Below are 56,748 nucleotides of genomic sequence, written 5' to 3' on the forward strand. Positions count from 1 at the left end.
TCCACCCAGCAAGCTGGGCATCATCGTTCGACTTGCATGTGTTAAGCACGCCGCCAGCGTTCGTCCTGAGCCAGGATCAAACTCTCCGTAAAAAAATTACAACCAACACCGAAGTGCCAGCGAGTTGATTCTGACTGTTGACTGTCTACTGACAATCTTCAATCCAAAAGGAATTGCTCCATGACACCGAAGCTGCCACCAAGCGGTAGCAAACACGGTGCACTGGGTCAATAAATTGGCATTGACAATGTGCACGCTGTTGAGTTCTCAAGGACCAGACGCACTCCCCGCTCGACCTCGACAGAGGTTTCGCCAGAGAGGCATTCGTCTTCACCCCGAACGCACCACCACGAGGGTGGGACATCATCGGGATCGGTTGCCGAGCGGGACCCCGTCCGGACTGCATCGCCGGGGCTCTCGCTCCGGTGACCGTCTCGGCCGTTCCGTTCTCCGCCTCAGCGGCAACGAGTGATTACTCTACACACGCCCCGAGGGCCCCGCCAACCGTCCCGCCTCCCGGGCGTGTCGCACCCCGCGATCCCCGCCAGGACGCGGAACGGCCCGCCCCCGGTGCGGGAGCGGGCCGTTCGGTCGATCGTGGTGCGGACGGGATCGTGGTGTCGACAGGTCAGTGTCGAGCGATGACCGGGTTCTTCAGGGTGCCGAGTCCGGAGATCGTCACCTCGACGACCTCGCCGTCGCGGATCTCCCCCACGCCGGCGGGGGTGCCGGTCAGGATGACGTCACCGGGCAGGAGCGTCCAGATCGACGAGATGAACTCGATCAGGGACGGGATGTCGTGCACCATCTCGCTCGTGGAGCCGACCTGACGCAGGTCACCGTCCACGCGGGTCTCGATGCGGATGTCCGACGGGTCGATCTCGGTCTCGATCGCCGGGCCGAGCGGGCAGAAGGTGTCGAATCCCTTGGACCGGGTCCACTGGCCGTCGCGGGCCTGCAGGTCGCGGGCCGTCACGTCGTTCGCGATCGTGTAGCCGAGGATGACGCTCGCGAAGTCCTCGCGCGACACGTTCTTCGCGAGCGACCCGATCACGATGGCGAGTTCGCCCTCGTGGTCGACGCGGCCGATGCCCGCCGGCAGACGGATCGGTTCCTCCGGGCCGATCACCGAGGTGTTCGGCTTGAGGAACACCACCGGGTCGTCCCCGGAGCGCTCGTCCATCTCGGACGCGTGCTCCGCGTAGTTGAGCCCGACGCCGATCACCTTCGACCGCGGGATCACCGGCGCCAGGAGCTTCGCGTCGGCGAGTGGCACCCGCTCCCCCGTGGTCTCGAACCCCTGGTACATGGGGTCCCCCGCCAGCACGACCAGGTCGCGCTCGTCGAGGATGCCGTACCGGGGGTCTTCACCCTTGCTGCTGAACCGTGCGATCTTCACCGTTGGAGCCTACCGACGCCGGATGGGTGTCAGGCCGGATCGGTCAGGCGCGTCATCCACCCGTGCGGGTCGGGACGACGGCCGTACTGGATGTCGGTGAGTTCGTCGCGCAGGGACATCGTGAGTTCCCCGGCACCGACGGTCGGCGACCCGATGGTGAAGCCCTCGCCGCGGAGTTCCGCGATCGGGGTCACGACGGCTGCCGTCCCGCACGCGAACGCCTCGGTGATGGACCCGTCGGCCACCCCGTCGCGCCACTCGTCGAGGGTGACGCGCCGACGCTCGACCCGGAGCCCGCGGTCCTCTGCCAGCTGCAGGATCGAGTCACGCGTGATGCCCTCGAGGATGGAGTCCGAGTCCGGCGTCACGAGCGTGCCGTCGGCCTTGACGAGCACGACGTTCATGCCGCCGAGCTCCTCGAGGTACTTGCCCTCCACCGAGTCGAGGAACATCACCTGCTGGCAGCCGTGCTCGTAGGCCTCTTGCTGGGGCAGGAGCGAGGACGCGTAGTTCCCGCCGGTCTTCGCGGCGCCCGTCCCGCCCTTGCCCGCACGGGCGTACTCGGTCGAGAGCCAGATCGACACCGGCTTCGGCCCGGACGTGAAGTACGCCCCGGCCGGGCTCGCGATGCAGTGGTAGGCGACCGCCTGTGCCGCTCGGACGCCGAGGAAGGACTCGGTGGCGATCATGAACGGCCGCAGGTAGAGGCTGGTCTCCGGTGCCGACGGCACCCAGTCGACATCGGTCCGCACGAGCTGCCGGATCGACTCCACGAAGGTCTCGACGGGCAGCTCGGGGAGCGCCAGACGGCGTGCGGACCGCTGGAACCGTCGCGCGTTCGCGTCGGGACGGAAGGACCAGACCGAGCCGTCCGCGTGCCGGTAGGCCTTCAGCCCCTCGAAGATCTCCTGCGCGTAGTGCAGGACGCTCGCGCTCGGGTCGAGGCTGAGCGGCCCGTACGGGTGGATCGAGGCGTCGTGCCATCCGCCGTCGAGCGTCCACTGCACGGTGGCCATGTGGTCCGTGAAGTGCTTGCCGAAGCCCGGGTCCGCGAGGATCTCCTCGCGCTCGGCCGCGGCGCGGCGTTCCGGCGACGGGGTGGTGGCGAACTCGAGTCCGAACGCGGCGTCGCTGCTCGCGGTGTCGCTGCTCGCGGTGTCGCTGCTCGCGGTGTCGCTGCTCATGGGGGGTGGCTCCTGTCAGGCGGTGGTGGTGCGGGCCGAGGCCGCGGCGGCGATGGCGTCGCCGATCTCGGCCGTGCGACGCGGCGTGGTGCCCCGGTCGGCGATGTCGGCCTCGACCGCCCGCGTCACCGCCGTCGCGAGGTCGCTCCGACCGATGTGGTCGAGGAGCAGCGCGACGGAGAGGACGGCGGCCGTGGGATCGGCCTTCTGCTGACCCGCGATGTCCGGCGCGGAGCCGTGGACCGGCTCGAACATGCTGGGGAAGGTGCCGTCCGGGTTGATGTTGCCCGAGGCCGCCAGACCGATTCCGCCGCTGATCGCGCCGGCCAGGTCGGTGATGATGTCGCCGAAGAGGTTGTCGGTGACGATGACGTCGAACCTAGCAGGTTGCTGCACCATGTGGATCGTGACCGCGTCGACGTGCTGGTAGTCGACCGTGACGTCCGGGTACTCCTGCCCGACGGCCGCGACGGTGCGCTGCCAGAGCGCACCCGCGTGCACGAGCACGTTGCTCTTGTGCACGAGCGTGAGGTGCTTGCGCGCGCGCCGGTTCGCCAGGTCGAAGGCGTACCGGACGACCCGCTCCACGCCGTACGCCGTGTTCAGCGAGACCTCGGTCGCGATCTCGTGCGGGGTGCCGGTCCGGATCGCGCCGCCGTTGCCGACGTACGGGCCCTCGGTCCCCTCGCGCACGACGACGAAGTCGACCGCGCCCGGGTCGGCGAGCGGGGTGGACACCGCGTCGTACACCGTCGTCGGACGCAGGTTGACGTAGTGGTCGAACGCGAACCGGAGCTTCAGCAGCAGCCCGCGTTCGATGATCCCGCCGGCGAGCCGGGGGTCGCGGGGGTCACCGCCGACGGCGCCGAGCAGGATCGCGTCGTGCCCGGCGATCGCCGCCATGTCCTCGTCGGTCAGGATGTCGCCGGTCTCGAGGAACCGGGTGGCCCCGAGCGAGAACGGCGTCTCCTCGATGACGAGGTCGTCCGGGGTGACGGCGTGCAGCACCTTGAGGGCTTCGTCCACCACCTCCGGACCGATGCCGTCGCCACGGATGACCGCGAGCTTGAGCGTCTGCGTCATGCGGGGCTCCCTACAGCGTGATGTCGATCTCGCGGAGCGAGGCCGCGTCGATCGTGGACCGGACGTGCTCGAGGATCTCGGCGGGCACCGGCGAGTCGACGGTCAGGACGCTGAGCGCCTGGCCACCGGCGGCTTCGCGCGAGATCTGCATCGCGGCGATGTTGATGCCGGCCTCGCCGAACTCCTTGCCGTACACCGCGACGATGCCCGGGCGGTCCGTGTACTCCATCACCACGTGGTGCTCGGCGAGGGCGACCTCGACGTCGTGGCCGTTGATCTCGACGAGTTTCGCGACCTGCTTCGGGCCGGTCAGGGTGCCGGAGACGCTGATCGCCGGACCGTCCGACTGGGCGCCGCGGATCGTGAGCACGTTGCGGTACTCGGAGCTGTCCGAGTCGGTGATGAGCCGGACGGTGACCCCACGCTGCTCCGCGATGAGCGGGGCGTTGACGTAGGACACCTGGTCGCTCACGACGTCGGTGAAGACGCCCTTGAGCGCCGCGAGCTTCAGCACGCTGACGTCGTACGCGGCGAGCTCGCCGTGCACCTCGACGTCGATGCTGGTGACGGGCGACGTGGCGAGGCCGGTGAACACCTGGCCGAGCTTCTCGACGAGCGGGATGCCCGGGCGGACGTACGGGTCGATGACACCACCGGCGACGTTCACCGCGTCGGGGACGAGTTCGCCGCCGAGCGCGAGCCGCACCGACTTGGCGACCGAGACGCCCGCTTTCTCCTGCGCTTCGTCGGTGGAGGCGCCGAGGTGCGGCGTCACGACGACGTTCGGCAGGGAGACGAGCGGCGAGTCCTTCGGCGGCTCGGACACGAAGACGTCGAGGCCGGCGCCAGCGATCGTGTTCGCCGTGAGGGCTCGGTGCAGGGCGTCCTCGTCGATCAGGCCGCCACGGGCGACGTTCACGACGAACGCGGTCGGCTTCATGAGCGCGAACTGGTCGTCCGAGAGCATGCCCACCGTCTCCGGCGTCTTCGGCATGTGGATCGTGATGAAGTCGGAGCGCTTGAGGAGGTCGTCGAGCGAGACCAGCTCGACCCCGAGCTGCTGCGCGCGCGCCGTGGTCACGTACGGGTCGTACGCGATCACCTGGACGCCGAAGGCCTGCAGCCGCTGCGTGATGAGCGCACCGATCCGGCCGAGGCCGATGATGCCGACGGTCTTCTCGTACAGCTCGACGCCGGTGTAGGCGGAGCGCTTCCAGGTGCCGGCGGCGAGCGACGCGTGCGCGGCCGGGATGTGGCGCGCGAGCGACAGGATGTGGCCGACCGTGAGCTCGGCGGCGGAGATGATGTTCGACGTCGGCGCGTTGACCACCATCACCCCGGCGGTCGTGGCCGCCTTGATGTCGACGTTGTCGAGACCGACGCCCGCGCGGGCGACGACCTTGAGGTTCGGAGCCGCGGCGATCGCCTCGGCGTCGACCTTGGTGGCGGAACGCACCAGCACGGCGTGCGCATCGGCGAGGGAGGCCAGGAGTGCGGGGCGGTCGGTACCGTCCACGTTCCGGATCTCGAAGTCGGGCCCGAGGGCGTCGACTGTGGCGGGCGAGAGTTCTTCGGCGATCAGGACGACCGGCTTCGGCACAGCTGCAGTTTCCTCACACGAGACGGGCGGTATCCCACCACCCTACCGACGTGAGCGGGTGGTTACGACCGGTGGGACGGACCTGTGGAGAACCGACTGACGGCCTGGAGGCGCGTGGCGGGCCCGCCCCGCGCCTCCAGGCCGTCAGCACGCAGGTCCGTCAGGAGGTGCGTCCGAAGTCCAGCAGGCTCGGGACGAACAGCTGGAGGTCCAGCCACAGCGCACCCGCCGCGGCGAACGCGAGCAGGAAGACCACGACGGTGACCGCGAGGCGGGCTCGGCGGGTCAGCCAGAGCGCCACGACGAACGCGACCGGCGCGATCGCGATGTCGAGCACGAGCCAGACCCACGGGGTGCTCGTCCGGAGCGAGTCACCGCCGGACGTGGAGTCGAGGAACGCGTTGAAGTCGCGGACGGAGCCCGAGATCGTGACGAGGTTGCCGACGCTCTGCACCGTCATGTAGGCGAACAGCACCGCGAAGACCACCCAGACCGCGACGCGGCCGAGGATCGGCGCGGCGGGACGGCGCACCGTCGGAGTCGCGGCGGTCATCAGAAGCTCCGCGTCATGAGGAACGGCCACGGGAAGAGGACGGCGGCACCGAGGAGCATCCAGAGGAGCCGCGTGCGGGTCCGACGACCGCGGCCGGCCCAGAGCACGACCGTGAACCAGAGCGCCGGCGCGACGATCGACAGGAAGCGCAGGACCTCGACGAAGACGGTGAGGACGGTGTCGACGTTCGAGACGTACGAGGTCGAGGCGGTGAGCAGCCAGGCCACCGTGTAGAGCAGGTACAGGCCGCCGAACACGCCGAAGCCGACGAGGGCGCCGGAGGTCTCGGGTGCCTCGGGGTCGCGGGTGCCGCGGTCCTTGACGGCCACCGGGTTGTGCGCCGCGTCGACGTGGGTCGCGTCGTCGGCGTCGCCCCAGCTGAGGGCGTCGTCGTCGTGGTCGACCGAGCCGTCGGGCGGGGATGCTGCCGTGGTCATGCACCGATTCTACGAGGGACGGGCTCCTGACGAGACCATGCGTCTCCTGAGGACCGGTGCCTGCACGGGCGTCACCGGCGACGCCCGCCGGGGTCAGGCGTCGGCGGGCTGCGTCTCGAGCACCTCGGCGACGACGTCGCGAACGGCGGGGAACAACGGGTGGCTCTCCATGAGCCCGGTGAGGATCTCGGTGAGCGCGTGCGCGGTGGCACCGGAGCGCAGCAGCGCGTGCAGCTCGATCGACTCGGGGTCGTTCTCGTCGTCGAAGTCGAGGGCGACCCGGACCGCACCGAGCAGGTGGTCGACGGGGAGCCCGCGCTCGGCGAGCTGCGCGGCGGGACCGACGAAGCGTTCGCGGCGACCGAGCTTCCGGAGCGGGTTCCGCCCCACCCGGACCGTGGTGTCGGGCAGGTGCGGGTTCGCGATGCGGGAGAGGTTCGCGGCGACGTAGCGCGCGTGCTCTTCCGGGTCGAAGCCGTGCTTCGCGACGAGGAGGGCCGTCGTCTCGGCGAGGACCCCGTCGACCTCGGCACGCACGGCCTCGTCCTCGAGGGCTTCGCGGATGAGGCGGATGCCCCGGACGTAGCCGTGGTAGGCGGCCGTCGCGTGGGCGGTGTTGACGGTGTAGAGCTTGCGTTCGACGAAGGGCTGCAGGTCGTCGACCCAGGTCACGCCGTCGATCTCCGGCGGCTCCGAACCGGATCCGGCGAACGGCGTGCGTTCGATGACCCACTCGTAGAAGGGCTCGAGCACGACGTCGAGGCCACCGGACTGCCCGAGCACGCCGGACTGGTCCGGGACGATGCGGTCGATGGCGCAGTTCGCGAAGACGGCGGCGATGTCGCGGTCCTCGAGGATGGGGGCGCGGCGGATGCTGGCGTGCAGCGAGTCCGTGGCGTTGAAGGCGTTCTCGCAGGCGACGATCGTGACGTCGCCGCGGTCGAGCGGACGTGCCGCGAGCCCCTCGGCGATGATCGGTGCCACGAGCGGCAGGGTGCGGGCGCCGACGGCGGTGGTGACCACGTCGGCCTCGGCGATCGCGCGGATGACCTGCTCGCGGTCGGTCTTGCTGCTCAGTGCGCGGAACCCGTACACGAGGTGCTCGACCGGCATCTCGCCGACCTCGTGCACCACGAACCGGCCGGCTTCGTTGAGGGCCGAGACGACACGGTCGTCGACGTCGACGAAGGTGAGCTCGTAGCCGCTCGCGACCAGGAACTGACCCACGAACCCGCGCCCGATCTTGCCGGCGCCGATGTGGACCGCTCGCTTCGTCACCGACATCCCACGATCCTCCCATGCCGATCGGTGGGTTCTCGACCGGCCTCGGCCAGGGCGGACGACGACGGGCGCACGACGACCGCGCGCACGCCACGGGGACGCCGGATCACGGCGTCTGGACTGGAGGAGAGCTGCTGCATAACGTTCGGGTCACATCGCGAGGCGGCGGTGCGGGTGCACCGCCGCCTCGGGGTCGAGGGACGGTGCGGGTGCACCGCCGCCTCGGGATTCGAGTGGTGTCGGCAGACTACCGCGCCGCGGAACCGTCCACGTAGTCGGCGTCGTTCGACTTCCACGCGAAGAGGGCACGCAGCTCGCGGCCGGTGGCCTCGATCGGGTGGCCCTCGCCCTTCGCACGGAGCGCCTTGAACTCCGGGGCGCCGGCGTCCTGGTCCTCGATGAAGCGCTTCGCGAAGGTGCCGTCCTGGATGTCCGCGAGGACGGCCTTCATGTTCTCCTTGACCTCGGGCGAGATCACACGGGGGCCGGAGACGTAGTCACCGAACTCCGCGGTGTCCGAGATCGACCAACGCTGCTTGGTGAGGCCGCCCTCCCAGATCAGGTCGACGATGAGCTTGAGCTCGTGCAGGACCTCGAAGTACGCGATCTGCGGCTGGTAGCCCGCCTCGACCAGGGTCTCGAAGCCGTACTGGATGAGCTGCGACGTGCCACCGCACAGGACGGCCTGCTCGCCGAACAGGTCGGTCTCGGTCTCCTCGGTGAAGGTGGTCTTGATGCCGCCGGAGCGGAGACCGCCGATCGCCTTCGAGTACGACCACGCGAGGTCCCAGGCGGAACCGGACGCGTCGACCTCGACGGCCACGATCACGGGCACGCCGCGGCCGGCCTCGTACTCGCGGCGCACGGTGTGGCCGGGGCCCTTCGGCGCGACGAGCGAGACGTCGACGCCCTCGGGGGCCTGGATGTAGCCGTAGCGGATGTTGAAGCCGTGGCCGAAGACGAGCGTCGCGCCCGGCTTGAGGTTCGGCTCGATGTCGTCCTTGTAGACGATGCGCTGCACCTGGTCGGGGGCGAGGATGACGACGACGTCCGCCCACTTCGTGACCTCGGCCGGGGTGAGGACCTCGAAGCCCGCCTCTTCGGCCTTCTGGCGGCTCTTCGAGCCCTCCTGCAGGCCGATCTTGACCTCGACGCCGGAGTCGCGGAGGTTGAGGGCGTGGGCGTGGCCCTGCGAGCCGTACCCGATGACGGCGACCTTCTTGCCCTGGATGAGCGTCAGGTCGGCGTCGGCGTCGTACACGATGTCAGTCACGGTGGTGGTTCTCCTGTGGTCGGTTCGGAAGCGTTCGTTGCTGAGTCTGGTGGCGACGGACGGGAGGCGCGGTGCGGGTGGCGACCCGCGCCTCCAGTCCGTCTCGGGGCGCGGTCAGCGCACCCGGTCGGTGATGCTCTTCGGTCCGCGGCCCATGCCGAGGAGTCCCGCGCGGGCGAGCTCCTTGATGCCGTAGGGCTCGAGCACGCGGAGGATCGCCTGGATCTTGCCGGGGTCGCCGGTCACCTCGACGATGAGCGAGTCGTTCGCGACGTCGACGACCTGTGCGCGGAACAGGTTCACTGCCTCGAGCACGGCCGACCGCGTCTGGTTGTCGACGCGGACCTTCACGAGCATGTGCTCGCGCTGGACCGACTGCGAGAAGTCCAGCTCGACGATCTTGATGACGTTGACGAGCTTGTTGAGCTGCTTCGTCACCTGCTCGAGCGGGAGGTCCTCGACGTCGACGACGACCGTGATCCGGGACAGGCCGTCGACCTCGGTGTTGCCCACGGCGAGGGACTCGATGTTGAACCCGCGGCGGGCGAACAGGCCCGCGACGCGCGTCAGCAGACCGGGCTTGTCCTCGACGAGGAGGGACAGGACGTGGCTCATGCGGTTTCCCCCGTCATGTCGGCGTCCTCGTCGTCCCAGGTGGGTGCGAGGGCCTGGGCGTACTCGATGGACGAGTTGCTGACGCCCTGCGGGACCATCGGCCAGACCATCGAGTCGCGGCTCACGACGAAGTCGATCACCACTGGGCGGTCGTTGGTCTCGAGGGCGAGCTGGATCGCGGCGTCGACCTCATCCGCCTTCTCGACGCGGATGCCGAGGGCACCGTAGGCGTCGGCGAGCTTCACGAAGTCCGGGACCCGGCGGGTGCCGTGACCCGTCTGCAGGTCGGTGAAGGAGTGCCGGCCGTCGTAGAACAGCGTCTGCCACTGCCGCACCATGCCGAGCGACGAGTTGTTGATGATCGCGACCTTGATCGGGATGTCGTTGATGACGCAGGTCGCGAGTTCCTGGTTGGTCATCTGGAAGCAGCCGTCGCCGTCGATCGCCCAGACCACGCGGTCCGGCTCGGCGACCTTCGCGCCCATCGCGGCGGGCACCGAGTAGCCCATCGTGCCGGCGCCGCCGGAGTTCAGCCAGGCGTTCGGCCGCTCGTACTTGATGAACTGCGCGGACCACATCTGGTGCTGTCCGACCCCGGAGGCGAAGACGCCCTCCGGCCCGGTGAGGTCGCCGATGCGCTTGATGATCGCCTGCGGCGCGAGGAGTCCGTCGGTCGGCTCGGCGTACCCGAGCGGGAAGTCGACCTTGAGCTGCTCGAGCTTCGCCCACCACTCGGCCGTGGATGCGCGGTCCTCGACGGCGATGCCGCCCCAGGCGTCGAGCAGGTCGGCCAGGACCTCGCGCGCGTCGCCCACGATCGGGACGTCGGCGAAGCGGATCTTCGAGATCTCGGCGGGGTCGATGTCGACGTGCACGACCTTGGCGTTCGGCGCGAACTCGTCGGCCTTGCCGGTCACCCGGTCGTCGAAGCGTGCGCCGAGGGCGATGATGAGGTCGCTGTCCTGCAGCCCGAGCACGGCCGGCACCGTGCCGTGCATGCCGGGCATGCCGAGGTGCTGCGGGTGCGAGTCGGGGAAGGCACCACGGGCCATCAGCGTCGTGACGACCGGCGCACCGGTGGCCTCGGCGAAGCGCAGCAGCTCGGCGGTCGCACGGGAGCGGATGACGCCACCGCCGACGTAGAGCACCGGGCGCTCGGCCTCGGCGAGGAGCTGCGCCGCCGCGGCGATCTGCTTGCCGTGCGCCTTGGTGACCGGGCGGTAGCCGGGCAGGTCGATCTTCGGCGGCCAGACGTAGGGCGCCGACTTCTGCTGGGCGTCCTTCGTGATGTCCACCAGCACGGGGCCCGGGCGTCCGGTCGTCGCGATGAGGTGCGCCGCGGCGAGGGTCGCCGGCACGTCGGCCGGGTCGGTCACCAGGAACGAGTGCTTCGTGATCGGCATCGTGATGCCGACGATGTCCGCCTCTTGGAAGGCGTCCGTGCCCATCAGGGTCGAGAACACCTGGCCGGTGATCGCGATGAACGGCACCGAGTCCATGTAGGCGTCGGCGATGGCGGTGACGAGGTTCGTCGCGCCGGGACCGGAGGTCGCGATGGCGACGCCGACCTTGCCGGACGCCGAGGCGTAGCCCTCGGCGGCGTGGCCGGCGCCCTGCTCGTGACGGACCAGGATGTGGCGGATCGTCGTGGACGCCATCAGCTCGTCGTAGAACGGGATGATGGCACCGCCCGGCAGGCCGAAGACGTCGGTGATCCCGAGGTGCTCGAGCGTCCGGAGGACGGCTCCCGAGCCGGTCAGGATCTCTGGCGTCCGGCGTGCACCGGCGGCCGCGGACAGCGGAGTGGCTTCCGTGGGCATGAGGTGGTCCTTGCCTGGAGAGGTGGCGATGGTGCGTGTGTCGACGCTAGCCCGTGACCGCGCCCTTGGCGGCGGACTGGACGAGCTTCGCGAACTTCGCGAGGACTCCGCGGGTGTAGCGCGGGGGCAGCGGGGCCCAGCCTTCGCGGCGGGCTTCCAGCTCGGCGTCGTCGACCAGTAGGTCGAGCGTGCGAGCCGCGATGTCGACACGGATGCGGTCGCCATCGCGCACGAATGCGACTGGACCTGCGTCCACCGCTTCCGGTGCGATGTGGCCGATGCACAGGCCGGTTGTGCCGCCTGAGAATCGTCCGTCCGTCAACAGTAGTACATCCTTGCCGAGGCCCGCGCCCTTGATGGCGGCGGTGATGGCGAGCATCTCCCGCATGCCGGGGCCGCCCTTCGGGCCCTCGTAGCGGATGACGACGACGTCGCCCTTCTGGATCTTCCCCTCGGTGAGGGCGTCCATCGCGGCACGCTCGCGGTCGAACACGCGCGCCGGGCCCTCGAACACCTCGGCGTCGAAGCCGGCGGTCTTCACCACGGCGCCCTCCGGCGCGAACGAACCCTGCAGGATCGTCAGACCGCCGGTGGCGTGGATCGGGTTGTCGAGCTTGCGGAAGACCTCGCCGTCGAGCTCCGGCGGGTCGATCTCGGCGAGGTTCTCGGCGAGGGTCTTGCCCGTCACGGTCATGACGTCGCCGTGCAGCAGCCCGGCGTCGAGCAGCGCCTTCATGATCACCGGGATGCCGCCGTTGCGGTCCACGTCGACCATGACGTACTTGCCGAACGGCTTCATGTCGGCGAGGTGCGGGACCTTCGAGCCGATGCGGTTGAAGTCGTCGAGGGAGAGCTCGACCTCGGCCTCGTGCGCGATCGCCAGCAGGTGGAGGACGACGTTGGTGGAGCCTCCGAGCGCCATGGCGACGGCGATGGCGTTCTCGAAGGCCTCCTTCGTGAGGATCTGACGCGCGGTGATGCCCTTGCGGAGCATGTTCACCACGGCCTCGCCGGAGCGGTGCGCGTAGTAGTCGCGACGACGGTCGGCGCTGGGCGGCGCGGCACTGCCCGGCAGGGACATGCCGAGCGCCTCGGCGACGGACGCCATCGTGTTCGCGGTGTACATCCCGCCGCAGGCGCCTTCGCCCGGGACGATCGCACACTCGATCTTCTTGAGCTCCTCTTCGCTCATCGTGCCGGCCTTGCACGCACCGACGCCCTCGAAGGAGTCGATGATCGTGACCTCCTTGAAAGAGCCGTCGGCCTGCTTCACGTAGCCCGGCATGACCGAGCCCGCGTAGAGGAAGACGCTCGCCAGGTCGAGGCGCGCGGCGGCCATGAGCATGCCGGGGAGCGACTTGTCGCAGCCGGCGAGCAGGACGGTGCCGTCCAGGCGCTCGGCGTTCACGACGGTCTCGACGCTGTCCGCGATGACCTCGCGCGAGACGAGGGAGAAGTGCATGCCCTCGTGGCCCATCGAGATGCCGTCGGAGACGGAGATGGTGCCGAACTGGAGCGGGTACCCGCCGCCGGAGTGCACGCCCTCCTTCGCCCCCTGCGCGAGGCGGTCGAGGGAGAGGTTGCACGGGGTGATCTCGTTCCAGGACGAGGCGATGCCGATCTGCGGCTTCTCCCAGTCCTCGTCCCCCATGCCGACGGCCCGGAGCATGCCACGCGAGGTGGTCGCTTCGATCCCGTCGGTGACGACCCGGCTGCGCGGCTTGACGTCGATATCAGGCATGGAGCGAGTCTAGGCGCAGTTGGGATACCAACTGGACAACATCATGCGTCCGCATGGTGATGATCGGGCCTGGAGGCGCGTGGCGGCCTGGTCAGCGCGTCGCCCGGAGGCGCGCCAGCTGCTTCAGGACGTCGGTCAGCGCCGCGGGATCGGCGATCCGGTAGCGGGCCAGCGTGTCGCCCTCCCCCACCTTCACCCCGACGTCGCCGTCGCCGAGGACGCGGAAGCCGTCCTCGTCGGTGACGTCGTCACCGGCGAAGAACACCGCGTCGGCGCCGCGCAGTTCGCGCAGTCGCGCGATCGCGTCGCCCTTCGTCACGTGCCGGACGGCGAACTCGACGATGTCCTTGCCGCCGCGCTCGAGGACGTCCGCTTCGGCGTCGTGCGCCGCGCGGCTCGCCGCCGCGTTCGCCTCGGCGGCGACCTCGGCACGCACCCGACGGGTGTGCACGCCGTGTCCGGCCGGCTTGTGCTCGATGACGACGCCCGGGAACCGCGCGCCGACCTCGTCGAGCGCCGCCCCGATGCGGGCGACACGGGCGACCTCGTCGTCCGAGAGCGCCGCCTCGTCGTGCCCGTCGACGCGCCACTCGACGCCGTGCGACCCGACCAGGGCCATGTCGGCCGGCGCGTGCGTGACCGCGGCGAGGCTGCCGAGCGGACGACCGGAGACGAGCACGACCTCGGTGTCCTTCGCGCGCTGCAGGGTGAGGACGGCCGCCCAGGAGCCGGGGAGCGCCCCGACCTCGGACGGGTCGTCGGCGAAGGGCGCGAGGGTGCCGTCGAAGTCGAGGGCGACGAGCAGTCGCGGCGCAGCCGCGAGCGTCTCGAGAGCCGCCGTCAGGTCGGTCGTCGCGGTGGTCTCGTCACGCATCACGTGCCTCCCGGGTGTCCTCGGCGGCACGCGCGGTCTGGGCGTCCTCGTCGAAGATGGACATGTTGTCGGTCTGCGCCTCGCGGTGCCGGTCGGACGGCTCCGTGGCGGACGGGTCGATCTGCGCGTCCCGCGGGGCGTGCCGATCGAGCGCCTCGAGGAAGGACCGCGACCAGCGGGCCACGTCGTTGTCGCGGACCCGCTTGCGGAGCGCACGCATGCGGGTCGAGCGCTCGCGGCGCGGCATCTCGATGGCGCGCTGGATCGAGTCCTTGAGCGCCCCGATGTCGTGCGGGTTCACGATGACGGCCTGCTTCAGCTCGTCGGCGGCGCCGGCGAACTCGGAGAGGATGAGCACGCCGTCGTTGTCGAACCGGGCCGCCACGTACTCCTTCGCCACGAGGTTCATGCCGTCGCGGAGCGCGGTGACGAGCATGATGTCGGCGGCGAGGTAGAGCGCCACCATCTCCTCGCGCGGGTAGCCGTGGTGCAGGTACGCGATCGGCTGGTGCCCGATCACGCCGAGGTCGCCGTTGATGCGTCCGACGGTGAGCTCGATCTCGTCGCGGAGCGTCGCGTACGTGTCGACGCGCTCACGACTCGGGCTGGCGACCTGGACGAGGGTGGCGTCCTCCACCGCGATGCGGCCGTCCTCGACGAGTTCGCCGAAGGCCTTGATGCGGTGCCGGATGCCCTTCGTGTAGTCGAGCCGGTCGACGCCGAGCAGCACGGTCTTCGGGTTGCCGAGGCTCGCGCGGATCTCGCGGGCACGCTCCTGCACCTCGGGGCGGTGCGCGATCTCCTCGAAGCCGGCGGCGTCGATCGAGATCGGGAAGTGCCGCGCCTCGACGTGGCGGACCGTGATGCCCTTGCGGCTGCGCGGCGCTGCCGGGTCGTCGACCGGGACGTCGATCGTCGACCCCTTGGTCGTGTACCCCTTGATGTGCCGGACGGCGCGGAGGAAGTCGCTGGCGTCGTCGTGGCGCTGGAAGCCGATGACGTCCGCGCCGAGGAGCCCGTCGAGGATCTGCGCACGCCACGGCAGCTGCGCGTAGATGCCGACCGGCGGGAACGGGATGTGGTTGAAGAAGCCGATGGTGAGGTCGGGGCGGCGCTCCCGCAGCAGCGCCGGCACGAGCTGCAGCTGGTAGTCCTGCACCCAGACGATGCCGTCCTGCTCGACGATCTCGACGATCTGGTCGGCGAAGCGCTCGTTGACCCGCTGGTACGCGTTCCACCAGTCGCGGTGGTAGCTCGGGTGCTCGATGACGTCGTGGTAGAGCGGCCAGAGGGTGTCGTTGCTGAAGCCCTCGTAGTAGTCCTCGACGTCGGACCCGCTGAGCGGGACGGGGACGATGTGGATGCCCTCGTTGTCGAACGGCGCGACCTCGACGTCGGGCTGTCCGACCCAGCCGACCCAGGCCCCGTCGTTCGCGCGCATCACCGGCTCGAGCGCGGTGACGAGGCCACCGGGCGAGTGCCGCCAGCCCTCGTTGCCGTCCTCGTCGACGACGCGGTCCACCGGCAGGCGGTTGGAGGCGACGACGAAGGAGTACCGGGTCTGTTCGGTGCGCGGTGATGCCATGGGGTGGTGGGGTCTCCGTTCCGCCCGGCTCGTGCGCCGGGTCCAGCCGTAAGTTACCAGCGCACCGACAGCGGATTCACGGTGGTTCGGCGGGTTGTCGCCGCTCGCTGACGATCCGGACAGCCTGCGCGCCCCGTCCGGGCCCACCGGGGTGGGCGCTGCCGCCCGCTCACTAGGCTCGTCGGCATGGTCGTGACACGTGCGTGGCGGAACGGGAACGCGTCGGAACGGGACTTCCCGGTCGACCGGGTATCCGACCTCATCGGCGCCGACGACACCTTCGTGTGGGTCGACTACACCGACCCGCGCGCCGCCGACCTCGAGCAGGTCGAGGAGGAACTCGGCATCCACGCGCTCGCCGTCGAGGACGCCGTGGAGCGCGGGCAGCGGCCGAAGCTCGACCGGTACCGCGACAGCCTCTTCCTGGTCGTCTACGACGTCGACGGCCTCGACGCCGACGGGGAACTCGTCACCCACGAGGTGAAGGCGTTCGTCACGCGGCAGGCCCTCGTCACGATCCACGGCGCCGACGTCGACACCGGGGCGGTCGAACGACGGCTCGACGCGAACGCCGACATGGCGGACCACGGGGTCCCGTGGCTCGTGTGGGGGCTGCTCGACGCCGTCACCGACCACGCCACGAGCACCGTCGAGGACATCGAGCGCCGGATCGACGAGCTCGAGGACGACCTGTTCGAGCACGGCGACCCCCGTGCGCAGCAGATCCAGCGCCGGTCGTTCCGGCTCCGGAAGGCGCTCGGGGTCCTCCGTCGTCAGGTCGTCCCCACCCGGGACAGCGTCGCCTCGCTGCTGCACGGCGACGCCGAGACGATCTCCGACGGGATCCGTCCGTACTTCCGCGACGTCGAGGACCACCTGCAGTCGATCGCCGACTCCGTCGACCAGCTGCGGGACGCGGTGTCGAGCGTCCTCGACACCAACCTCAACCTCGCGTCGAACCGGCAGAACACGGTGATGAAGAAGGTGACGAGCTGGGCGGCGATCATCGCGATCCCCACGGCGATCACGGGGTTCTTCGGGCAGAACGTGACGTTCCCGGGCGAGGGGCAGTGGGGCGGGCTCTTCGCGTCGCTGGCCCTGATCGTGGCGTCGTCGCTCGTGCTCTACCGGGTGTTCAAGGCGAAGGACTGGCTCTAGCCCGGGGCGCGCCCCCTCGCACCGTGCGAGGCGCACGCGACGCACGCGACGCCCGCGCCTACAGGCGCAGCGCCAGCACGCCCGCCACGACGGTCAGCGGCGCGACCACGCACCCGAGCGCCATGTACTTCCCCCACGACAGGTGCACGCCCTCGGACGAGAGCCGGGCGTGCCAGAGCAGCGTCGCGAGCGAGGCCCACGGCGTGATGAGGCACCCCGCGTTCACGCCGACGAGGAGCGCCGCGTAGCGCAGGGCCTCGTGCCCCGCGGCCGGCTCGAGCACAAGGTAGGCAGGCAGGTTGTCGATCGCGTTCGCCGCCAGCGCCCCGGCCCCGCCGAGGACGAGGAGCGACCCGGTCCCCGTGCCGCCGGACAGCGCCTGCACGATCGGGTCGGTGAGCCCCGTGGTGTGCAGCGTCTCGACCACGACGAACAGCCCCGCCGCGAACACCAGCGTCGACCACGGCACCCGCGACGGCTTGAGCTCCGAGGGCGCTCGGAACGCGGCGACGGCGACGAGCAGCACAGCCGCGGCGATCGCGGCGATCCACACGGTGACACCGGCGGTGAGGGCGATGACGAGGGCGACGAGCACCCCGGACGCGGACCAGAAGAACACCGGGTCGGTCGCCTGGCGCACGGACACCGGCGTGTAGCGGCCGAACAGCTTGCCGCGGAACACCACGAGGAGCACCGCGCACGGCACGACCACCCCGGCGAGCGCCGCCCACACCATCAGGCCGGCGAACGGGATCGGTCCGTCGAGCCCGATCCGGTCGACGGCGAGCAGGTTCGTCAGGTTCGACACCGGCAGCAGCAGGGACGCGGTGTTCGCGAGCCACACCGTCGTCAGTGCGAACGGCATCGGCGGCAGGCCGACCCGGCGCGCGAGCGTGATGACGATCGGGGTGAGGAGCACCGCGGTGGTGTCGATCGACAGGAAGACGGTGCACACGACGGCGAGCACGACGACCGCGCCCCAGAGCCCGATCGTGCGGCCACCGCCGACGCGCGCGGCGAGGTCGGCGAGCCGGTCGAACACCCCGGCGTCGGCCGCCAGTTCGGCGACGATCGTGAGTCCGAGCACGAACGCCAGCACCGGGACGACCCGGTCGGCGAGGGTGGCGAGGTCGGACAGGGGCAGCAGGCCGAGGGCGACGCAGACCGCGCCGACCACGAGCAGGGCTCCCCCGATGACGGCCTGACGCAACGGCGGCTCCTTGGACGAGTGCACCGGCAGGGCGACCGGCGGCGCTCCAATGTACTGGCCGGTAGCGTTGACGGGACGACGACAGGAGGAACCCGTGCGGAAGTTCATGTTCAACGGTGCCGTGTGGAGCTCGATCATCAGCGGCTACAGCGTGGTGCAGACGACCCGGCAGGGCCCGCGTGACTGGCGCCTGGCGCTGACGTGGGTGGCGTGGCTGGCGACGACGATCGTCGCGATCGGCACGGTCGTCGAGGACGACCGCGCCGTCAAGGCGCGGCAGCCCTAGGGGCCGCGCAGCCTTCGGGCGCGCGCAGCCAAGGCGCGCGCATCCCGAGGGCGCGCAGCCGAGGGCGCCGGGACGCGACCGGACGACGGACTGGAGGCACGTGGCGGGTTCGCCACGTGCCTCCGGTCCGTCGTGGGGTCACGCCCAGGGCGTCAGCGCTCCGACCGCGGGATGTCGGACGTCTGGATCGGCCCGGTGAAGAGCGCCCCGTCCTGCTGGTCGGGCGTGAACAGGGCCGAGGACGACGCCGTGGACGCGGTCCGGCGCGACGCCCGCGGTTCGGCGGCCGGGTCGACCATGAGCACCCGCTGCACCGGCTGGGCGTCCGGGTGGGTGCGCTGGATCCAGGCGACGAGCTCCTCGCGGACGTAGCAGCGCAGGTCGAAGAGCGACGGGGCGTCGTGCGCGGTGACGAGCACCCGGACGTGCACGAACCCCTGCACGGCGTCCGTCACCTGCAGGACCTGCACGCGGCGGTCCCAGAGCTCGGTGCGCTCCAGGATGTGCTCGAGCTCGGCGCGCATCTCCCCCGGCCGGACCCGCCAGTCGAGGTCGAACTCGACGGCACCGAGCAGCTCGCTGTTGGTCCGGGTCCAGTTCTCGAACGGCGTGCTCGTGAAGTACGTCGACGGCAGCACGAAGCGCCGGTCGTCCCACAGGTGCACGACGACGTAGGTGAGGGTGATCTCCTCGATCCGCCCCCACTGCTGCTCGACCACGACGACGTCGTCGACACGGATCGACCCCGAGAACGCGAGCTGCATGCCCGCGAAGACGTTGCCGAGCGTGGACTGCGCCGCGAGCCCGGCGATGACCGAGATGAGCCCGGCCGACGCGAGGACGCTGGCGCCCGCCGCCTCGACCCCCGGGAAGGTCAGCAGGATCGCGCCGACGCCGATGATCACGAGCACGGCGACGGTCAGGCGACGGAGCACGAGCACCTGCGTGCGGATCCGCCGGGCGACCCGGTTGTCCGGCACGTCGACGCGGTAGCGGTGCAGACCGAGGCTCTCGAGGAAGATCGCGATCTCGCACGCCAACCAGGTGCCGATGCCGATCGTCACGATGAGGAAGGTGTGCGAGACCTCGTCGCGCCACGGGTACGCGTCGGCGTCGCGCGGGATGCTCGTCGCGAACGCCGCCCACACCAGCACGACGAGGAGCATCGTCCGTGTCGGGTGCTTCGTGCGGCGGGACAGCACGGCGGCCCAGCGCTTCCGCCGGGCGAGGGCGCGGAACACCAGGTGCAGGACGACGGCGGCGACGGCGGTGACGAGCAGCGCGAAGCCGATCGCGACGAGGAGTCGGAGGAGGATGTCCATCCCTCCATCGAAGCAATGGACGACAGACGTCGTTCAGGAACGCGACCGCTCGTCACACGCGACCGCCCGTCACACGCGACCGGTCGGACGTCGAACGCCACCAGGCGGAAGGCAGGAGGCGCGGTGCCGGACCGGCACCGCGCCTCCAGGCAGGCGGAGCCGCTACTTCGACGACGTGAGCGAGTCCACGTAGTCCTGGTGCTCGGACGCCCACTTCGCGGTGATCGCCGGGTACTCGCTCGTCTTCGCGCCGCTGTTCACCAGCGCGTTCTCGAGCGAGTAGAGCTGGTCGGAGTCCATCCGGAAGCCCTGCATCCACTTCGACGCCGTCGGGAAGTCGTCCTCGATGGACGCCTTGCCGATGGTGTGGATCTCCTCGTTCTTGCCGAGCGCACCCTTCGGGTCCTTCAGGTCCTTGATCGGGAACGCGTCGTACGCCCAATGCGGACGCCACAGCGTCACGACGACGTCCTCCTTCTTCGCGATCGACGCCTTGAGGTCGGCGAGCATCGCGGGCGTGGAACTCGTGATGAAGTCCATGCCGTCGAGGCCGTACTGCGGGATGACCTGGTCGGAGACGACCTTGGTCTCGCCGGCGGCGGGCTCGATGCCGATGATCTTGTTGCCGAACTCGCTCGCGTGGGCCTTGAGCTCGTCGATCGAGTCGATGTCCGAGTACTCGGGCACGGCGAGCTCGAGCGACGCCTGCTCGTTCCAGGAGCCGAGGTCGGTCAGCTGCTTCCCGTAGGTGTCCATGTACTGCTTGTGCGTGTTCGGCAGCCAGGTGTCGAACACGACGTCGTAGTCGCCGGACGCGAGCCCCGAGTACGCGGGTGCGACGTCGGAGTTCGTGAGCTGGACGTCGTAGCCCTTCTCCTCGAGCACGTGCTTCCACAGGTAGCTGGCCGCGGTGTCCTCGTCCCAGCCGTTGAAGACGACGACGTGCATCGACTTCTGGTCACCGTTGTCGAGGGTGCCGCTCGCGCCGTAGTAGCCCGGGGGCATGCAGGCGGAGAGGCCGACGGCGGTGGCGGCGGCGAGCGCGAGGGCTGCGACGGTGCGCTTGGTGCGGGTGTGGTTGCGCTTCATGGTCTGGTCCTTCCTCACGCGGTGGTCGTCTGCGGCTCGCGCGGACGGTCTGCCGGTGCCGGGTCGGTGGTGGCGGCGGTCTGGGCGGTCGCCGCGTCCGGCGTCGCGGTGACGGCCGTCCGCTGCTTGCGCCTCCACGGCCTGGAGGCTCCGCTCGCGTCGCCGCCGAGCGCTGCGGTCAGGCGGTCCAGCAGGATCGCCAGGACCACGACCGACAGCCCGGCCTCGGCCCCCAGACCGACGTCGATCCGGTTCAGCGAGGCGACGATCTGCTCGCCGAGGCCGCCCGCGCCGACCATGCCGGCGATGACGACCATCGAGAGCGACAGCATGATGACCTGGTTGACGCCGGCCATGATGCTGGCCTTCGCGAGCGGGAGCTGGATCTGCCGGAGGATGCGCCACGGGCTGGAGCCGAACGCGGCACCGGCCTCGACGACCTCGCCGGGGACCCCGCGGATGCCGAGCTCGGTGAGGCGGACGCCGGGGGCCATCGCGAAGACGATGGTCGCGACGATGCCGGGGACGACGCCGACGCGGAACAGCAGCAGCGCCGGGATCAGGTACACGAAGGCCGGGGTGGTCTGCATGAAGTCGAGGACCGGTCGGATGATCCGGCTCGCGGTGTCCGAGCGGGCGGCCCAGATGCCCAGCGGGATGCTGAACACGACGGCGAGGCCGGCCGCGACGACGACGAGCGCGAGGGTGTCCATCGCGTTCGTCCACTGGCCGACGCTCACGATGAACAGCAGGCCGATCGCGGCGCCGAGGGCGAGCTTCCAGCCCTTCGCGACGAACGCCAGGACGACGAGGACCGCGATGACGACCCAGAACGGCGGCGTGGAGAGGAAGTACTCCATCCACGCGTCCATCCAGGTGAACACGTAGCGGACGACGTCGAAGAAGCCGGACAGGTAGGTGGTGATCCAGTCGACGACGGCTGCGACCCAGGTGCCGAGGGGCAGGTGGAAGTCGCCGAAGGAGTTGGTGCCGGGGGTGATCATGCGTGGTCTCCTTCGGTGGCGGAGGGCTGGCCGGGCTCGTCGGTGGCGGGCTCGCCGACGGGCTCGCGGACGGGCTCGTCGGTGGCGGGCTCGTCGACGGGCTCGCGGACGGGCTCGTCGGTGACGACGGGCGCCTCGCCGGTCGCGGCGAGGGTCGAGTCCATGTCGGAGTCGGAGATGCGGGTGACCGGCTCGAGCACCGGGATCGGCATCGTCGCGGTCGGCACGTTCCCGAGTGCCGCCAGGAGCGTCACGCGCGGGACGACGCCGAGCAGGCGCTCCTCGTCGTCCACGACGGCGATCGGCAGCGGCGACTCGACGGCGAGCTCGAACAGGTCGGTGAGCGCCGTGTCCGGGGCGACCCGCGCGTACTCGGTGTTCACGATGGCGTCGAGGTTCGTGTCCCCGGCCTTCACCTGCCGCATCACGTGGCGGTCGCGCACCCAGCCCTCGAGCTTCCGGCCGCGCCCCGTGACGAAGACGGCCGCGGTCTGCAGGTCGCGCATCGTGCGGAGCGCACCGCGCGGGCCGACGGTCAGCGGCACCACGGCCCGTGCGGGCTCCATGACGCTCGCCGCGGTGAGCACGCGGGCCCGGTCGACGTCCTGCACGAACTGGGCGACGTAGTCGTTCGCCGGGTCGGTGAGGATGTCCTCCGGCGACCCGATCTGGACGATCCGGCCGTCGCGCATCACGGCGATGCGGTCCCCCAGGAACATGGCCTCGTTGAGGTCGTGGGTGATGAAGACGATCGTCTTGCCGAGCCGCTGCTGCAGGTCGACGAGCTGCTCCTGCATCTCGCGGCGGATGAGCGGGTCGAGGGCGCTGAACGCCTCGTCCATGAGCAGGACGTCGGTCTCGGCGGCGAGCGCACGGGCGATGCCGACGCGCTGCTGCATGCCGCCGGAGAGCTCGTCCGGCTTGGCGTCGGCCCAGACGTCGAGGCCGACGAGGCCGATGACCTCGCGGGCCTTCGCGAGCCGGGTCGTCTTGTCGACGCCGTTCACCTCGAGGCCGTAGGCGACGTTCTCGAGCACGGTGCGGTGCGGCAGCAGCGCGAAGTGCTGGAACACCATCGAGACGCTCGTGCGCCGGATCTCGCGGATCTCCTTCGGCGTGGCCTTCGTGACGGTCCGGCCGCCGATCTCGACCGTGCCGGCGGTCGGTTCGAGCAGACCGTTCAGCATCCGGATGAGCGTCGACTTGCCGGAGCCGGAGAGGCCCATGACGACGAAGATCTCGCCGGGGCGCACGTCGAAGGACGCGTCGATGACGGCCGCGGAGCCGAGGTCGCGGACCTCGTCGCGGGACGCGCCGGCGGCCAGACGGCGGACCGCCTCGCCGGGGCGTCGGCCGAACACCTTGTAGGCGCCGTGCACGCTGACGGCGGGCACGCCGTTGGGGTCGTCCGGCGTCGTGGCACGCCGGTCCTGGGGTGGTGCGATGGTCAACGGTTCTCCTCGCGCGACCGTGGCGCGGGAGGGCGCACGGCGATCGCGGTGTGGTTGCGGACGGGTCGTCCGGCACCGTGTTCGGCGGCACCGCATCGAGCCCGCGCGCCGGTTGTCCATCACCGGGCTGGCGCAGGGCGAGCGATCACGCACGCGGGGGTCGTACTCGGGACGACCCCGGTCCGGCCGACCGTACGGTCACCGCGAGCGCTGCACTGGTGGGCACTGCTCGGATGGACGCGTCCTGATCGTCGGTGTCCCCTGAAGGGACGTTCAAGGCTATCGGCGGTTGTCCCCCGTCGCGAATCGCGGTCCGCCGGAATCCCGGCACCGGTGTACCCCGAACACGGCGTGTCGCCCACGCTGCTGCCGATCGGGATCGTGACCGGTTCGTTACGGTTCAGCCGACTCGCATCTTTGTGTGCCGCCCCGCTCCGACGCACCTGTAGCGTGTCGCGCATGACAGCGCAGAACGACACCGGGGTGGACCGCGCGCCCGCGAACGACTTCTCGCACGAGCAGGAGGGCTACCAGCACGGTCTGAAGCCCCGGCAACTGCAGATGATCGCCATCGGCGGCGCGATCGGCACCGGCCTCTTCCTCGGCGCCGGCGGACGCCTGCACACAGCGGGCCCGGCGCTCGCGCTGACCTACCTGATCGCGGGCATCTTCGCGTTCTTCATCCTCCGTGCGCTCGGCGAGCTCGTGCTGCACCGCCCCTCGTCGGGGTCGTTCATCTCGTACGCCCGCGAGTTCTACGGCGAGAAGTTCGCCTACGCCGCCGGCTGGATGTACTTCCTCAACTGGGCGATGACCTCGATCGTGGACACCACCGCGGTCGCGATCTACCTGCAGTACTGGTCGGCGTTCACCGCGGCGCCGCAGTGGCTGCTCGCGCTCATCGCCCTCGTCGTCGTGCTCGCGGCCAACATGGTCGCGGTCAAGGTCTTCGGTGAGCTCGAGTTCTGGTTCGCGCTCATCAAGGTCGCCGCGCTCGTGACCTTCCTGGTCGTCGCGATCATCTGGCTCGTCTTCGCGTTCCCGGTCGAGGCCGGCGGCGAAGCCGTCCGCACCGGGTTCTCGATCTGGGGCGACAACGGCGGGCTCTTCCCGAACGGCGTGCTCCCCGCCGTCATCGTGATCCAGGGCGTCGTGTTCGCGTACGCGGCCATCGAGCTCGTCGGCACCGCCTCGGGCGAGACCCAGAACACCGAGAAGGTCATCCCCCGCGCGATCAACTCCGTGGTCTTCCGCATCGCGGTCTTCTACGTCGGCTCGATCGTGCTGCTCTCCCTGCTCCTGCCGTACACCGCGTACAAGGAGGGCGAGAGCCCCTTCGTGACGTTCTTCTCGTCGCTCGGCAACCCGCAGGTCGGGTCGATCGTCGGCGGCATCATGAACTTCGTGGTGCTCACCGCCGCGCTGTCGTCGCTGAACGCCGGCCTCTACTCGACCGGCCGCGCACTGCACTCGATGGGCATGAACGGGTCCGCCCCGAAGTGGACCACCAAGATGTCGAAGGGCGGCGTGCCGTACGCCGGCATCCTGCTCACCGCGGCCTTCACCGTCGCGGGCGTCGTGCTCAACTACTTCGTGCCGAGCCAGGCCTTCGAGATCGCGCTCAACATCGCCAGCCTCGGCATCATCACGGCGTGGGGGACGATCATCCTCTGCCAGATGCGCCTGCGGCAGTGGGCGAAGCAGGGCCTCGCGAAGGAACCGACGTTCCGGCTGCCGGGCGCGCCGGTCACCGCGTGGTTGACGCTCGCGTTCCTGGCCTCGGTCATCGTCCTGATGGCGATCGACTACCCCGTCGGCACCTACACGATCGCCTCGCTCGTCATCGTGATCCCGCTGCTCATCGTCGGCTGGTTCCTGCAGCGTGACCGGATCCTCCGCATCGCCGCCCTCCGCGAGGGTGTCACCGGGCCGTACCCGATCACCGGGCGGGATCCGGCCAACCAGGTGCGCCGCGGCACGGACGACGAGGGCGACGACACCGACTGACGCAGGCCCACGGGCGGCGGTCCGTGCGCTCCGCGGGTACGCCGCTGTCCGGTTCGCGACACGGGCCGCCCTCGGATGGCTGGTGTCCGGCACCCCTCGGTACGATCGGCGGGTGCCGGACACTTCTGCCTCCCCCACGCTCGATCTCCAGCTGACCTGGCGAGGCACGTTCGGACGTGTCCGGGTCTTCGACGACCGGGTCACCGCGGAGACGAGCTACGAGCGCGACGGTCTGACGGCGGTGCCGATGGACGAGGTCGACGGGTGGCGGGTCGGGCCGTGCGACTTCGATGCGGTCTGCGTCGAGTTCGTCACACCGGACGACACCTACCGCGTGCTGCTCGACACCTCCGACGAACGACTGGCCGAGCTGGCGCTCCGCCGGGTGCTCGGCACGCCCCTGCCGCAGGAGTCCTGACCCCGCTCGGTCACCGACCGACCGCGACCTCGCTCAGTCGCCGTCCGGCGCGAACTGCGTGACCCGGAACGTCGCGCCCTGCGGGTCCTGGAGCTCGGCCGCCCGCGTCCAGAACCCGTCCCAGGTGTCGAGCACGCGGCCGCCGAGCCGCTCCGCCAGCGCCGCGGCGTCGTCGCGGTCGGCCACGCTGAACGACACGTGCCAGTCGTCGGGGCCCGCGTCGATCCGTGCCAACGCCCCGATCACGTCGGCGAAGCCCTCGGGAGCGCCCACCTGGCGTTCCCGGATGTCCGGGTCGGACGTCGCAGCGAGGTGGTCGCCGTACCCGGGCAGGCGGACCATCGCGCTCGGCCCCTCGCGAACGTCGGACACCTGCCACCCGAAGAGCCGCTCGTAGAACGCGACGGCCGTCTCCGGCTCGCGGGAGCGCAGGTCGCTGAAGACCCACCCGCCGGGAGCGTTGATGTGCTGCGCACCGACCCGCTCCCGCGCCTGCCAGAGCGCGAACGCGGCACCGCGGGGATCGATGCAGTCGACACCGCGGCCGGCGGAGCCACCGGGCCCGGCGTCCGCGGGTTCGGCGGCGGTCCCGCCGAGTTCGACCACGCGAGCGGCGGTCGCGTCGGCGTCGTCCACCGCGATGTACGTGGTCCACGTCGCAGGGTCGTCGCTCGAGGCGATCGCCCCGACGTCCCGCCCGTCGATGCTGACGATGCGGTAGGAGCCGGGAGCGCCCGGCGGCAGGCGCTCGTCGACGTCCCACCCGAACAGGCCGGTGTAGAAGGCCGTTGCGCCGTCGGGATCGGGGTGGCGGGCCTCGATCCAGCTCGGCACGCCCTGCGGGTACGAGCGAGGGGTCGTGTCGGTCATGGTTCCTCCTCCTGCGTCGGCCGGCGATCCACCGGGTGCCACTGGTCTACCCCGGACCGCCGACGCCGGCACGCGCCGGCCGCGGCGCAGACCGGTGCTGGCGCGGAAGCCCGGGGCGCGCCAGCCGGGGCGTGCCGGCAGCGGCACCGACGACCGCGCTCAGTCGTCGGTGTCGACCTCGTCCGTGACGACCGCGCCCGAGCCGGCGTCGATGCGGACGCTGTGCTTCGTGCCGGACGAGTCGCGGACGTCGCCCTCCCAGACGACCTTCCCGAGGTGGTCGTCGAGACCGAGCTCGGTGATCGTGCCGGCGTGCAGGTCCTCGAACTTCCGGACGGCGTCGCTGACGTCGAGGTCGGCCGCGGCGACGAAGCGCTCGTTCTCGGCCACGTCGTCCGCGTCGGACTGCTCGGTGCGGGGCGAGCCGTTCACCGCGCTGCCGTCGGCGTTGGTGTGCACCTCGTGCTCGGCGCCGTCGCCGGTCACGACGAGGACCTCGTAGGCGGAGGCGTTCTGCTCCTGCTCGATCGAGATCACGGTGCCGGACTCGACGGCCTTCCGGGCGGTCTCGACGGCGGCGAGCAGCGACTCGTTCGACGCGGCGTCGGCGGTGCTGCCCGAGGCCCCGCCGGTCGCCGCGCTGCTGTTGCCCGCGCCGGAGCCGGCGTCGGCGGAGTCCGCGTCATCGGACGCACACCCGACGAGGGCGAGGGAGGCCAGGAGCGGCAGCGCGGCGAGTCCGGCGATGCGGCGCGCGGTGCGGCTGGTGGTGCGGACGGTGTCGTTCTGGAGAGCGTTCATGTCGGCAAGACTGCCGACCGGGTGCTGAAGCGGACCTGAAGCAGCCTGGTCAGCCACCGAGTGCGATGCGCACCTCGAACCGCGCACCACCCGTCGGAGCGTCGGTCACGCGGACCGTGCCACCGTGTGCCCGGACGGCGTCGTGCACGATCGCCAGGCCGAGCCCGGCACCGCCCGCGTCGCGGCTGCGGGCCTCGTCGAGCCGGACGAACCGCTCGAACACCCGGTCGCGCTCCCCCGTCGGCACACCGGCGCCGTCGTCGTCCACGGTGAGCACGGCCTGCCCGTCGACCTCGGTGACGGCGACCGCGACCCGGGCGCTGGCGTGCCGCACCGCGTTGTCCACGAGGTTCCGCACCACGCCGGCCAGCACGCGCTCGTTGCCGAGCACCCGCGCCGGACCGATCCCGGAACCGTCGACCACCACGCCGGGGCCGCCGGGTCCCGGGCCGCCCGGTCCAGAGCCGCGCGGTCCTGCGTCGCCCGCACCGCCGACCTCGGCACGGGCGCGCGCCACGGCGGCCAGCGCGAGGTCGTCGAGGTCCACCGGCTTGGCGGCACCGATCCCGCCCTCGTCGAGCCGCGAGAGCTCGAGCAGCGCGGACACGAGGTCCTGCAGCCGGAGCGCCTCGGACCGCACCACGCCGGAGAGCTCGCCGACGTCGACGCGGTCCGGGTGCGCGACGGCGACCTCGGCGTGCTGACGGATGGTCGCGATCGGCGAGCGGAGTTCGTGCGAGGCGTCGGAGACGAACCGTCGCTGCGCCTCGGCGGACCGGTCGAGCCGCTCGAGCATGGCGTTCATCGTCGTCGCGAGCCGCGCGATCTCGTCGCCCGTGTCCGGTACGACGACCCGGGCGTCCGGGCGGGCCGTCCGGATCGTGTCGACCTCGGTCCGCATCCGGTCCACCGGGCGGAGCGAGCGGCCGGTGACGACCCAGGTGACGAGCCCCATCACCACGACCAGGACGGGGACGCCGACGGCCAGCAGCCCGATCGCGGCACGGAGGGCGGTGTCGGACTGCTCGAGCGAGGCGCCGTAGACGAGCGTCGCCTCACCGCCGCCGGGTAGGTCGACGTCGTCGGCGACGAGCAGCCACCGCTCGCCGTCGTGGTCCCAGTGGGACTCGTCGGCCGTCGGCAGGGCCGGCGGGTCGGCGTCGTCGCCGTGGGCGAGCACCGAGCCGTCCTCGGCGACGACCTGCACGAGGACGTCCTCGTAGCCGCGCACCGCCGCGGCACCGTCGGCCTCCACACGGGACGACGCCTGCTCGAGACCGGCCTCCGCCGAGGCCCGGACGCCGTCGAGGAGCACGAACCGGAGCACCACGACGAACGCTGCGGCACCGACGAGCAGCGCCGCGAGCACGACCGCGACGGCCCCGAGCGTGGTGCGGGCGCGGACCGACCGGAACCGCCGACGACGTCCGGTCGACGCCGGGTCAGCCACCGTCCGCCGCCAACCGGTAGCCGGCACCGCGGACGGTCTCGAGCGCGGTCCGTCCGAACGGCCGGTCGAGCTTCCGGCGCAGGTGGCCGACGTAGACCTCGACGATGTTCGGGTCCCCCTCGAAGTCGACGTCCCAGACGTTGTCGATGACGTCCCGCTTCGAGCACACCTGCCCGGCGCGGCGGGCGAGGAACTCGAGCACCGCGAACTCCCGGCTCGTCAGCTCGACGGGCGTGCCGGCGCGGGACACCGTGCGTGCCGCGGGGTCGACGACGAGGTCGCCGAGGGTGAGCACCGCCGGACGTTCACGGGCACCGCGGCGGACGAGGGCACGGAGTCGCGCGACGAGCACGGGGTGCGAGAACGGCTTCGTCACGTAGTCGTCGGCCCCGGCGTCGAGCGCTTCGACCTGGTCCCACTCGCCGTCCTTCGCCGTGAGCATGAGGACGGGCGTCCAGTCGCCGTCGGCACGGAGCTGGGCGCACACCGCCCAGCCGCTGAGGCCCGGCATCATCAGGTCGAGCACGATCGCGTCGTAGGTGAACTCCCGGGCGTGCCAGAGCCCGTCGACGCCGTCGTGGGCGACGTCGACCGCCCATCCCTCGGCCTCGAGCCCGCGGCGCACGCCGTCGGCAAGCCGCACCTCGTCGTCGACCACCAGCACACGCATGCGTCGATCCTCCCGGTTCCCGCTGAAGCGCGCCTGAAGCGCGCACGGAACGCAGTGGACCGGACCGACTCCGGCCTGGAGGCGCGGTGCGGGCCCGCCCCGCGCCTCCAGGCCGCCGATCGGTCGCGTCGACCGCCGCTCAGACGAGCAGGAGGATCCCGGCGACGACGGCGGCGACGGCGATCGCCAGGGCGATGAGCAGCAGGACCAGGTGCACCGTGTAGAAGGTCGTCGGCTTGCCGGCGGCGTCCCGCGCGCGGCTGTCCTTGGCGACCCGCTGGAAGAAGCGCGGCCAGGTGACGACGTTGAAGACGGCACCGATGAACAGGACGAGGGCTGCGAAGACGGTCACCCGACGATCCTAGGGCCGGTGCGGCGGTCGGCCCGCCGGGGTCGGTGGTGCTCGGCCGCCCCCAACGCGGCCGAGACCCACCCCGGCGGCCACACGATCTGTAGCAACTGCTACAGACCCTACACGGCGCGGTCGGCGGAGTCGAGTCATCCAGTGGGATCGGTGTCCCGCTGCTGGCTACGCCGTCTCGAGGGCCGACTCGGCGTCGGACAGCGCCGCGCGCTCGGCTTCGCTGAGGGGTCGTCTCGCCCGCCGCGCACCGTCGTTGATCTCCACGATCAGCCGACTGAGGCGCGTCGCCGGGTCGACCGACTCCGGGTAGGCGTTGTCGATGCCGACGCGGTCGTGCAGGGGCGCGAGCCGGTGCAGGGCGACCTCGACCCGGCGGGACCGCCGCCGACGCGACACCTGGTGCCCGATGACGAGCAGCAGCATCCCCGACGAGACGCAGATCACCGCCCCCGGCGTCGTGACGTCGTACGGCAGCGCGAGCGCGTGCGTCGTGCCGAGGTCACCGAGGACGTGCGCCAGGTCCATCACGACGACGACCACCATCCGGACCACGCCGAGCACCCCGCCCAGCACGAGGACCCACAGCCCGACGAGGTCCGTGGTGGTGCGGGCCTCACGGAGGCGCAGGACGCAGATGAGCCCCGTCGCGCCGAGCGCCACACCGAGGTAGACGGTCTGCGCGATCGAGTACACCGTGGCCGCCGGGTGCTGCCCGGCGTCGAGCATGAACGTCGTCGTGGTCGGCGGCTTGTCGAGCACCGTGAACGCCACGACGACCACCACGACCACGACCGCGCAGGTGACGACGATGGCGTTCCGCAGCCAGGGGCGCGCCGCACCGACCGCCTTCGCCACGCCCCAGAGCAGGGTGCTCGTGCCGGCGACCATGAGGCAGTCGCTGACCACCGTGACGACGTTGAACCCGCCGAGCAGCGGATCGAGCCAGCGGTAGAGCGGATCGACGTTCGTGACGATCGTCGCCGCGAAGAGCAGGAAGGTGACCGCGAGGGTCCGGTCCTGCCGCCGCTGCAGCACGAGCAGCGTCACGGTGCCCGCGATGAGGAGGAGCGCCTGGACGACGGAGACGATCACCCGAAGACCCCGCGGAAGGCGCTCGGACGGTCGCGGTGGTCGCGGATGAGCCCGGCCAGTCGGTCGGCGAAGACCTCGGCCTCGTGCTCGTACTCGTTCGAGAACAGTCCGCGGGCGAGCGCCCGCTCGACCTTGTACTCCGGCAGGTCCGGGATGACGTCGCGGATGTAGGCCGCCTGGGGCGCGTGGTCCTGGTGCCGGTGCAGGATGTGGCCGAGTTCGTGGCCGATCACGAACGACCGGAAGGTCCGGGACGCCGTCGGCGAGATCATGATGAGGTGCTGGCGCTCGAGCGTGGCGACGAAGCCGCAGACCGGCTCGGCGGCGAGGAACGCCTCTTCGCGGACGACGATGGGCTTGCCGACCACGGCGGCCGCGGCGGACACGGCCTGGTCGACGTCCGACCAGCCCTCGGCAGCGCCACGCGCCCAGAACTCCGAGACGAAGTCGGCCCGGTCGCGCCAGACGTCGGCGGACCCACCCGCGGTGTCGTCCCGCGTCATGCGACGCTCCCCCGCTCGGACTCCTCCTCGAGGACCTCGGCGATCCGGCGGAGCGCCTCGGGCGAGAGCTCGCCGGGGAACGTGCGGGCCGCGAACCCGCTGACCCGCGCCGACCGGAGCGACCGGACGAGTGCGAGCTGCGCACCGATGCGCTCCGGGACGTCGCTGTCCTCGAGCAGGAAGCGCTCGTCGACCTCGAAGTACCCGGCGAGCAGGCGCAGGAGCCCCGTGTCGCGGTTCCGTCGACCGTCGCCGGACAGCATGTAGGTCCACTTCGCGCGGGACAGCGAACCGCCCTGCTCGGCGACGTACTCCTCGATCGCGGCGAACGGCACGGGCGACCCGCGCTGGGCCTCCTCGAAGTCGAGCAGGAGGTTCAACCGGCGCGCGAGTTCGGCGGCGTCGAGGACGCCGCCCTTCGGATCTGCTGTCGCCATGTCGATCGGACTCCTCCCCAGCCGCACGTCGTGCAGGACATGCTAGCGCGGCCCGCTCCGGCGCCGCGGCTACCCTCGGAGGGTGCCCGCCGTCTACCCGTCCACCATCGCGGAGCCCGTCGAGCACGAGATCGTCATCACGCGGTCGCGCTTCATCACCACCGTCGCGCCGGTCTCGGACGTCGCCGACGCGGACCGCGTGATCGCCGAGGTCCGGCGTCGTCGGTGGGACGCCCGGCACAACTGCACGGCGATGGTGACGGGGGTGCTCGGGGACCAGGCTCGGTCGTCCGACGACGGCGAACCCTCCGGCACGGCCGGGGTCCCGATGCTCGAGGTGCTGCGCCGGCGGGAGCTCACCGACGTGGTCGCCGTCGTCACGCGGTACTTCGGAGGGGTGAAGCTCGGGGCCGGCGGCCTCGTCCGCGCGTACTCGACCTCGGTGTCGGAAGCGCTCGACCGTGCCGCGCTCGTCCGGCGGCAGGCCCTCACCCGGGTCACGGTGGACGCCCCGCACGCCGATGCCGGCCGGATCGACAACGTGCTCCGCGACTGGGTGCGCCACCACGGCGCCACGCTCGGCGACCCGGTGTACGCCACGACCGCGACCTTCGAGCTGTGGGTCCCCCGCGACGGGATCGACCCGCTCCGCGCGGACCTCGCCGCAGCCTCGGCCGGCGCACTCGAACCGGTCGTCGGCGCGGAGCGCGTCGTCGACGTCCCCGCGGGCTGAGCGACGACGAGATCGCACCCGAGCAGCACGTCGGGCGTGTCTCGCTGCGCCGCCCGTCGGCACCGGGAACGACGAAGGCCCCGACTCGGTGAGCCGGGGCCTTGCTGGTGCACCCCCTCGGACTTGAACCGAGAACCCACTGATTAAGAGTCAGTTGCTCTGCCAATTGAGCTAGAGGTGCATGTTGCGCTTCGCTGCTGCAACGGGAAACAACAATAGCATGGGTTTCGCGTGCTCTTGACCACTCGGGGCACCGAACCGAACAGGAGCACCATGACCGACCGTCTCGCCGCCGGCGACACCGCCCCCGACTTCACCCTGCCCGACCAGGACGGCACCGAGCACTCGCTCGCCGCACTGCGGGGCAAGAAGGTCATCGTGTACTTCTACCCGGCGGCGTCGACCCCGGGCTGCACCACCGAGGCGTGCGACTTCCGCGACAACATGTCGTCCCTGCAGGCGGCCGGCTACGAGGTCCTCGGCGTCTCGAAGGACGACCTGCCGAAGCTCAAGGAGTTCCAGCACGAGCAGGCGCTGACCTTCCCCCTGCTGAGCGACCCGGACCTCGCCGTCCACAAGGCCTACGCGGCCTGGGGCGAGAAGAACAACTACGGAAAGATCGTCACCGGCACGATCCGGTCGACGATCGTCGTCGACGAGGACGGCACCGTGCAGCTCCCGCTCTACAACGTGAAGGCCACCGGGCACGTGGCGAGCCTGCGGAAGAAGCTCGGCCTGGTCTGAGGACCGGGCCACGCGGTGCACTGGCGCGCCCCGCTCAGCGGTGACGCGCCAGCGTCACGCGGGGCGCGCCGACCGAGCCTGCGAGGGAGGTGTGCCAGCTGGCACCGCGCCTCCAGTCCGTCGGTCGGTCGCGTCTCCGCGACGGGAGGGCCGCTACTCGGCCGGACGGGCGAGCGCCTCCGTCACCGGACGCGACAGCACCAGGGTGATCCCGAGGAGCGCCGGGATGAGCAGCAGCCAGCCGACGGCGGGCACGCGGAAGACGCCCTGGAACGCGCCGATCGCGAGCGCACCCTGCAGGACCTGCCAGACGATGATCCCGGAGCGGACCCAAGGGCGACGGTTCCGCAGGCCGATGACGAGGGAGCCGAGCCAGAGCGCCGCGATGGCGGACAGGATGGTCAGCGCGATGCCGGAGGCGATGCTCGTTGCCGGCGCGACGACCAGCTCGACGATCAGGACGACGGTCACCACGACGAGGGCGGCGAACTCCACGCCGACGACCACGAGGAGCGCCACGAGGGCAGGAGACCTCCGCTCCGCGGGCTCGGACTCGTTCGGGGTGGTGTCGGGCACAGCATTCCTCCAGCGTCGGAACCCTTGATTTGGCCCTACCAGTATGGAACGATATTCGAGGTCGTTTGGACGGCACGATGTGGTGTGCGTCTCCCGTGGTTCGACGCTCCTCCCCCGAGCGTTCGCGGGCGTCAGACTCGCTTCCAGCGGACTCCTCCCCCACGGGTGTCCCCTCGTGCCTCGCGCATGCTCAGCGTTCCGATCCCCGAACCACGGCCCCGGCCTGCCGTTCGAGCATCGATTTCAAGGAGCACCACACATGGACTGGCGTGACCAGGCAGCCTGCCTCACCGCGGACCCCGAGCTCTTCTTCCCCGTCGGGAACACCGGACCGGCCGTCGACCAGATCGAGAAGGCCAAGTCGGTCTGCGCTCGCTGCACCGTCACCGAGATGTGCCTGCAGTACGCACTCGAGAACAACCAGGACTCCGGTGTCTGGGGTGGCCTCAGCGAGGACGAGCGTCGTGCGCTGAAGCGCCGCGCCGCTCGGGCTCGCCGCGCCTCCTGACGCCGCGCTGACCGCTCGACGCCCGCCGTCCCCTCGGGGTCGGCGGGCGTCGTCGTGTCCGCGGGCGCCGCGGGCGCCGCGGGCGGCGCGGGCGCCGCGGGCGCCGCGGGCGCCGCGGGCGCCGCGGGCGGCGCGGGCGCGTGCTGCGGCTGCGGGTCGTGGCTGCGGGTCGCGTGCGGCCCGCCGCGCGGGTCGTGCGCACCTGTGCACAAGCAAAGCCCGCGCGAACCGCGCGATCCCGCGGCGTGAGCGTACTTCGGTGGTGCGGTGCGCACGTCGGCTGCGGCTGCGGGTCGCGGCTGCGGGTCGCGTGCGGCCCGCGGCGCGGGTCGTGCGCACCTGTGCACAAGCAAAGCCCGCCCGAACCGCGCGATCCCGCGGCGCGAGCGTACTTCGGTGGTGCGGTGCGCACGTCGGCCGCGGCGGCCCTGCAGCGTGACCGCCTGGAGGCCCGACACCCGCCGGTCGGGCGCGCGCCGGGCCTCCAGGCGGTCACGTCGACGGCCGCACCACGCAAGTCAGTCCGAACCACGCGATGTCGCGGCTCGGATGCACTGTGGTTGTGCGGAGCGTCGGCGGCACCGCCACGGCGGGCGGCGGGCCTCCGGCCCGGCGAGGCCGGCCGGCGGGCGGCGGGCGCGGCGGGCGCCGCTACGCGACGGCGGGCCCCCCGGGCGCGCCGGCCGGCCGGACGGCGGCCGGCGCCAGCCGCTACGCGGCGGCGGTGAGCCAGCGGAACGGGATGGTGATCGTCACCTCGGTGCCGCTGCCGGTGAGGGTGTGCCAGTCGATGGTGCCGCCGAGCTCGCCCTGGATCAGCGTGCGGACGATCTGCGTGCCCAGGCCCGAGCCGACCTTGCCCTCCGGCAGACCCCGGCCGTTGTCGCGCACCTGGATGTCGAGGTGGTCGTCGAAGCGCTCCGCGACGATCTCGACCTCGCCGTCGCGGCCGTCGAGTCCGTGCTCGACCGCGTTCGTGACGAGCTCGGTGAGCCCGAGCGCGAGCGGTGTCGCAGCCTCGGACGGCAGGACGCCGAACTCGCCGGTCTTCTTCGGGTGCACGGTCGTGTTGTGCGACGCGGCGACCTCGGTGACGAGCTTGAGGACCGAGTCGAAGACCTGGTCGAAGTCGACGGTCTGGCTAAGGCCGCTCGACAGGGTGTCGTGCACCACGGCGATCGCCGCGACGCGCCGCATCGCGTTCTGCAGTGACGTCCGCGCTTCGTCCGAGTGCGTCCGACGCGCCTGGATCCGCAGCAGGGACGCGACGGTCTGCAGGTTGTTCTTGACGCGGTGGTGGATCTCGCGGATCGTCGCGTCCTTCGTGATGAGCTCGCGCTCCTGGTGCCGCAGCTCGCTCACGTCGCGGCACAGCACGATCGCGCCGATGCGCTCGCCGTGGTCGCGGAGCGGGATCGACCGGAGCGAGACGGTGACGCCCTTCGACTCGATGTCGGCGCGCCACGGTGCCCGGCCGGTGACGACGAGCGGCAGGGACTCGTCGACGTCGAGCTGCGAGCCGATGAGTTCGGTGGTGACCTCGGCAAGGGACTTCCGCTCGAGCTCGCCCTCGAAGCCCATCCGGTTGAACGCACTGAGGCCGTTCGGGCTCGCGAAGGTGACGATGCCGTTCGTGTCGAGGCGGAGCAGCCCGTCGCTCGCACGCGGCGCGCCACGTCGGGGACCGGCGGGGGCGCCGATGTCGGGGAAGTCGCCGGTGGCGATCATGCCGAACAGGTCGTTCGCACTCGCGGTGAAGTTCAGTTCCTGCCGGCTCGGCGTCCGCATCTCGTCCTGGTTGGAGTGCCGCGTCACGACGGCGATGGGCCGATCGGTGGTCTGCGCGCTGTTCGCACTGAGCCGGCGCAGCACCGGGATCGCCCGCACGCGCGTCGGGGTGTCCTCGTACCAGTCCGGCTCGGCCGAGTCGACGACCTTCGCGCCGGCGAAGCACTCGGTGACCTGCTCGCGCCACTCCTCGCGGATCTCCTGCCCGACGATGTCGCGGTAGAAGAGCGTCGCGGCGGAGCTCGGCCGGGCGTGCGCCACGGCCACGAACGAGCCGTCCTCGGCCGTCGGCACCCAGAGGACCATGTCGGCGAAGGACAGGTCGGCGAGCAGCTGCCAGTCACCGACGAGCAGGTGCAGCCATTCGACGTCGGCTTCGGAGGAACGGCCTTGTGCGAGGACGAGGTCACTGAGGGTCGACACCACGCCAGTCTAGGTGCGGCCCGCTGTGGACAACGTCGTCCTCTCCACAGCTCGCACGCTGTCATATTTCTCATGTTGCACTCGCCATACGCTCACCCCGGACGAAAGGGGCAGAGTGGCCGAGGAAGCACGCCGCATCGACGACGCAGGGCCGACCACGGAGCCCACGCGGCTCGCGGCCGTCCCACCACCGACGGATGCGCACGACACGGCGCGCGCCCTCGGGCTCTGCGTGGCGAAGATCCTGACCGGCGCGCGGGAGGTCGACAGCATCGCCCGATGGATCACCGACGACGTGCACCGGCACCTGCAACAGCGCTCGGCGGTGGCGGCGCGGGCGCGGCAGCTCGGCGGTCGTTCCCGAGCCCGGGCGCTCCTGCGGGTCGGGAGCGTGATCGTCTGCTGTCCGGCGGACGGTGTCGCCGAGGCGACGATCGTCGTGCACACGCGCAGTCACGCCCGCGCGGTCGCGATGCGGCTCGAGGAGCGGCAGGGGCGGTGGCGGGCGACGGCGGTTGGGGTCCTCTGAGGGGTGACCGGCGCACTGGACGAGACCCACCGAAGACGGGAGGCGCGGTGCCAGCCGGCACCGCGCCTCCTGTCCGGAGTGTGGTCGCGTCAGCCCTTCTTGGCGGCCTGACGACGTTCGGCGCGGTTGCTCGCGGCGGCCTGGCCGGACGCCGTGGCAGCGTTGCCGAACGCGGAGCCCTGCTCCGGCCCGGCGGCTGCCTCGGCCTCGGCCTGCGCCTTCTGCGCACGAGCCGTCGCGGCCTGCTCGAGGCGGCCGCGCTCGTCGCGGACCTCGACCTCGCCGTCGATGGACGGCGCCGAGTACTCGAGGCCGGAGACCTCGTCCTCGCTGAGGCCCTTCGCCTCGATGACGGCGTTCTCACCGTCGGACTGCACCTGGACCTCGAGGTTGAACAGGTAGCCGACCGACTCTTCGCGGATCTGCCCCATCATGCTCTGGAACAGGGCGTAGCCCTCGCGCTGGTACTCGACCAGCGGGTCGCGCTGGGCCATCGCGCGGAGGCCGATGCCGTCCTTGAGGTAGTCCATCTCGTAGAGGTGGTCACGCCAGCGGCGGTCGATCACGGACAGGACCACGCGACGCTCGAGCTCGCGCATGGCCTCTTCGCCGAGGAGCTCCTCGCGCGTCTTGTACGCGAGCTTGGCGTCGGAGAGGATCTCGCGACCGAGGAACTCGCGCGATGCCTTGCCCTTCGACCCGGCCTCGGTGATGACCTCGTCGATGGAGATCGAGATCGGGAACAGCGTGCCGAGCTCGGTCCACATGGCGTCGAGGTCCCAGTCGTCCGGGGAGCCCTCACCGGTGTGGGTGTCGATGACGTCGTCGACGACGCTCTTGAGGAACGCCTGCGCGCGGTCGTGGATGTCGTCGCCCTCGAGGATGTGGCGGCGGTCGCTGTAGATCGCCTCGCGCTGGCGGTTCAGGACGTCGTCGTACTTCAGGACGTTCTTGCGGATCTCGGCGTTGCGGCCCTCGACCTGCGCCTGCGCGGAGCGGATCGCCCGGCCGACGAGCTTGTTCTCGATCGCCAGGTCGTCCGGCACGTTCGAGCGGCCCATCAGGCTCTCGGCGGCACCGGAGTTGAACAGCCGCATGAGGTCGTCGGTCAGCGACAGGTAGAACCGGCTCTCGCCCGGGTCACCCTGACGACCGGACCGACCACGCAGCTGGTTGTCGATGCGGCGGGACTCGTGGCGCTCCGTGCCGAGGACGTAGAGGCCGCCGGCCTCGCGGACCTTGTCGCCCTCTTCCTTGATCTCCGCCTTGACGCGGGCGAAGACGTCGTCCCACTCGGCCTCGTACTCGTCCGGCGTCTCCGTCGGGGACAGGCCCTTCGCGTGCATCTCCTGCACGGCGAGGAACTCCGAGTTACCGCCGAGCATGATGTCGGTACCACGACCGGCCATGTTCGTCGCGACGGTCACGGCGCCGAGGCGACCGGCCTGGGCGACGATCGCGGCCTCACGCGCGTGGTTCTTCGCGTTGAGGACCTCGTGCTTCACGCCCTTCTTGGCGAGGAGCTTCGACAGGTACTCGGACTTCTCGACGCTCGTGGTGCCGACGAGGACCGGCTGGCCCTTCTCGTGGCGCTCCGCGATGTCCTCGGCGACCTGCTCGAACTTCGCCTTCTCGTTCTTGTAGACGAGGTCGGTCTGGTCGAGGCGCTGCATCGGCTTGTTCGTCGGGATCGGGACGACGCCGAGCTTGTACGTCGACATGAACTCGGCGGCCTCGGTCTCGGCGGTACCGGTCATGCCGGACAGCTTCTGGTAGAGGCGGAAGTAGTTCTGCAGGGTGACCGTGGCGAGGGTCTGGTTCTCGGCCTTGACCTCGACGCCCTCCTTCGCCTCGATCGCCTGGTGGATGCCCTCGTTGTAGCGACGGCCCATCAGGATGCGGCCGGTGTGCTCGTCGACGATGAGGACCTCGCCGTTCATCACGACGTAGTCCTTGTCCTTCTTGAACAGGGCGACGGCCTTGATGGAGTTGTTGAGGAACGAGATGAGGGGCGTGTTCGCCGACTCGTACAGGTTGTCGATGCCGAGGTAGTCCTCGACCTTCTCGATGCCGGGCTCGAGCACGCCGACGGTGCGCTTCTTCTCGTCGACCTCGTAGTCCTCGCCCGGGGTGAGGCGGGTGGCGATCGACGCGAACTCGGTGAACCAGCGGTTCGCCTCGCCAGAGGACGGGCCTGAGATGATGAGCGGCGTGCGGGCTTCGTCGATGAGGATCGAGTCGACCTCGTCCACGATCGCGAAGTAGTGGCCGCGCTGCACCATGTCGGAGGACTGCCACGCCATGTTGTCGCGCAGGTAGTCGAAGCCGAACTCGTTGTTCGTGCCGTACGTGATGTCGGCGGCGTACTGCTCGCGGCGCTCGGCCGGCGACTGGTTCGCGATGATGCACCCGGTCGTCATGCCGAGGGCACGGAACACGCGGCCCATGATCTCGGACTGGTACGACGCGAGGAAGTCGTTGACCGTGATGACGTGCACGCCGCGCGACGGGATGGCGTTGAGGTACGCCGCGGTCGTCGCGACGAGGGTCTTGCCCTCACCGGTCTTCATCTCGGCGATGTTGCCGAGGTGGAGCGCCGCGCCGCCCATGAGCTGCACGTCGAAGTGCCGCATGCCGAGGGTGCGCTTCGCTGCTTCCCGCACTGCGGCGAACGCCTCGGGCAGCAGGTCGTCGAGGGTCTCGCCGTTCGCGTACCGCTCGCGGAGCTCCTTGGTCTCGTCCTGGAGTTCCTCGTCGGTGAGACTCGCGAAGTCGTCCTCGAGGTCGTTGATCGCCGAGGCGTACGCCTTCAGCCGGCGGAGGGTGCGTCCTTCACCGATGCGGAGGACCTTCTCCAGCACGTTTGCCACGTGAGCTCCTTACGAGATCGTCACGCGCGACCTGCGCGATGCGAACAGCCAGTCATGCTAGCAACCGGATCGAAGGCGGCGCTGGGAACGGCGGGTGTGCGCGGCGCGGGTGTGCGCGGCCCGCGAACGGACCGCGCACACCCGGACCTGCCGTCAGCCGTCGTCAGGCGATCGCCGTGGCCGGTTCCGACTCGGACACCGAACGGGCCGCCGACGAGCCCCCGGCGGTCTGGTCGTCGATGCCGATGACGCCGTAGTCCCAGCCCTTCCGCCGGTAGACCACGCTCGGTCGGCGGGTCTCCGCGTCGACGAACAGGTAGAAGTCGTGCCCGACGAGCTCCATGAAGTAGAGCGCGTCGTCGACCGTCATCGGAGCGGCCTCGAAGACCTTGTGCCGGATCACGACGGGGCTGTACACCTCGTCCTCGTCCTCACCCTGCTCCGACACCACGGGGACCGCGCCGGTCGCGACGTCCTCGATCAGCTTGCCGTCGGCGGGCACGATGCCCATCCGCTCGAACGCGGTGCCCGAGGCCTCGGACACCGAGGTCGGACTGTGCCGTCCGCGGTGCACCTTGCGGCGGTCGCGCGCCCGGCGCAGCCGCTCCATGATCCGGGCGAAGGCGAGGTCGAAGGCGGCGTACTTGTCCGACGCCGCGGACTCCGCCCGCACGAGGGGGCCGGGGCCGATCAGTGTGAGCTCGACGCGGTCCTCGCCCGGGGAACCGCCCGACTTCTCGTGGTGGCGGCTGATGCGCACCTCGAAGGCGAGGGCGCGGTCGGCGAGCACGTCGATCTTCTCGGACTTCTGTTCGACGTAGGTGCGGAATCGGTCGGTGACCCCGATGTTCCGGCCCGTGATCGTCACGTCCATGTGGCGGCTCCCATCCAGACTCAGCGCGTCGCCTCCATCCGGCGATCATGAACGCCTTGCCGCGAGGCTAGACCCGGACCAGCCCCGGCGTCACGGGAACGCGGTGAGTCGTGGAGACACCCACCGGACACTCAGAGGACACCGAGCGTTCACTCGTCGACGCTCGCCACCGCCACGCAGCGCACCACGCGGCCACCCGCGGCGCGGACGGCACGGACGGCCTCGGCCATCGTGACGCCCGTGGTCACGACGTCGTCGACCACCACGACGTCCCGATCGGCGACGCCCACCGCACGGAGCGTGCCGACGGTCGCCGCGACCCGCTCGACGGCGCTGCGCTCCTTCTGCCCGTGGCCGGCACGGGGCACGGGCCCCGGGGCCGGACCGGGGGCCGAACCGGGGCCCGGACCCGGGTCCTGGCCACGAGCGCCCGCCCGGGGCCGACGGACGCGCCGGAGCGCCCGCGGACGCCGCACACCGCCGCGCGCCAGGAGCAGCACCACGGGGTCGAAGCCGCGGCGCCGGGCACCCTGCGGCGACGGCGGCACCCGGAGCAGGAGCGTGCCCGCCGGGGCCTCGGCGAGCGCCGACAGCACGAGTGCGCCGAACCGGGCGCCGAGCGGGCGTGCGAGGTCCACGCGGCCGCGGAGCTTCAGCTCGAGGAGGACGGTCCGGACCAGTCCCCCGTACTCGAAGCCCGCGTCGAGCCGTACCCCGGCCACGAGCCGCACGCGACGGGGTTCGTGGTCGAGGGCGGTGCGGCAGGCGACGCACAGGGCGCGGTCGGCCGCGCCGCATCCCGCGCAGGCGACCGGCAGGACCAGACCGAGCACCGCGAGGACCGCGTCCTGCCAGCCCCGCTCGGTCGTCGTCACGTCCACCAGGGTCGCGGTGACCGGGCGCCGGGCGGGGGCCGTCCGGAAGACGGTGGACGGGCCTCCAGGCTCGGTGCCCTGTGGAGGACCGGGCGGATCTCGTCAGCGCTGGATGCCGAGCACGTCCGCCGTGACGCCCGTCGCCTCCCAGCCACCACCGGTGGACTGCAGCACGGAGCCGTCGGACATCCGCAGGAGCATCGAGCCGGCGCTGCCCCCGGCGATCGCCGTCGCGCGTCCGTCCGGCTTCGGCAGGGTGCTCGACTGGCCACCGACGGTGGTCCGGACGACCTCCGGGCCGTTCGTGGTCTGCCCGAGCGACGCGATGTCGGAGTCGTTGATCCACGCCGCGCCGACGGCGTCGCCGGTCGCCGCCTGCACCCGGACCGGCGGACCGAGCGCCGTCGGGGTGCGGTCGGAGCCGCGGACGATCGCCATCACGTACAGGCTCGGTCCGTCGGCGCCCTCGAGGAGCGCGAGCGCGCGCGTCGAGTCGCGGGAGACCTGGAACGAGACCATCGTGCCCTTCGGCAGGGTCGTCGTGATCACGTGCGGGTCGCCGCCGAGGCCGTACGCGGTGACCTTCCGGGTGTCCGACGCGGCTGCGACCCAGGCGAAGCCGAGGTCGTCGACGGACGGCGGGACGAGGCCGTCGGTCGCGTCCACCCGCAGCCGGGACTGCGGCCGGACCACGAAGACGCCGTCGTCGTTGCCCACCACCGCTGCGGTGCCGGACGCGGAGATCGCGAGCGAGGACGGGTCGAGGGCGGCGATCTCGTCGCCCATGCCGTTGCCGAGCTCCGCGATCTTGTCGGACGACGGCGACGCGTAGCCGACGGAGCCGTCGCGTTCGACGAGCGGCCGGGCGTCGACGTCGGGGTTGACCTGGGCCTCGGAGCCCGTCGCGTCCGGGATCGAGAACGACGCACCCTCGACGGTGATGGCGACCGACGACACCGTGGCGACGGAAGCCAGCGACCGGCTGAGCTGCGTGCGCATCCGGACCTTGTCCTGGCTGCTGGCACGCAGGGCGTCGCTCGACAGGTCGACGAGGGCGGTACCGCTGTCGATCGTCACGGCGTTCAGCGACAGCTGGGTGCCCTCGGGGAACGCCGAGACGACGGAGCCCTTGAGCCAGTCGGCCGGTCCGGCGAGCAGGGCGCTCGCGATCCGGGTGCTCGTCGACGAGCGGGCGAGGAACCAGCGCTCGTCGGGCACCAGGTACCGGTACGTCGGGTCGTAGAAGTACAGCGCGTGCTGCTGGAACACCGAGTCGAAGTTGACCGGCGACAGGATGATGCCGTCCGGGGCGTAGGCGATGCGCCATTCCCCGTCCTCGCGGGTGAACTGGAACGTCAGCGTGGTCGAGGTCGGGCGGACGGCCTGGGTGTACTGGCCCTCGGCGTCGACGGTGGCGCTCGCGGTGAGGGTGTAGCTCAGCTCACGGTCGCCGACGCGTTCGACGTCGGGGTTGCCCTCGCGGATGGTGACGCCGCGGCGCGGGTTCCACTTCTCCGCGTACCCCGAGGCCAGGAACTGCCGGGCGACCGCGTAGTCGTCCTGCGCACCCGTGCCGGCGGCGATGAACCCGCGGAGGATCGCGGTCTGGTCCGACCCGGCCACGGGCTTGAACGGGCGGTAGTCCAGGCCGGACACCGACTCGTCCTTGATCGTCTGGCCGGAGCGCACCGGACCGTCGGTGGGGATCGCAGCGCACGCGGACACGGCGACGACCGTGACCGCGGCGAGCGCGACGGCGATGAGGTGTCGGAAGCGGGTGCGCATCAGTCTTCCTCCCGCACGGCCCGGGGGCCGTCGTAGGACTCGTCGAGTTCGGGCAGCGGGATGGCGGAGGTCGTCACCGCGACGCGCTCGTTGCGGGGCAGCGTGAGGACGAACGTGGACCCCTCGCCGGGGCGGGACCAGACGTCGATCCGGCCGCCGTGCAGGTTCGCGTCCCCGAGGGAGATCGCGAGGCCGAGGCCGGTCCCGCCGATCGTGCGCTTCCGGCTCGGGTCGGCGCGCCAGAACCGGTCGAACACGCGGACGGCGTCCTCCGGCGGCATGCCGACGCCGTGGTCGCGGACGGCGATCGCGACGGAGCGGGCGTCGCTGTCGACCACGACCTGCACGGGCTTCGCGTCACCGTGCTCGATCGCGTTGCCGACGAGGTTGCGGAGGATGCGCCGGACGCGCTTGGCGTCGAGCTGCATCGTGGTGTGGCCACCGGGGGTCGCCAGCTGCAGGTCGATGCCCGCGCGTTCGGCCAGCGGGCGGAACTCGTCGACGATGTCGGTCGCGAGCGCGGCCGGGATGACGGGCTCCGGGTCGAGCTGCACGGCCTGCGCGTCGAACCGGGAGATCTCGAGCAGGTCGGCGAGGAGCAGTTCGAAGCGCTCGACCTGGGTGTGCAGGAGCTCGGCGGAGCGGCCGACGGACGGTTCGAAGGCGTGCCGGGAGTCGTAGAGCATGTCGCCGGCGAGCCGGATGGTCGTCAGCGGCGTCCGGAGCTCGTGCGACACGTCGGACACGAACCGCTGCTGGACGCGGGAGAGCTCGGCGAGCTGGGTGATCTGCCGGCTCACGGCGTCGGCCATGCCGTTGAAGCTGCGCGCCAGGGTCGCGATGTCGTCGTTGCCCTTGACCGGGATGCGTTCGTCGAGCCGACCGGCGGCGATCTTCCGGCTGGTCTCGGCCGCGCCGCGGATGGGCACGATCACGAGCCGGACGACCAGGGACGTCACGAGCGCGATGAGCACCATCAGCGCGACGCCGCCGATGGACAGCGTCTGGGACACGAAGTCGAGGGTCTGCTGCGCGTCGGACAGGTCGTAGACGAGGTAGAGCTCGTACTGCCCGGCGCTCGGGATCTGCAGCGTCGACCCGACGGCGAGACCGGGCTGGCTGCGGCCGTCGACCTCGAGCCGGACGGGCTGCAGGCTGACCTTGCCGGTGTCCTTGCCGACTTCCTTCCGGAGGGCGTCGCTGATCGCCTGGTCGGGGAAGTCCGGGCTCGCCACGGTCTGCAGCGACTGCGGCGCCGTCTGGTCCGGGCTCCGCTCGATCGCGAGGCTCGTGCCGCCGGGGCTGGTCGTGTTCGACAGGATCGCCTGCTGCGCCTCGTTCTGCAGCGTCTCGAGCTCGGTCTGGTTGTTGTCCCCGCCCGCGGTCGCGGCGTCGAAGATGCCCTGCGCGACGACGGTGGCGCGCGCGGACTCGGCCTCGATCTGGTCGCGGCGCTGCGAGTAGACGTTGTTCGAGATGCTGATCATCACGGCGGTGCCGATGATCGCGATCGCCAGGCCGGTCGTCAGCACCGTGATGGCGACCGACCGGACCATCAGGGAGCGCCGCCACAGGTACGCGACCGGACGCCACCCGCGACGGAGCCACCGCCGGATCCGCCGGCCCACGCGGCCCGGCGCGCTGCGACCGGACGGCACCGTGACCACGGTGGTCAGGCCCCTCCGGCCCGGTACCCGACGCCGCGCACCGTGGTGACGATCTTCGGGTTGTCGGGGTCGTGCTCGATCTTCGCGCGGAGACGCTGCACGTGCACGTTCACCAGACGGGTGTCCGCCTTGTAGTGGTAGCCCCACACCTGCTCGAGGAGCATCTCGCGCGTGAACACCTGGTTCGGCTTCTCGGACAGCGCCCGGAGCAGGTCGAACTCGAGCGGGGTCAGCGCGATCACCGTGTCGCCGCGGCGGACCTCGTGCCCGGCGACGTCGACCGTGAGGTCCCCGACGTGCAGGACGGTCGCGTCGGCCGCGGACGGCCGCAGCCGGGTGCGGATCCGGGCGACGAGCTCCTTCGGGTTGAAGGGCTTCACGACGTAGTCGTCGGCACCGTTCTCGAGGCCGGCGACGACGTCGGCGGTGTCGCCGCGGGCGGTGAGCATGATGATCGGCGTCCCGCTCTCGGCGCGGATCCGCTTGCACACCTCGATGCCGTCGATGCCCGGGAGCATGACGTCGAGGAGCACCAGGTCGGGCTTCGTGCTGTGGAACGCGTCGACGGCGTCGTTGCCGTCGGCGCTGAACTCCGGCTCGTAGCCCTCGGAACGGAGGACGATGCCGATCATCTCGGCGAGTGCCTGGTCGTCGTCGACGACGAGGATGCGCGGTGTCATGTGATGTGGACTCCGTGTGACGTGCGGTGGTGCCGGGTCGCACCTGCCACCTCACGATAGCCGAGGCCCCGTCGGGTGGCGTTTTCCGACAGGATGGGTGTCGACCGTGCTCCGCTGCGCGGCCGAGGGCGACGAGGGGGCGGCGATGTCCGATTGGCAGGTACCGGGTGGGTCCGGTGGGCCGGGTGCGCCCGGCGGGTCTGCTGGGTCTGGCATGTCCGGCGGGTCCGGCATGCCCGGCGGGTCCGGCGGGTCGCCGTCCTGGCCTGGAGGCGCGCAGCAGCCCGGCGGTCCGCAGCCGTCCGGCCCGTGGCCGGGTCCACAGCCCACACCGCCCCCGCCGGTCGGGTCACGCCCCGTCATCCCGTTGCGGCCGCTCGGCCTCGGTGACGTCCTCGGCGGTGCCTTCACGGTGTTCCGCCGCAACGCCCGCGTGCTCCTCCTCTGGAGCGTCCTGCTCAGCGGCGTCCTCGGGCTGCTGTCGACGCTCGTCAGCACCTTCGGCCAGCGCGCCGTGCAGTCGCGGATGCTCTCCGCGGTGGACGGCGGCAGCGGGAGCGGGACCGAAGCCGTCCTCGCCGGGTCCGTCACCCTGTGGCTCGTGCTGTCCGCCGGTCTGCCCTTCCTGGCGTCCCTCGGGCGCGGCTTCCTGGTCGCGCCGGTCGCCGCGGACACCGGGCAGCGGGTGCTCGGGCGCCGCGGGACCTTCCGCGGGATCTGGGCGCTCCTCGCCGGGCGCCGGTGGCCGGTCGTCGCCTGGATCCTCCTGCAGCTCGCGGCCGGGCTCGTGATCGGGATCGTGTTCGTCCTGCTGCTCGTCGGCTTCATCGCCGCGCTCGCCGCCGGGCGGTCGAACGCGTGGGGGTTCGTGCTCGCGATCCTCGGGCTGTTCGCCGGGTTCGGCGTCGTGCTGGTCTGGCTCGGCACCCGGTTCGCGTTCACCGTCCCGACCATCGCCCTCGAGGGCCGGACCGTCTTCGCCGCCGCGGCCCAGTCGTGGCGGCTCACCCGCGGAGCGTTCTGGCGCACGTTCGGCATCCTGCTGCTCGTGCAGGCGATGTTCGGCTTCGCGGTGTCGATCGCCTCGTTCCCCCTGACGATCGGTGCCGTGCTCATCGGTGGCACGTTCGACCCGCTCGGGCAGACCGACGTCTCGACCGGCACCGGCGTGGCCGGGGTCGTCGCGGTCGTGGTCGGCAGCCTGCTCGGGATCGCCGTGCAGTGCATCACCGACGTGCTGAGCGCGTCCGTCACGACGTTCCTGGCGATCGACCGGCGGATCCGGACCGAGGCGCTCGACCAGCGGATCGCGTCCCACCTCGAGACGGGGCAGCCCACCGACCCGTTCGCGCCGGCGCCGCAGGTGGTCCGTCCGCCGTGGCCCGGGCAGCAGCAGTGGGCCGGCCAGCAGCCCGGGTACGGCCAGCAGCCGTGGCCAGGCCAGCAGCAGGGCAACGGCCAGCAGCAGGGGCCGGCTCCGCAGCCGTGGCAGCCCGCGCCGCCGTCGCAGTGGCCGCAGCAGCAGCAGTGGGCGCCGCACCCGCCGGCGCAGGCGCAGGCACCGCAGCAGGCGCAGCCGCCGCAGCCGCCGCAGCAGGGGCAGCCGCCGCAGTGGGGTGGGGCGCCGGACCGTTTCCCGCCGGACGACCGCGCGTGACGGTCGACCCGGACGAGGCCCGCCGCCTGCTCGAACGTGAACTCGAGCGGTCCGAGTACGACGGCGCGCACGTGACCTGGTGGGACCGTGCCTCTCGGTCGTTCCTCGACTGGCTCGGCTCCTTCCGCGCGGACGGCCTCGGGTCGCCCGTCGTCGCGCACACCCTGCTCTGGGTCGCCGTCGTGGTGCTCGTGGCCGTCGTCGTCCTGGTGGTCGTCGCGCGCGGCCTCCCCCGCCGACGCGCACGGCTCGCCGGCACCGAGGTCGGCGGCGTGTTCGACGACGACGACCTCCGACCGGCACGTGCGATCGCCGACGAGGCCCGGGCCGCCCTCCGCGCCGGGGACTGGTCGCGCGCGGTGCTCGACGGCTACCGCGCGCTCGCTCGTGGCCTCGGCGAACGCGACCTCGTGCCGGACGTCCCCGGCGCCACGGCCCGCGCCATCGCCGGTCGCGCCGCGGTCGTGTTCCCGGCCGAGGCGACCCGACTCGACCGCGCCGCAGCGACCTTCGACGCCGTCCGGTACCTCGACGTGGCCGCGACCGAGGCCGCGGCGCGCGACGTCCTCGACACCGAGCACGCCGTGCGTGTCGCTCGCCCGGCCCGCACCACCCCGGCGGTGCCCGCGTGACCGCGACGACGACCGCCCCGGCCGGACGTGCCGCGCCCCGGCGGGAGGGCCGCGGGTCCCGCCTCGCCTTCTGGGTCGCGGTGGTCCTCGTCGGCCTGCTGCTCGCCGCCCTGACCGCGGTGGTCCAGAGCAGCGACGGCCCGGGGAGCGCCGAGCTCGACCCGACGTCCGCCACCGCGAGCGGGTCGAAGGCGCTCGTCCGGGTGCTGGAACGGCAGGGCACCGACGTCCGGGTCGTCGACCGCGCCGACGACGTCACCGGCGGCACCGTGTTCGTCGACGACGCACGGGGCGTGCTCGACCCGGCCGTCGCCCGGCGTCTCGCACGGGAGGCATCGCACGTCGTGCTCGTCTCCACCGGCGCCGCGACGCTCGACGCCTTCGGGCTCGACGTCGAGCCGGCCGCGCAGGTCGGCGGGAGCGACACGGTCTCCACCCGGACCTGCGACGTCCCGGCAGCCGCGGACGCCCGACGGATCACGACGGCAGGGGTCGCCTACCGGGTGCCCGACGGCGACCCGGCCCCCACCGGGACGACGCTGTGCGCCCCGAGCGGCAGCGGTGACGAGCGTGCCTACGGCCTCGTGCAGACCACGACCCGCGGCGGGGACGTGACCCTGGTCGGCACGACCGCGGCGTTCCGGAACGACACGATCACCACGGCGGGCAACGCGGCACTCGCCCTCGGTCTGCTCGGCGCGGACGACTCGCTCACCTGGTACACGCCGACCCCGGGTACGCCCGACGCAGCGCCGACGCTCGGCACCCTCGCGCCGCCGTGGGTCCCGAGCGCGCTGGCGCTGCTCGCCCTCGTGGCGGTCGCCGCCGGCGTCTGGCGCGGACGACGACTCGGTCCGCTCGTCGTCGAGCGGATGCCCGTCGTCGTGCGCGCGGCGGAGACGACCGAGGGACGGGCCCGCCTCGCCGCCCGGACCCGCGACCGCACGCACGCCCTCGACACCCTGCGCGTCGCCGCCGTCCACCGGATCGGTCGGCGCCTCGGGCTCCCCCGTTCCGCGCACGTCGACGACGTCGTCCGCGCCGCGGCCCGCGCCACCGGCATCCCGGACGCCCGGGTCGGCGCCGTGCTCGTGGGCGGCACCACCCCGGACGACCGCGCGCTCGTCGCCGGAGCGGCCGCGCTCGACGACCTCGAACGCGCCGTCGCCGCCGCGACCGGCGGCCACCAGACCGACCACGACCGACGAGGAGCACGACCGTGACCGATCCGTCCCCCACCCAGACCCCGCAGCCGTCGCCTGCCGCCGACCCGCTCCGCGACGCCTTCGGCCGGCTCCGCGCCGAGGTCGGCAAGGCCGTCGTCGGGCAGGAGGGCGCGGTGTCCGGCATGATCGTCGGCATCCTGGCCCAGGGGCACGTCCTGCTCGAGGGCGTCCCCGGGGTCGCGAAGACCCTGCTGGTCCGGAGCCTCGCCGCCGCGATGTCGCTCGACACCAAGCGCATCCAGTTCACCCCCGACCTGATGCCCGGCGACGTCACCGGTTCACTCGTGTACGACGCCTCGACGGGGACCTTCCCGTTCCGCGAGGGCCCCGTGTTCACGAACGTGCTGCTCGCCGACGAGGTGAACCGGACGCCCCCGAAGACGCAGTCCGCGCTGCTCGAGGCGATGGAGGAACGGCAGGTCAGCGTCGACGGCGACGCACGGCCGCTCCCCGACCCGTTCTTCGTGGCGGCGACGATGAACCCGATCGAGTTCGAGGGCACCTACACGCTGCCCGAGGCGCAGCTCGACCGCTTCCTCATGAAGCTCACCCTCGACGTACCCCCGCGGGATGTCGAGTGGCAGGTGCTCCGCCGACACGCGGACGGCTTCGTGCCGCGCGACGTCCGGTCGGCCGGCATCGTCCCCGTGGTCGGCGTCGACGAGGTCCTCGCCGCCCAGCGCGCGGTCCGTGCGGTCGGTGCGCGTGACGACGTGCTGGCGTACATCGTCGACCTCGCCCGCGCCACCCGACAGGCGCCGTCGGTCCGGGTCGGCGTCAGCCCCCGCGGCGCGACCGCGCTGCTCGCCGCGGCGAAGGCCTGGGCGTGGCTCACGGGCTACGAGGCGATCACCCCCGACCACGTGCAGGCCATGCTCCTGCCGGTCTGGCGACACCGCCTCCGGGTCGCCGCGGACGCCGAACTCGAGGGCGTCGGCGCGGACGGCGTCCTGCAGCAGGTGCTCGAGCAGGTCCGGGTGCCGATCTAGTGGCGGTCTCCGGCCGGTTCGTCGCGCTGCTCGCCGTCGCGATCGTGCCCACCGTGCTGCTCGGCACCGGGTGGGCCGGTGCGGCGTGGGCGGGCGTGGTGCTCCTCGCCGCGGTGCTCGACGTGCTGCTCGCCGCCGACCTCGGGCAGATCCGGGTCGAACGGCGGATGCCGCGACTGGCACGCCGCGACACCACCGCCGACGGCACCCTCGTGCTGGTCAACGACGGCTCCCGCACGCTGCGCGGCGTCGTCCGCGACATGTGGGAGCCCTCGGCCGGTCACGCGCCCCGTCGAACGCGCCTGCAGGTCCCCGCCGGCGAACGACGCACCGCCCGGATGCGGTTCGCACCGTTCCGCCGGGGGCGTCGGGTGAGTGCCGGGGTGGCCGTCCGGGCGTTCGGCCCGCTCGGCCTGGCCGCCCGGCAGCGGGTCCTCGACGCGCCGGCCGAACTCGTCGTCACCCCGCCGTTCCGGTCGCGTCGGCACCTGCCCTCGCGACTCGCACGGCTCCGGGAGCTCGACGGTGAGACGACCCTGCAGCTCCGCGGGCACGGCACCGAGTTCGACTCGCTGCGGGACTACGTGCGCGGCGACGACGTCCGGTCGATCGACTGGCGGGCGACGGCTCGACGCCAGGACCTCGTCGTCCGCACCTGGCGCCCGGAACGCGACCGGCGGGTGATCGTCGTGGTCGACGCCGGCCGCGCCGGTGCCGGCCGGGTCGACGACGAACCGCGGCTCGACACCTTCATCGAGTCCGCCCTGCTGCTCGGGGCACTCGCGGCGGCCGCGGGCGACCGGGTCGACCTCGCCGTGCTCGACGACGCCGTCCGCGGTCGCGTGCACGGCGCCACCCGCACGGACGTCGTCCAGCGCTTCGGCGAGACCCTGGCGCTCGCGGAGCCCGGGCTCGCGGCCACCGACTGGTCCGCCGTCCCGGGCCTGGTCGACTCGATCACCACGTCACGCGCGTTCGTCGTGCTCGTCTCGAGCCTCGACTCGGTCGGCGCGTCCGGCGACCTCCTCGCGGTGCTCCCGCGGCTCACCCGCCGGCACGCCGTGCTCGTGACGTCCGTCACCGACCTGACCGTCGAGCGGATGGCACGGGGAGAGGCGAGCGGGGCCCTGGAGCCGACCACCGGGCGACCGGGGCGACGGGGCGGACGCACGCCGTCCCTCCCGGCCCGTGCGGAGCGCGACGTCTACCGGAGGGCCGCCGCGGAACGCACCCTGCTCGACGCCGACGGCATCGCCGACGTCGCCCGCCGGGCGGGTGCAGAGGTGGTCCGGGCGACGCCGGACCAGGTGCCACCGCTCGTCGCCGACGCCTACATCCGGGCGAAGGCGACCGGACGGCTGTAGCGGGGCGGCGTCAGCCGGCCACGAGCGAGGTGCTGCCGCGCTCGAACTCCTCGAGGTCGCCGCGCTCCCCGGCGCGGTGCGCGCGGCCCCCGAGCACCCACTGGTACCAGAGCACCGCGGCGAGCGCGACCGTGCCGATGCCGATCTTCACCGGCCACGGCCAGTCCTGGCGCGTCACCGTGCCCTCGACGAGGCCGGAGAGCAGCAGCGTCAGGGCGAGGCCGACGGCGATCGTGATGAGGGCGCGGCCGTCCTCGGCGAGGGCCTGCGCACGCGTGCGGGCACCGGGGGCGACCCACGACCAGAAGATCATCAGGCCGGCCGCGGCCGCGAGGAACACCGAGTAGAGCTCGAGCTGCCCGTGCGGGGCGATGTACAGGAAGAAGTCGCCGAGGCGCCCCTCGGAGTGCATGATCGCCGCCGAGACACCGAGACTGATCGCGTTCTGCCCGATCGAGAACGGGACGAACAGGCCCGTGATGCCGAACGCCACCATCGTCGCCGCGATGTACGCGTTGTTCGTCCAGACCTGCGCGGTGAACGCCCCGAGGCCGTGGTCCGAGTAGTAGGCCTGGAAGTCCTGCGTCGCGTACCGTCGGAGCGCCTCGGGCGTGCCGAACGTCGCCGTCGCGCCCGGCGTCGTGCTGATCCAGACCGCGACGATCGCGGCGATCGCCGCCGTGGCCACGGCGACCCAGATCGTCACCCAGCGGATCCGGTACAGGGCGGCCGGCAGCTGCACGACGAAGAACGTCGTGACGGCCGTGACCGGGTCGACGGGGGTGCCGGTGAAGCGGAGCCGGGCACGGAAGAGGGTCAGGGACAGTCGGTCGCCGACCGCCGTCCGGGGTGCGGCTCGGCGGATGCGGGCGAGGTCGGTCGCGGCCTGTTGGTAGCCGGAGACCAGGCGGTCGACGTCCGCGCCGGAGGCGTGCCGGGCGCGGGCGAGCCGGTCGAGTTCCTGCCACCGCTCGCGGTGCACCTCGCTGTAGGCGTCCAGGTCCACGCGTCTCCCCCCGCTCGTCGTGCTGCGTCGTGCTGCCGTGCCGTTCGTCCGTTCGTGCCGGTCCTGCTTGTCGTGCTCTGTCGTGCCGTCGTGCTGGTCGTGCCGTTCGTGCACTGTCGTGCTGGTCCGGCTGGTCCTGCTGGTCCTGCTGGGCGCCGGGCCGGGGCCGTCCTGGGCGACCGGCGACGGTCTCCGCCATGATGATCCCATGCCGAAGACCCGCGCGCCGCGTGACCTCGCCGATCCCCGCTTCGTCCGCGCGCTCGACGACCCGGGTGACGAACTCGTCGTCGGCGAGGCCGTCGCGCTCGACGTGCAGCCCGCCGGCATCGCCCTGCGGCTCGCGGCGGCGCTCCTCGACGCGGTGTGCGTCCTCGCGCTCTACCTCATGCTCCTGGCCGGGCTGTCCCGCGTCTGGCCGAGCGACCTGGACGACGCCTGGGCCGCCGCACTCGACATCGGGGTGCTCGTCGGCGTGCTCGTGCTCGTGCCCGCCGCGGTCGAGACCGTCACGCGCGGCAAGAGCGTCGGCCGCTTCGCCACCGGCACCCGGGTGGTGCGGCTCGACGGCGGCGCGATCGGCTTCCGGCACGCGTTCACCCGGGCCCTCGTCGGGCTGTTCGAGCTCTGGATGACCCTCGGCTCGGTGGCCCTGCTCGTCGCCCTGTTCGGCACGCGTCCCCGGCGACTCGGGGACCTGCTCGCCGGCACCTTCGTGCAGCACGAGCGGGCCGCGAAGCACCGCGATCCCGAGGTGCTCCTGCCCGTCGAGCTCGTGCAGTGGACCGGGGTGGCCGACGTGTCGGCGCTCCCGCAGCGCCTCGAGAACCGGCTCGGCGCGTTCTTCCGCGGTGCGGCCGACCTGCGTCCGGAGGCGCGGGAGGCCACGGCGCGGACCCTCGCGGCGGCGGTCGCGGAGTACGCGCACCCCGTGCCGCCCGTGCACCCGGAGGTCTTCCTCGCTGGCGTCGTCGTGCTGCGGCGGTCGCGGGACGTCCGGGCGCTGCGCTCCCGGGCCGAGGTGCTCGACCGCGCTGCCGAGGCCGCGACGGCGCGGCCGCCGGGCTTCCCGCGCTGAGGCGCGGCGGCGCCTCGGCGCGCCGGCGCAGGCCGCGCTCGCGCCTCGCACAACGCAAGTCACCCCGAACCACGCGATCGCGTGGTTCGGGGTGACTTCGGTTGTGCGGAACGGCGACGGGCGGGCGGCCGCGCCCGCGGGCCGCGCCCGCGAACCGCGCCCGCGGGCGGCGCCGCCGGGCGCCTCAGCCGCGCCCGCGGCTCAGTAGCGGTAGTGCTCCGGCTTGTACGGGCCCTCGACCGGCACGCCGATGTACGCGGCCTGCTCCGGGCGGAGCTCGGTGAGCGCGACACCGAGGGCGTCGAGGTGCAGGCGTGCGACCTTCTCGTCGAGGTGCTTCGGCAGCACGTACACGCCCGTCGGGTACTCCTCGAGCCGGGTGTGGAGCTCGATCTGCGCGAGGACCTGGTTGGTGAACGAGTTGCTCATCACGAAGGACGGGTGCCCGGTCGCGTTGCCGAGGTTCATCAGCCGCCCCTCGGACAGCACGAGGATCGACCGGCCGGTCGGCAGACGCCACTCGTGCACCTGCGGCTTGATCTCGACCTTCTCGACCCCGGGCAGTGCCTCGAGCCCGGCCATGTCGATCTCGTTGTCGAAGTGCCCCACGTTCGCGACGATCGCCAGGTGCTTCAGCGCGAGCATCTCGTCGACGCCGACGACGCCGAGGTTGCCCGTGCAGGTGATGACCATGTCGACCTGGTCGGCGACGTCCGCCAACCGTGCCACCTGGTAGCCGTCCATCGCGGCCTGCAACGCGCAGATCGGGTCGACCTCGGACACGATGACGCGGGCACCCTGGCCGCGCAGCGCCTCGGCCGCGCCCTTGCCGACGTCGCCGTAGCCGACGACGAACGCGACCTTGCCGCCGATGAGGACGTCGGTCGCACGGTTGAGGCCGTCGGGCAGCGAGTGCCGGATGCCGTACTTGTTGTCGAACTTCGACTTCGTCACCGAGTCGTTGACGTTGATCGCCGGGAACTTCAGCTCGCCGGTGCGGGCGAGCTCGTACAGCCGGTGGACGCCCGTGGTGGTCTCCTCCGTCACGCCCTCGATCTCCGCGGCGATGCGGGTCCAGCGGTCGGACGACTCCTGCAGCGAGGCTGCGACGGTCTCGAGGACGATCTTCCACTCGGCACTCGCGTCGGCACCGGCGTCCGGCACGCGGCCCGCTGCCTCGGCGTCGGCACCGGTGTGCACGAGCATGGTGGCGTCACCGCCGTCGTCGAGGATGAGGTTCGGGCCGGCCCAGTCCGCCCCGGCCGCTGCTGCCTCGGCCGTCCAGTCGAAGATGCGGCTGGTGCACCACCAGTACTCCTCGAGCGTCTCGCCCTTCCAGGCGAACACCGGCACGCCGGCGGTCGACTCCGGGGTCCCCGTCGGACCGACCGCGATCGCCGCGGCCGCTTCGTCCTGCGTGGAGAAGATGTTGCAGCTGGCCCAGCGGACCTGCGCCCCGAGCGCCACCAGGGTCTCGATCAGGACGGCCGTCTGCACCGTCATGTGCAGGGACCCGGCGATGCGCGCGCCGGCGAGCGGCTGCGCCGCGCCGAACTCCTCGCGCAGGGACATCAGCCCGGGCATCTCGTTCTCGGCGAGGCGGATCTGGTGGCGGCCCGCCTCGGCGAGCGAGAGGTCGGCGACGCGGAACGGTGCTGCGGTACGGGCTTCGGTGGGCATGCCCACCAGTCTTCCACGCCGGGAGGCGCGGGTCGTCAGACGACGTCGGTCACGTGGGGCGTGCCTCCAGTCCGGCCCCCTGTGGAGGACTGGACCGGACCGGTCGCGACCGTCAGTCGGCGTCGCGGCGGAGCGGCTCCCGCCGCACCACCTGCCAGCCGCGGGGCACCCGCAGGGTGGCCGCGTGCCGCGCGCACAGGTCGTAACCGTGCGGTTCGACCCGGGTGGAGAGCGGGCCGACGACGACCATCGAGTCGCCGTAGTCGTACGTCAGGGTCGACGCAGCGCTCGCGCCGCAGGCGACCTTGCTGCAGATCCTCACGTCCATACCGACCACGACCCTAGCGGAGTGCGGCTGCCGGGCACCGCGCGCGTACGATGTGGGGATGCGTCGCAGGACTCCCCTCGTCACCCCGGTGGAACGCGGCCGGGGCCGTTCCCGGCACGGTCGGGGCGGACGCTCGAGCGTGACCGGACCGGACCTCGCACCCGTCATCACGCGTGCCGAGACGTTCGACCGGATCGTCGGGGACACCGCCCACTACCTCATCGGGCTCTGGCCCGACGAGCTTGCCGGCGTCGTCTTCCAGGTCGCCGACATGCCCACCGACACCACCGTGCCCGACCACATGCCGCGGTGGCGCGTCGACCGCGAGGCCCGTCGCGTGACCGTCTTCCGGATCCCGGTCGAGCGGGTCACCCGGAGCCCCGAGAAGGACGACACCGACAAGCGGGTCATCATCGAGACGGCGGTGTTCCGCGCGGTGGGCGAGCTCATCGACAAGGACCCGTGGGACCTGGCGCCGGACCGCTACCGCCACTGGTGAGCTGAGCGCGGGCCGCCCGGCTCGCACCGCGCGCCGCGCGCCGCGCGCCGCGCGCGAGCGCCCCGCGCGTCAGGGGTAGACGCGGACCGGCGTCGACACCTCGGTCGCCGCGCGCACCGGGAAGCCGGCGATCCCGTCGTTGCTCTCGTAGGTCACGCCGGCCATCAGGCCCCTCGTGCCGGTCAGGGTGAGCTGCTTCGACACCGGCACGGACACCGTGCTCGTGCCGCCGGCGACGACGTCGACCTGCTGCTCCTCGTCACCAGACCGGATCGTGACGTCGGCGTCGGAGCGCGTCGGGTTCACCAGCGTCAGCCGCGCGCCGTCCCCGGGTGCGACCGCGGTGATCGTCGATGCCCCGAGCGGCTCGGCGGAGGCGAACCAGCCCAGGTCGGTGCGGTCGTCCTCGGTGGGCGTCGTGGTGCGGGCCCCGGCCACGATCGGCTCGGTCGACGTGACGGTGAACGAGTACCGGCCGTCCGGGAAGTCGTCGAGGGCGACGTCGGTCACGACGCCGGGCTCCGCGGTGGCGTTGACGGTCGAGCCGCCGCCGTCCGCGGTGGTGATGCCGAGGGTGACACGGGCGGCCTGCGACCCGGGCACGAACAACCGGACGATCGGGGCGGCGTCGGCGGTGTCGTCACCGCGCTGGGCCTCCTG

53 protein-coding genes, 1 tRNA gene and 1 rRNA gene (1 of these 55 only partly in view) are annotated in these 56,748 nt (G+C 71.8%); 15 read left to right on the forward strand and 40 right to left on the reverse strand.

What is annotated here, in order from left to right; all coding sequences use genetic code 11:
• The 14 genes from EDF64_RS02725 to otsA form a co-directional block, all read right to left on the reverse strand.
• Positions 1-92: ribosomal RNA gene (locus tag EDF64_RS02725) — 16S ribosomal RNA — on the reverse strand; the annotation flags it as partial.
• A 536-nt stretch (positions 93-628) separates the two neighbouring features.
• Positions 629-1,399 carry a fumarylacetoacetate hydrolase family protein gene (locus EDF64_RS02730; RefSeq protein WP_133518584.1) on the reverse strand — a complete coding sequence of 257 codons (771 nt, stop codon included), beginning with the start codon at positions 1,397-1,399 and terminating at the stop codon, positions 629-631.
• A 29-nt stretch (positions 1,400-1,428) separates the two neighbouring features.
• On the reverse strand, positions 1,429-2,583 hold the full coding sequence (locus EDF64_RS02735; protein ID WP_133518585.1) for a branched-chain amino acid aminotransferase: 1,155 nt from the start codon (positions 2,581-2,583) through the stop codon (positions 1,429-1,431).
• A gap of 15 nt (positions 2,584-2,598) precedes the next feature.
• Positions 2,599-3,666 (reverse strand): 3-isopropylmalate dehydrogenase, encoded by a 1,068-nt coding sequence (locus EDF64_RS02740; RefSeq protein WP_133518586.1) that lies wholly within the window; start codon positions 3,664-3,666, stop codon positions 2,599-2,601.
• A gap of 10 nt (positions 3,667-3,676) precedes the next feature.
• Positions 3,677-5,266, reverse strand: coding sequence for a phosphoglycerate dehydrogenase (gene serA / locus EDF64_RS02745; RefSeq protein ID WP_133518587.1), 1,590 nt, complete (start codon positions 5,264-5,266; stop codon positions 3,677-3,679).
• 160 nt (positions 5,267-5,426) lie between these two features.
• Positions 5,427-5,819 carry a hypothetical protein gene (locus EDF64_RS02750; protein ID WP_133518588.1) on the reverse strand — a complete coding sequence of 131 codons (393 nt, stop codon included), beginning with the start codon at positions 5,817-5,819 and terminating at the stop codon, positions 5,427-5,429.
• A complete protein-coding gene (locus tag EDF64_RS02755; RefSeq protein WP_133518589.1) occupies positions 5,819-6,256 on the reverse strand; it encodes a hypothetical protein in 438 nt (145 codons plus the stop codon). Before EDF64_RS02755 ends, EDF64_RS02750 begins: the two co-directional genes overlap by 1 nt.
• Before the next feature lie 93 nt (positions 6,257-6,349).
• Entirely contained in the window at positions 6,350-7,540 is a 1,191-nt protein-coding gene (locus tag EDF64_RS02760) for a mannitol-1-phosphate 5-dehydrogenase (protein ID WP_133518590.1), read from the reverse strand.
• A gap of 244 nt (positions 7,541-7,784) precedes the next feature.
• Positions 7,785-8,810: a ketol-acid reductoisomerase gene (ilvC, locus tag EDF64_RS02765; protein ID WP_133518591.1), complete on the reverse strand. Its 1,026-nt coding sequence runs from the start codon at positions 8,808-8,810 to the stop codon at positions 7,785-7,787.
• Between the two features lie 114 nt (positions 8,811-8,924).
• Entirely contained in the window at positions 8,925-9,425 is a 501-nt protein-coding gene (ilvN, locus tag EDF64_RS02770; RefSeq protein WP_022907763.1) for an acetolactate synthase small subunit, read from the reverse strand.
• Entirely contained in the window at positions 9,422-11,245 is a 1,824-nt protein-coding gene (locus tag EDF64_RS02775) for an acetolactate synthase large subunit (RefSeq protein WP_133518592.1), read from the reverse strand. Before EDF64_RS02775 ends, ilvN begins: the two co-directional genes overlap by 4 nt.
• 46 nt (positions 11,246-11,291) lie before the next feature.
• Entirely contained in the window at positions 11,292-12,986 is a 1,695-nt protein-coding gene (ilvD, locus tag EDF64_RS02780; protein WP_133518593.1) for a dihydroxy-acid dehydratase, read from the reverse strand.
• 91 nt (positions 12,987-13,077) lie between these two features.
• On the reverse strand, positions 13,078-13,860 hold the full coding sequence (gene otsB, locus EDF64_RS02785; protein ID WP_133518594.1) for a trehalose-phosphatase: 783 nt from the start codon (positions 13,858-13,860) through the stop codon (positions 13,078-13,080).
• Positions 13,853-15,445 carry an alpha,alpha-trehalose-phosphate synthase (UDP-forming) gene (gene otsA / locus EDF64_RS02790; RefSeq protein ID WP_133518595.1) on the reverse strand — a complete coding sequence of 531 codons (1,593 nt, stop codon included), beginning with the start codon at positions 15,443-15,445 and terminating at the stop codon, positions 13,853-13,855. The genes otsB and otsA overlap by 8 nt, the downstream gene beginning before the upstream one ends.
• A 186-nt stretch (positions 15,446-15,631) precedes the next feature.
• On the opposite strand from otsA, the gene EDF64_RS02795 reads away from it, so the two are divergent.
• Positions 15,632-16,603, forward strand: a complete 972-nt coding sequence (locus EDF64_RS02795) for a magnesium transporter CorA family protein (protein ID WP_133518596.1) — start codon at positions 15,632-15,634, stop codon at positions 16,601-16,603.
• Positions 16,604-16,661: 58 nt separating this feature from the next.
• On the opposite strand, the gene EDF64_RS02800 is transcribed toward EDF64_RS02795, so the two are convergent.
• Positions 16,662-17,813, reverse strand: a complete 1,152-nt coding sequence (locus EDF64_RS02800; RefSeq protein ID WP_133518597.1) for an SLC13 family permease — start codon at positions 17,811-17,813, stop codon at positions 16,662-16,664.
• A 94-nt stretch (positions 17,814-17,907) separates the two neighbouring features.
• Here EDF64_RS02800 and EDF64_RS02805 point away from each other — a divergent pair, with 94 nt between their 5' ends.
• Positions 17,908-18,099 (forward strand): hypothetical protein, encoded by a 192-nt coding sequence (locus EDF64_RS02805; protein ID WP_071291990.1) that lies wholly within the window; start codon positions 17,908-17,910, stop codon positions 18,097-18,099.
• Between the two features lie 152 nt (positions 18,100-18,251).
• On the opposite strand, the gene EDF64_RS02810 is transcribed toward EDF64_RS02805, so the two are convergent.
• The 4 genes from EDF64_RS02810 to EDF64_RS02825 all read right to left on the reverse strand — a co-directional run bounded on the left by EDF64_RS02810 (position 18,252) and on the right by EDF64_RS02825 (position 22,959).
• Positions 18,252-19,421, reverse strand: a complete 1,170-nt coding sequence (locus EDF64_RS02810) for a mechanosensitive ion channel family protein (protein WP_133518598.1) — start codon at positions 19,419-19,421, stop codon at positions 18,252-18,254.
• Positions 19,422-19,583: 162 nt separating this feature from the next.
• Entirely contained in the window at positions 19,584-20,510 is a 927-nt protein-coding gene (locus EDF64_RS02815; protein WP_133518599.1) for a glycine betaine ABC transporter substrate-binding protein, read from the reverse strand.
• A gap of 14 nt (positions 20,511-20,524) precedes the next feature.
• Complete coding sequence (locus EDF64_RS02820; protein ID WP_133518600.1) at positions 20,525-21,514, reverse strand: ABC transporter permease; 990 nt, start codon at positions 21,512-21,514, stop codon at positions 20,525-20,527.
• Positions 21,511-22,959, reverse strand: coding sequence for a quaternary amine ABC transporter ATP-binding protein (locus EDF64_RS02825; protein ID WP_432207013.1), 1,449 nt, complete (start codon positions 22,957-22,959; stop codon positions 21,511-21,513). Before EDF64_RS02825 ends, EDF64_RS02820 begins: the two co-directional genes overlap by 4 nt.
• Positions 22,960-23,424: 465 nt before the next feature.
• On the opposite strand from EDF64_RS02825, the gene EDF64_RS02830 reads away from it, so the two are divergent.
• The gene (locus tag EDF64_RS02830; protein WP_133518601.1) at positions 23,425-24,972 is read left to right on the forward strand and encodes an amino acid permease; all 1,548 of its coding nucleotides are present in this window, start codon (positions 23,425-23,427) and stop codon (positions 24,970-24,972) included.
• A gap of 112 nt (positions 24,973-25,084) precedes the next feature.
• Positions 25,085-25,390 carry a hypothetical protein gene (locus EDF64_RS02835; protein WP_133518602.1) on the forward strand — a complete coding sequence of 102 codons (306 nt, stop codon included), beginning with the start codon at positions 25,085-25,087 and terminating at the stop codon, positions 25,388-25,390.
• Positions 25,391-25,423: 33 nt separating this feature from the next.
• On the opposite strand, the gene EDF64_RS02840 is transcribed toward EDF64_RS02835, so the two are convergent.
• From EDF64_RS02840 to EDF64_RS02875, 8 genes are all read right to left on the reverse strand, one after another.
• The gene (locus EDF64_RS02840; RefSeq protein ID WP_133518603.1) at positions 25,424-26,260 is read right to left on the reverse strand and encodes a VOC family protein; all 837 of its coding nucleotides are present in this window, start codon (positions 26,258-26,260) and stop codon (positions 25,424-25,426) included.
• Positions 26,261-26,419: 159 nt separating this feature from the next.
• Positions 26,420-27,061: a PepSY domain-containing protein gene (locus EDF64_RS02845; RefSeq protein WP_133518604.1), complete on the reverse strand. Its 642-nt coding sequence runs from the start codon at positions 27,059-27,061 to the stop codon at positions 26,420-26,422.
• 49 nt (positions 27,062-27,110) lie between these two features.
• Positions 27,111-28,511 (reverse strand): sensor histidine kinase, encoded by a 1,401-nt coding sequence (locus EDF64_RS02850; RefSeq protein WP_133518605.1) that lies wholly within the window; start codon positions 28,509-28,511, stop codon positions 27,111-27,113.
• Positions 28,504-29,181: a response regulator transcription factor gene (locus EDF64_RS02855; protein ID WP_133518606.1), complete on the reverse strand. Its 678-nt coding sequence runs from the start codon at positions 29,179-29,181 to the stop codon at positions 28,504-28,506. The genes EDF64_RS02850 and EDF64_RS02855 overlap by 8 nt, the downstream gene beginning before the upstream one ends.
• A 139-nt stretch (positions 29,182-29,320) precedes the next feature.
• On the reverse strand, positions 29,321-29,533 hold the full coding sequence (locus tag EDF64_RS02860; protein WP_070418512.1) for an SCO4848 family membrane protein: 213 nt from the start codon (positions 29,531-29,533) through the stop codon (positions 29,321-29,323).
• A 177-nt stretch (positions 29,534-29,710) separates the two neighbouring features.
• A complete protein-coding gene (locus tag EDF64_RS02865; RefSeq protein WP_133518607.1) occupies positions 29,711-30,637 on the reverse strand; it encodes a hypothetical protein in 927 nt (308 codons plus the stop codon).
• Entirely contained in the window at positions 30,634-31,140 is a 507-nt protein-coding gene (locus tag EDF64_RS02870; protein ID WP_133518608.1) for an ImmA/IrrE family metallo-endopeptidase, read from the reverse strand. Before EDF64_RS02870 ends, EDF64_RS02865 begins: the two co-directional genes overlap by 4 nt.
• The gene (locus tag EDF64_RS02875; protein ID WP_133518609.1) at positions 31,137-31,577 is read right to left on the reverse strand and encodes a hypothetical protein; all 441 of its coding nucleotides are present in this window, start codon (positions 31,575-31,577) and stop codon (positions 31,137-31,139) included. Before EDF64_RS02875 ends, EDF64_RS02870 begins: the two co-directional genes overlap by 4 nt.
• A gap of 82 nt (positions 31,578-31,659) precedes the next feature.
• Between EDF64_RS02875 and EDF64_RS02880 the strand changes: the two genes are divergently transcribed.
• Positions 31,660-32,310: an IMPACT family protein gene (locus EDF64_RS02880; RefSeq protein ID WP_133518610.1), complete on the forward strand. Its 651-nt coding sequence runs from the start codon at positions 31,660-31,662 to the stop codon at positions 32,308-32,310.
• A 105-nt stretch (positions 32,311-32,415) separates the two neighbouring features.
• Here the strand turns inward: EDF64_RS02880 and EDF64_RS02885 are convergent.
• Positions 32,416-32,491 (reverse strand) — tRNA-Lys (locus EDF64_RS02885).
• Between the two features lie 92 nt (positions 32,492-32,583).
• Between EDF64_RS02885 and bcp the strand changes: the two genes are divergently transcribed.
• Positions 32,584-33,054 (forward strand): thioredoxin-dependent thiol peroxidase, encoded by a 471-nt coding sequence (bcp, locus tag EDF64_RS02890; protein WP_133518611.1) that lies wholly within the window; start codon positions 32,584-32,586, stop codon positions 33,052-33,054.
• A 153-nt stretch (positions 33,055-33,207) separates the two neighbouring features.
• On the opposite strand, the gene EDF64_RS02895 is transcribed toward bcp, so the two are convergent.
• Entirely contained in the window at positions 33,208-33,630 is a 423-nt protein-coding gene (locus tag EDF64_RS02895) for a hypothetical protein (RefSeq protein WP_071292004.1), read from the reverse strand.
• A gap of 259 nt (positions 33,631-33,889) precedes the next feature.
• On the opposite strand from EDF64_RS02895, the gene EDF64_RS02900 reads away from it, so the two are divergent.
• Positions 33,890-34,138, forward strand: coding sequence for a WhiB family transcriptional regulator (locus EDF64_RS02900; RefSeq protein WP_022904217.1), 249 nt, complete (start codon positions 33,890-33,892; stop codon positions 34,136-34,138).
• Positions 34,139-34,849: 711 nt separating this feature from the next.
• On the opposite strand, the gene EDF64_RS02910 is transcribed toward EDF64_RS02900, so the two are convergent.
• Complete coding sequence (locus EDF64_RS02910) at positions 34,850-36,349, reverse strand: sensor histidine kinase (protein ID WP_133518612.1); 1,500 nt, start codon at positions 36,347-36,349, stop codon at positions 34,850-34,852.
• A 115-nt stretch (positions 36,350-36,464) separates the two neighbouring features.
• Here EDF64_RS02910 and EDF64_RS02915 point away from each other — a divergent pair, with 115 nt between their 5' ends.
• Entirely contained in the window at positions 36,465-36,878 is a 414-nt protein-coding gene (locus tag EDF64_RS02915; protein ID WP_166645581.1) for an Rv3235 family protein, read from the forward strand.
• An 89-nt stretch (positions 36,879-36,967) separates the two neighbouring features.
• Here the strand turns inward: EDF64_RS02915 and secA are convergent, their stop codons facing one another.
• The 6 genes from secA to mtrA form a co-directional block, all read right to left on the reverse strand.
• A complete protein-coding gene (secA, locus tag EDF64_RS02920) occupies positions 36,968-39,748 on the reverse strand; it encodes a preprotein translocase subunit SecA (RefSeq protein WP_133518614.1) in 2,781 nt (926 codons plus the stop codon).
• A gap of 163 nt (positions 39,749-39,911) precedes the next feature.
• Positions 39,912-40,622, reverse strand: a complete 711-nt coding sequence (hpf, locus tag EDF64_RS02925) for a ribosome hibernation-promoting factor, HPF/YfiA family (protein WP_133518615.1) — start codon at positions 40,620-40,622, stop codon at positions 39,912-39,914.
• Between the two features lie 149 nt (positions 40,623-40,771).
• On the reverse strand, positions 40,772-41,497 hold the full coding sequence (locus EDF64_RS02930) for a phosphoribosyltransferase family protein (protein WP_166645582.1): 726 nt from the start codon (positions 41,495-41,497) through the stop codon (positions 40,772-40,774).
• Positions 41,498-41,599: 102 nt separating this feature from the next.
• Entirely contained in the window at positions 41,600-43,282 is a 1,683-nt protein-coding gene (locus EDF64_RS02935) for an LpqB family beta-propeller domain-containing protein (protein ID WP_133518617.1), read from the reverse strand.
• Positions 43,282-44,940 (reverse strand): MtrAB system histidine kinase MtrB, encoded by a 1,659-nt coding sequence (gene mtrB, locus EDF64_RS02940; RefSeq protein WP_243736224.1) that lies wholly within the window; start codon positions 44,938-44,940, stop codon positions 43,282-43,284. The genes EDF64_RS02935 and mtrB overlap by 1 nt, the downstream gene beginning before the upstream one ends.
• 14 nt (positions 44,941-44,954) lie before the next feature.
• Positions 44,955-45,629 (reverse strand): MtrAB system response regulator MtrA, encoded by a 675-nt coding sequence (gene mtrA, locus EDF64_RS02945; RefSeq protein ID WP_133518618.1) that lies wholly within the window; start codon positions 45,627-45,629, stop codon positions 44,955-44,957.
• Positions 45,630-45,843: 214 nt separating this feature from the next.
• Here mtrA and EDF64_RS02950 point away from each other — a divergent pair, with 214 nt between their 5' ends.
• Genes EDF64_RS02950 through EDF64_RS02970 form a run of 5 tightly spaced genes read left to right on the forward strand, consistent with a single transcriptional unit; the run spans position 45,844 to position 51,497 of the window.
• Positions 45,844-47,286: a glycerophosphoryl diester phosphodiesterase membrane domain-containing protein gene (locus tag EDF64_RS02950; RefSeq protein WP_166645583.1), complete on the forward strand. Its 1,443-nt coding sequence runs from the start codon at positions 45,844-45,846 to the stop codon at positions 47,284-47,286.
• A complete protein-coding gene (locus tag EDF64_RS02955; RefSeq protein ID WP_133518620.1) occupies positions 47,283-47,918 on the forward strand; it encodes a DUF4129 domain-containing protein in 636 nt (211 codons plus the stop codon). The genes EDF64_RS02950 and EDF64_RS02955 overlap by 4 nt, the downstream gene beginning before the upstream one ends.
• Positions 47,915-49,141, forward strand: a complete 1,227-nt coding sequence (locus tag EDF64_RS02960; protein ID WP_133518621.1) for a DUF4350 domain-containing protein — start codon at positions 47,915-47,917, stop codon at positions 49,139-49,141. Before EDF64_RS02955 ends, EDF64_RS02960 begins: the two co-directional genes overlap by 4 nt.
• On the forward strand, positions 49,138-50,133 hold the full coding sequence (locus EDF64_RS02965; protein ID WP_133518622.1) for an AAA family ATPase: 996 nt from the start codon (positions 49,138-49,140) through the stop codon (positions 50,131-50,133). The genes EDF64_RS02960 and EDF64_RS02965 overlap by 4 nt, the downstream gene beginning before the upstream one ends.
• Positions 50,133-51,497, forward strand: coding sequence for a DUF58 domain-containing protein (locus EDF64_RS02970; protein WP_133518623.1), 1,365 nt, complete (start codon positions 50,133-50,135; stop codon positions 51,495-51,497). The genes EDF64_RS02965 and EDF64_RS02970 overlap by 1 nt, the downstream gene beginning before the upstream one ends.
• A gap of 10 nt (positions 51,498-51,507) precedes the next feature.
• Here EDF64_RS02970 and EDF64_RS02975 read toward each other — a convergent pair whose 3' ends face one another.
• Complete coding sequence (locus EDF64_RS02975) at positions 51,508-52,503, reverse strand: stage II sporulation protein M (RefSeq protein ID WP_133518922.1); 996 nt, start codon at positions 52,501-52,503, stop codon at positions 51,508-51,510.
• A gap of 208 nt (positions 52,504-52,711) precedes the next feature.
• Between EDF64_RS02975 and EDF64_RS02980 the strand changes: the two genes are divergently transcribed.
• The gene (locus tag EDF64_RS02980; RefSeq protein ID WP_133518624.1) at positions 52,712-53,581 is read left to right on the forward strand and encodes an RDD family protein; all 870 of its coding nucleotides are present in this window, start codon (positions 52,712-52,714) and stop codon (positions 53,579-53,581) included.
• 201 nt (positions 53,582-53,782) lie between these two features.
• On the opposite strand, the gene ahcY is transcribed toward EDF64_RS02980, so the two are convergent.
• The gene (ahcY, locus tag EDF64_RS02985; protein ID WP_133518625.1) at positions 53,783-55,261 is read right to left on the reverse strand and encodes an adenosylhomocysteinase; all 1,479 of its coding nucleotides are present in this window, start codon (positions 55,259-55,261) and stop codon (positions 53,783-53,785) included.
• Positions 55,262-55,373: 112 nt separating this feature from the next.
• Entirely contained in the window at positions 55,374-55,589 is a 216-nt protein-coding gene (locus tag EDF64_RS02990; RefSeq protein ID WP_071292019.1) for a DUF3499 family protein, read from the reverse strand.
• 139 nt (positions 55,590-55,728) lie between these two features.
• On the opposite strand from EDF64_RS02990, the gene EDF64_RS02995 reads away from it, so the two are divergent.
• Positions 55,729-56,088, forward strand: coding sequence for a hypothetical protein (locus tag EDF64_RS02995; protein ID WP_243736225.1), 360 nt, complete (start codon positions 55,729-55,731; stop codon positions 56,086-56,088).
• 69 nt (positions 56,089-56,157) lie between these two features.
• Here the strand turns inward: EDF64_RS02995 and EDF64_RS03000 are convergent, their stop codons facing one another.
• Positions 56,158-56,748 carry the final stretch of a DUF5719 family protein gene (locus tag EDF64_RS03000; RefSeq protein WP_133518627.1) on the reverse strand. The gene runs 813 nt beyond the window's last position, so the window shows 591 of its 1,404 coding nt (coding positions 814-1,404); its start codon lies off the right edge, out of view; its stop codon occupies positions 56,158-56,160.

The organism is Curtobacterium flaccumfaciens (assembly GCF_004361695.1).
Classification (GTDB): domain Bacteria; phylum Actinomycetota; class Actinomycetes; order Actinomycetales; family Microbacteriaceae; genus Curtobacterium; species Curtobacterium flaccumfaciens_B.

What these genes read in the sequence shown, in the direction of transcription:
- EDF64_RS02735 (WP_133518585.1), bottom strand. Translation starts at nt 2,583, where the DNA reads ATGAGCAGCGACACCGCGAGCAGCGACACCGCGAGCAGCGACACCGCG.
- EDF64_RS02740 (WP_133518586.1), bottom strand. Translation starts at nt 3,666, where the DNA reads ATGACGCAGACGCTCAAGCTCGCGGTCATCCGTGGCGACGGCATCGGT.
- EDF64_RS02750 (WP_133518588.1), bottom strand. Translation starts at nt 5,819, where the DNA reads ATGACCGCCGCGACTCCGACGGTGCGCCGTCCCGCCGCGCCGATCCTC.
- EDF64_RS02755 (WP_133518589.1), bottom strand. Translation starts at nt 6,256, where the DNA reads ATGACCACGGCAGCATCCCCGCCCGACGGCTCGGTCGACCACGACGAC.
- EDF64_RS02760 (WP_133518590.1), bottom strand. Translation starts at nt 7,540, where the DNA reads ATGTCGGTGACGAAGCGAGCGGTCCACATCGGCGCCGGCAAGATCGGG.
- ilvN (WP_022907763.1), bottom strand. Translation starts at nt 9,425, where the DNA reads ATGAGCCACGTCCTGTCCCTCCTCGTCGAGGACAAGCCCGGTCTGCTG.
- EDF64_RS02775 (WP_133518592.1), bottom strand. Translation starts at nt 11,245, where the DNA reads ATGCCCACGGAAGCCACTCCGCTGTCCGCGGCCGCCGGTGCACGCCGG.
- ilvD (WP_133518593.1), bottom strand. Translation starts at nt 12,986, where the DNA reads ATGCCTGATATCGACGTCAAGCCGCGCAGCCGGGTCGTCACCGACGGG.
- otsB (WP_133518594.1), bottom strand. Translation starts at nt 13,860, where the DNA reads ATGCGTGACGAGACCACCGCGACGACCGACCTGACGGCGGCTCTCGAG.
- otsA (WP_133518595.1), bottom strand. Translation starts at nt 15,445, where the DNA reads ATGGCATCACCGCGCACCGAACAGACCCGGTACTCCTTCGTCGTCGCC.
- EDF64_RS02795 (WP_133518596.1), top strand. Translation starts at nt 15,632, where the DNA reads ATGGTCGTGACACGTGCGTGGCGGAACGGGAACGCGTCGGAACGGGAC.
- EDF64_RS02810 (WP_133518598.1), bottom strand. Translation starts at nt 19,421, where the DNA reads ATGGACATCCTCCTCCGACTCCTCGTCGCGATCGGCTTCGCGCTGCTC.
- EDF64_RS02815 (WP_133518599.1), bottom strand. Translation starts at nt 20,510, where the DNA reads ATGAAGCGCAACCACACCCGCACCAAGCGCACCGTCGCAGCCCTCGCG.
- EDF64_RS02820 (WP_133518600.1), bottom strand. Translation starts at nt 21,514, where the DNA reads ATGATCACCCCCGGCACCAACTCCTTCGGCGACTTCCACCTGCCCCTC.
- EDF64_RS02830 (WP_133518601.1), top strand. Translation starts at nt 23,425, where the DNA reads ATGACAGCGCAGAACGACACCGGGGTGGACCGCGCGCCCGCGAACGAC.
- EDF64_RS02840 (WP_133518603.1), bottom strand. Translation starts at nt 26,260, where the DNA reads ATGACCGACACGACCCCTCGCTCGTACCCGCAGGGCGTGCCGAGCTGG.
- EDF64_RS02845 (WP_133518604.1), bottom strand. Translation starts at nt 27,061, where the DNA reads ATGAACGCTCTCCAGAACGACACCGTCCGCACCACCAGCCGCACCGCG.
- EDF64_RS02855 (WP_133518606.1), bottom strand. Translation starts at nt 29,181, where the DNA reads ATGCGTGTGCTGGTGGTCGACGACGAGGTGCGGCTTGCCGACGGCGTG.
- EDF64_RS02870 (WP_133518608.1), bottom strand. Translation starts at nt 31,140, where the DNA reads ATGACGCGGGACGACACCGCGGGTGGGTCCGCCGACGTCTGGCGCGAC.
- EDF64_RS02875 (WP_133518609.1), bottom strand. Translation starts at nt 31,577, where the DNA reads ATGGCGACAGCAGATCCGAAGGGCGGCGTCCTCGACGCCGCCGAACTC.
- bcp (WP_133518611.1), top strand. Translation starts at nt 32,584, where the DNA reads ATGACCGACCGTCTCGCCGCCGGCGACACCGCCCCCGACTTCACCCTG.
- EDF64_RS02900 (WP_022904217.1), top strand. Translation starts at nt 33,890, where the DNA reads ATGGACTGGCGTGACCAGGCAGCCTGCCTCACCGCGGACCCCGAGCTC.
- hpf (WP_133518615.1), bottom strand. Translation starts at nt 40,622, where the DNA reads ATGGACGTGACGATCACGGGCCGGAACATCGGGGTCACCGACCGATTC.
- EDF64_RS02935 (WP_133518617.1), bottom strand. Translation starts at nt 43,282, where the DNA reads ATGCGCACCCGCTTCCGACACCTCATCGCCGTCGCGCTCGCCGCGGTC.
- mtrA (WP_133518618.1), bottom strand. Translation starts at nt 45,629, where the DNA reads ATGACACCGCGCATCCTCGTCGTCGACGACGACCAGGCACTCGCCGAG.
- EDF64_RS02950 (WP_166645583.1), top strand. Translation starts at nt 45,844, where the DNA reads ATGTCCGGCGGGTCCGGCATGCCCGGCGGGTCCGGCGGGTCGCCGTCC.
- EDF64_RS02980 (WP_133518624.1), top strand. Translation starts at nt 52,712, where the DNA reads ATGCCGAAGACCCGCGCGCCGCGTGACCTCGCCGATCCCCGCTTCGTC.
- ahcY (WP_133518625.1), bottom strand. Translation starts at nt 55,261, where the DNA reads ATGCCCACCGAAGCCCGTACCGCAGCACCGTTCCGCGTCGCCGACCTC.
- EDF64_RS02990 (WP_071292019.1), bottom strand. Translation starts at nt 55,589, where the DNA reads ATGGACGTGAGGATCTGCAGCAAGGTCGCCTGCGGCGCGAGCGCTGCG.